Genomic DNA, 56070 nt, shown 5'->3' with positions numbered 1-56070 from the left:
GCGGCATCGCCCTCGGCGCGCACCGTCGCGATGATCTGCTCCACCCCGCGGCGCAGGCTGTCGGCGCGCGCCTGCGCCGGCCGTGCCAGCGCTGCCGTGCGTTCGGCTTCGGTAAGCGTGTTCCAGTCAATACGTTTCATGCATGGACTCTTAAGCAAGCATCTTTTCGACCGGCAGCACGAACATCTCGCGCGCGCCGGCTTTCTTGATTTCTTCCAACTGGCGCCAGCTCACTTCACCGGCGCACAGCGCCTGCAGCATCAGCTGGTCAGGCTGGCCGGCCACTGGCAACAGCGTCGGCTGCGGACCGCCGGGCAGCAGCCGGGTGACGGCATCCAGCGCGGTGCGCGAGGTTTGCAGCAGCAACAGGCGCGATTCGCGTACCTGGATCACACCGTCCAGCCGTTTGAGCAACAGGTTGATCATGTCGCCGCGCTCATCGGTGGGAAGTGCCTGCGGTCCGGCGAGCACGGCTTCGCTTTCCAGCAGTACGTCGGTTTCGCGCAGCTGATTGGCCACCAGGGTGCCGCCGCTTTGCACGAGATCGCAGATCGCATCGGCGGTGCCGAGTTTGGGCGCGATTTCCACCGAACCGGCCAGCGTCACCACCGCCGCATCCACTGACTGCGCCTTCAGCCAGTGATTGAGTAGCCCCGGGTACGAGGTGGCGATGCGCAAGCCGCCCAGATCCTGCGGCTGGCGGTAATCCATATCCTGCGGCACCGCCACCGACAGGCGGCAGCGACCGAAACCGAGCGGTCGCCATTCGGTCAAGGCGGCGACATCCTCGCTGGCGGTGCAGCGGAATTCGTCCAGCACATTACGCCCGACAATGCCCAGGTCGCACACGCCTTGCGCGATCAGGCCGGGAATGTCGTCATCGCGCACCAGCAGCAGATCCACCGGCTCGCCTTCGCCGAAGCAGAACAGTTTGTCGCGGCTCTGGCGAAACGTAAGGCCGCAACGATTGAGCAGGTCCAGCGCCGGCTCGGTCAGGCGCCCGGATTTCTGCATGGCGATACGCAAACGATCCCGCGGTTTCATGCCTTGGTCCTTTTCGCCGCAGCACGGCTGCGCGCTGCGCGAGCCGCGGCGGCCAGATAGCCGCCGTTGCCCTGATTGAGATAGCGCGCCACGCGCCCGATGGTGGTGATGCTCACCGCCGTGCGCTCGTGGATTTCGCGATACGACACGCCTTCCAGCAGATACGGCACCACCCGCCAGCGGTCGATCAGCACTTCCAGCTCCGCCGGGGTGCACAGGTCATTGAGGAAGGCATCCATCTCTTCGGTGGTTTTCAACGAGAGCAAGGCACGGCAGAGACTGGCCTTGGCGGATTCATCCGGGGTTTCCGGGTCGATCGATCGGCGCTTCACAATGTACTAATGCGTTAATACAATGGAGCGGATCATACGCGCCCATGCCCAGGCTGGCAAGCCGGCCGGCGGCGCGGCAAACGCTGTCGATGCGCAGGAAAATACGGCACACTCGGCCGCCGCCCCCAGCCCCGGATCCCATGCGCCAGCCACCCTTTGTCCGCGCCGCATCCCACCTGATGAGCCTGGCGGTGATCGCCTTTGTCGCCGTCTGCGGCGCCGCGCAGTACTGGCGCAGCGACCTGGACTGGATCGCCATTCCCCTCAGCAGCTATCTGTACGGCCCTGGCGGTGCCTATGTGCGCGCGGTGTATTACCTGATGGGCCTGGCCCTGCTCGGCTTTGCGCGGGCGAGCTACCTGGCGACGGCGCGCGCGCAGCGCACGGTGCTGGGATCGGCGCTATTTGCCGGCGCCGGCGTGATCCTGCCCGTGGTGGCGATCACCGAGCTATTCCGGGGTACGCCCTACGAAGAACAGGCGCATGTCACCCATATGCTTACCGCACCCGCCACGTTTCTGTGGCTGAGCTTCGGCATGTTGCTGCTGTCCAGCCGCTGGCGGCGCGATGCACGGATGAAAAAAGGCAGCCTGCCCGGCCTGGTGCTGGCCTGGGTGGCTACCTTTGTGCTGTGGCTGCAGGTGCTGGTGCACGGCTTGCCCAATGGCCTGATGGAGAAGCTGGCGATTGGGTTGATTCTGCTGTGGCTTGGGTGGGCCGGGCGGCGCCTGCTGGCACCGCGCACCCCGTAGGTTGGGTTAGCGCAACGTAACCCAACGCACTTTCTCGAAGCGACACATCGTAGGGTTACGCTGCGCTAACCCAACCTGCGCCGCGCCACGTACGGCTAGGCGGTAAATACCCGCTGCTGTACCAGCTCGCACACGGTACGCACCTCGCCATCCATCGCGCGGTCGCGATGCATGAAGCCGATCCGCCCGCGCAACGTCTCATACGCCTTGCGCACCGCCTCGCCCGCGTGGAAATCGCCCACTTCGGCCAGCGCCGCGGTCAGCTGCTTCACTTCTTCCACGAACTGCGCGTAATGCGCACTGCCTTCGCGCGGTGCATTGACCACCTTGGAAGCCAGCGCCTGCCAGTCGCCACGTGCCGCCAGGCGGCGCGCGGCGTTGAGCATTTCCTGGCGGTAATCCAACGCCTGCGCCGCGGTGTACAGCTCCAGCGCCAGCACGTGGCTGAGGTCTTCCACCATCTCCAGCACGTGGCGCGCTTCGTTGGCGCCCATCGACACATGGTCTTCGGCATTCGCGCTGGTCGGCACCGAATACACGCTGGCCGGATGCGCGCGCGTGGCCAGGTCGTTGACCAGTGCGGCGGCGGTGTACTGCACGATCATGAAGCCCGAATCGGTGCCGTCTTCATTGCCGGTGAGAAACGCCGGCAGGCCGTCGTTGGTGGCCGGATCGACCAGCTTGTTGAGGCGGCGCTCGGAAATCGAAGCGAGCACCGGAATCGCCGCCTTCACGTAACTCATCGCCAGCGCCAGCGGCATGCCGTGGAAGTGGCCGGCGGAAATCACCTGCTCTTCGATATGCGTCGCATCGGTGTTGTCGGGGAAGATCAGCGGATTGTCGGTGACCGCATTGAGCTCCACATCGATCACGCGACAGGCCTGCGCCCAGGCATCGCGCACTGCACCGTGCACCTGCGGCATGCAGCGCAGGCAATAGGCATCCTGCGGCTGATGCTTCTTGCCGCCCTTGAACGGCAGGAAGCGCTGATAGAACGCCTCGCGGCCGTGGCGCTGATTGGCCGGCACCCAGTCCCAGCTGATGTCGAAGCTCAGCGCCTGGTCTTCCGGCGTATCCCACGCTTCGGTGCTCCACTGCTTGAAGCGCGGCACCAGGTGATACGGAATATCCACCAGGGTGGATTTGCTCAGCAGACCGCGCACATGGCTGGCCACCTGCACCTGGCCCGGATGCGGACGCAGCGCATGCACTTCCGGTCGCAGCGCGCCGCTGCGGCCGGCGAAGGCATCCAGTGTCATCGAGGCAGCCAGATCGGCCGTGTCGAGCAGGTATTCCAGCGTATCCAGCGCCAGCACCGCGGTCGCCAGCATCTGCGCCGTACCGTTGTTCAGTGCCAGGCCTTCCTTGAACGACAGGCGGATCGGCTGCAATCCGGCGCGCTTCAGCGCTTCCGCACCCGGCAGGCGCTCGCCCTGGTAGAACGCTTCGCCGCCGCCGAGCAGCACGATCGCCAGATGCGACAGCGGAGCCAGGTCGCCGCTTGCGCCGACCGAACCTTTCTCCGGCACCACCGGAATCACATCCTGGTTGAGCAGCGCAGTCAGCGCTTCCAGCGTGGCGATGCGAATACCCGAATGCCCGCGCATCAGCGTATTGATGCGGATCACCAGCATCGCGCGCACCACTTCCGCGGCGAACGGCTTGCCAACGCACACCGCGTGAGTGGTGATCAGATTGTGCTGCAGCTCTTCCAGCAGCGTGCCTTCCGGCTTGTGCGGATTGCCGCCCGGCAATTCGTCACGCAGACGGTAAGCACCCAGCAACTTGTCGGCATTGCTGCCGAAGCCGGTGGTGACACCGTAAGTCGGTTCGCCGCAGCTGACCTTGTCCGCCAGGAAATCCGCCGCACGCTGCACGCGCTTGAGCTGTTCCGGATCAAGGCGTACGCCGTAGCCCTGGCGTGCCACGGCGACCAGTTGTTGACGGCTGAGGCTGTTGCCATCGAGGAGAATGGACTGATTCACAAAGACTCCAACGTTTTCTTAGATCGATGATGCAAAGGGCAAGCATGGATTCCCGCTTGCGCAGGAATAGCGGCGATACGGCGGGCAGCGCCTCACGGCAAACCGGTGCCTAGCCACCCACCTCCGCCTGCGCCAACTCCACCCGCAAGGTCTTGATCAACTCGCCGCGCGCCACCTCAAACTGGTCCTCGCGGCGCAAATCCTTCACCGTCACCACGCCCTTGGTGATCTCATCCTCGCCCAGCACCACCACAAAGCGGATACCGGCGCGATCGGCGTACTTGAACTGCTTGCCCAGCTTGCCGCCTTCCAGCACCACCTCGGTGGCAATGCCCGCCGCACGCAGCTCGCCTGCCAGCGCCAGATACGCCGGCAGCTGCGCCGCGTCCATCTGCGTGATCAGCACATCCACGGTGCTGCGCGCCGTGCCGATCAGGCCGGCGTCGCGCAGCTGCCAGTACAGGCGCGTAAGGCCGATCGAAATGCCCACGCCCGGCAGATGCGACTTGGTGTACTGCCCGGCCAGGTTTTCGTAGCGGCCGCCCGAGCAGATCGAGCCGATCTGCGGGTGGTCGTTCAAGGTGGTCTCATAGACCGTGCCCGTGTAGTAGTCCAGGCCGCGCGCAATGGAAAGGTTCAGCGCGTAATGCGTTTCCGGCACGCCGAAAGCGTGGATCAGGCCCAGCACTTCCTTCAGCTCGGCACGGCCCTGCTCCATCACTTCGGGGCCGGCGCCCAGCGCGTCGAGCTTGGCGTAGGCATCCTGCAGCGAGGTGGAGCGCACCTGCACGAAATCCAGCACCTTCTGCGCCGCCTCCGCGCTCATGCCGAAAGCGTCGCCGGTGAGCGTCTCGCGCACATAGTCGGCGCCGCGCTTGTCCAGCTTGTCCACTTCGCGCAGCACCAGGGTCTGCTGCTCCGGATCGGTCACACCCAGGCTCTCGAAATAGCCGCGCATCAACTTGCGGTTATTCAGCTGGATGGTGAACGCGCCGATGTTCAGTTCGCGGAACACGCTATAGATCACCGCCGGCAACTCGGCGTCGTAGCGGATCGACAGGCTGTCCTTGCCGATCACGTCGATATCGCACTGATAGAACTCGCGGAAGCGGCCGCGCTGTGCGCGCTCGCCGCGGTACACGCGCTGCATCTGGTAACGGCGGAACGGAAAGCTTAGATCGTGCTCGTGCTCGGCCACGTAGCGGGCCAGCGGCACGGTGAGGTCGAAGCGCAAGGCCAGCTCCGGCTTCTCGCCCTGCTCCAGCGCGCCGGTGGACTGCACGAAATACACCTGCCGCTCGGTCTCGCCGCCGGTCTTGGTCAGCAGCACATCCGAATACTCCATCACCGGCGTTTCCACCGGCAGGAAGCCGAAGCGCTCGTAATTGCGCCGGATCACGTCGAGCATGCGCTGGAAGGCAATCTGATCGAGCGGCAGCAGCTCGAGCACGCCGGGCATGGTGCGGGCCTGGGTAAGCGCCATGGAATCCTCTTCGTATAGTAAAAAAGCCGTGTCGCGGCAGCCGCATAGCGTAACAGATGGACCCGCCCGGCCTGCTCCGGCCCACGCCGCCGGCGGCTGCGCGCGAACGCGCGCGCACCTGTTGCCAAGGCCCTCAAGCCCCGATAAGATACGCGGCTCCCACGGGGTGTAGCTCAGCCTGGTAGAGCGCTACGTTCGGGACGTAGAAGTCGCATGTTCGAATCATGTCACCCCGACCAATGTTTGATGAAGAAGCCGGCCTAGCGCCGGCTTTTTTGCGCCCATTGGCCCGCCAGGTTTGGCTTGGCGCAACGTCATCCCACCTGGTCGTGCGCCTGCCGGAAGACTGACTGCCGCCGAACAGCGCTTCGCCTGAACCGACAAGGCGACTACAGTGCGTGCGTCGCTCTTCCCCAATGGCACAGGCAGTTCTGACCATGTCGACGCATTCCTCCCACTTGCTGCAACGTCTCGGCATCCGCCTGCCGATCATCCAGGCGCCGATGGCGGGCGTGTCTTCGCCGGCCATGGCTGCGGCGGTGAGCAACAGCGGCGGCCTCGGTTCGCTCGGTGTGGGCGCGATGCATGCTGCACAGGCGCGCGAGGCGATCCGGCAATTCCGTGCGCTCAGCGACGGGCCGCTCAATATCAATGTGTTCACGCATCGGCCGGCGCACGCGGATGCCGCCAGGGAAAGCGCGTGGCTGCAGCGCCTGGGCAGCGAATTTGCGCGCACGGGCACAGCGCCACCGCAAGCCTTGCGCGAAATCTACACGTCATTCCTGGCCGACCCGGACATGCTGGCCATGCTGCTGGAAGAAAAGCCGCGCGTGGTGAGCTTTCATTTCGGCCTGCCCGCGCCCGAACAAATCGCCGCGCTGCATCGGGCCGGCATTGTGCTGCTGGCCAGCGCCACTAATACGCAGGAAGCGCAGGCGATTGCCAAGGCTGGCATCGATGCGGTGATTGCACAGGGCTACGAAGCTGGTGGCCATCGCGGCATGTTCGATCCGGATGCGGCAGACAGCCAGCTCGGCAGCTTAGCCCTGACACGCGTGTTTGCGCAGAGCGTGCCACTGCCGGTGATTGCCGCCGGCGGCATCATGGATGGCGCGGGCATTGCAGCGGCCTTGGCGCTGGGCGCCAGCGCGGCGCAACTGGGCACCGCGTTTGTCGCCACCGATGAGTCGCTCGCCGATGCCGGCTATCGGCAAGCGCTGTTCAGCGATGCCGCGCATCACACCGTGATGACGCGCGTGATTTCCGGTCGCCCCGCGCGCAGCCTCGCCAATGCGTTTACGCACTGGGGCAGCCACGTACCCGCTGCCGACGTGCCCGATTACCCGATTGCCTACGACGCCGGCAAGGCCCTCAATGCCGCCGGCAAGGCTGCCGGACAGCCCGGCTACGGTGCGCAATGGGCCGGCCAGGGCGCACCGCTGGCGCGCAAGTTGCCGACAGCGGCGCTGATGCAGACCCTGGCCGCCGAACTGGAACAGGCACGGCGCTGAACCACCGCTACAGTTGTGCCGTTATCGCCCAGGCGCATAACCCGGGCGAAAGCGCATACACCATGCGCTACCCGGGTACGACACCGCTGTAGCACACTTGCGCAGCCAATCGCCGCGCCGGGAATGCGTCTATGGACCGCCTTGATGCCATGAAAGTGTTCGTCACCGCGCTGGACGAAGGCAGCCTCGCCGGCGCCAGCCGCAAGACCGGACGCTCGGCCGCAGCGGTCAGCCGCGCGATTGCGTTTCTGGAAGCGCACGTAGGCGTGCCGCTGCTGCATCGGACCACGCGCTCGATCAAGCTCAGCGAAGCGGGCGAACGCTACGCCATGGCCTGCCGCAAAGTGCTCGCCGATCTGGACGAAGCCGACCGCCATGCGGCCGGCGAACGCTCGGTGCCGCGCGGCACGCTGACCATCACCGCAACGGTATTTGCCGGCGTGGAGCTGCTGCGGCCGATCGTGGATGCGTTTATGCAGGAACATCCCACGGTCAATGTGCGCCTGCATCTACTGGAACGGCCGGTCAACCTGATCGACGAAGGCATGGACCTGGCCCTGCGCATTACGCACCTGGCCGATTCCACGCTGGTGGCGCAGCCCATCGGCGAAGTACGCCGGGTGGTGGTGGCGTCGCCGCGCTATCTGGCCACGCACCCGCGCATCGCCGAACCGGCCGACCTGAGCAAGCACCCGATCATCGCCATGCAGCACATGGGCCAGGAATCGTGGACGTTTCCGCCGCTGCCCGGATCCTCCGTGCCGCGCGCCGTGCCGATCACGCCGCGACTGGTGGTGAACAACGTGCGCGCAGCGATTGCCTCGGCGGTGGAAGGACACGGCGTAACGCGCCTGCTGTCCTATCACGTCGCCCCGGAAATCAAACAGGATCTGCTGCGCATCGTGCTGGCCGATGCCGAACCCACGCCGTTTCCGGTCAGCCTGCTCTCGCCGTATGGACGGCTGGCGGTGCCCAAGGTGCGCGCGTTCGTCGACTTTGCCCTGCCGCGCCTGCGCACGCGTTTTGCGAGCCTGGCCAAAGATGCGCAAACACAGCCGAAAACCGCGATTGCACCGCGGCGCGGAAGAGTGTTTGCCGAATAGCAGGGATTCGCTAATGGCGTGTGCAGGCCTAGATTGAAGGCGTCGACAAACACCTCCTTTCAATCTTCGAGAGACACCCAGCATGAACACGCAAGCACGCAAAGTCGCCATCGTCACCGGCGCATCGCAAGGCATCGGCGCCGCCCTGGTCAAGGCCTATCGCGACCGCGATTACCGCGTTATCGCCAACTCCCGTTCGATCCAGCCGTCGAGCGACCCGGATGTGATCGCCGTGGCGGGCGATATCGCCGAACGCGCCGTGGCCGAACGCATCGTCAAGGAAGCGCTGACACGCTTTGGCCGGCTCGACACGCTGGTCAACAACGCCGGCATTTTTACGGCCAAGCCGTTCACCGCCTTCACCGAAGAGGACTATGCCAAGACCCTGGCCGTGAACCTCACCGGTTTCTTCCACATCACCCAGCTCGCCGTGGCCGAGATGGAAAAGCAGCGCAGCGGTCATATCGTGTCGGTAACGACCACGCTGGCCGAGTACGCCATCGACGGCGTCCCGTCGGTGCTGGCTTCGATGACCAAGGGCGGCCTGAACGCCGCGACCAAGTCGCTGGCGATCGAATACGCCAAGCGCGGTATCCGCGTGAATGCAGTGTCGCCGGGCGTGATCAAGACGCCGATGCATCCGGCCGAAACGCATGCCGCACTGGCAGGCCTGCATCCGGTCGGTCGCATGGGTGAGATCGGCGACGTGGTCGAGGCCATTCTTTATCTCGAATCCGCCGGCTTCGTCACGGGCGAAATCCTGCACGTGGATGGCGGCCAGATCGCCGGCCATTGATGTCCAGCGCAACGCAAACGAGGTAACGCAGCCATGCCTATCGTCACCATCACCATTACCCGCGAAGGATCCGGTCCGGGCCGCAGCGCCGCCACCGCCGAGGAAAAAGCGGCCCTGATCAAGGGCGCCAGCCAGTTGCTGCTCGATGTGCTGAACAAACCGCTCGACGCCACCTTCGTGGTGATCAACGAAGTGGAGCTGGAAAATTTCGGCTGGGGCGGTTTGCCGGTACCCGAGTTCCGACGACAACAGCAGGCGAAGAAAGCTTGACACGACGACTGCGCGGCTGGCCCGCGCAGTCGTTTTTTGCGCTGACGTGAAACCGCTCAGTGCAACGGCGTCAGCACCACTCCATCCACCGTCACCGGCAACGCCGTGCCCTGCACAAAGGGCGCGTGCGGTGTCAGCTCCAGCTGCATCGCATACGGATGCGCCGCGCGGTCGCGATGGATCTGCACGGTCTGCGTCGCGGTACCGTCCAGCTGCAGCGGATAGCGCCGACCATCCACCCACAGATCCATCGATGCCGTTTGCGGCCCCGGCTTATACGTCACGGTGAGCGAATAATCCGCAGCATGTGCTGCCAGCTGCCAGCTGAGCTTGTACAACGTCGACGGCGCTTCGTAGCCTTCGCCGTTGTAGTTGAGATAGCGCTCGGCCTGCGCCGGCTGCAAATGGAAACTGCCATCGGCCGCAGCGGCCATGCTGGCCGGCCGCACCTGCAGCGCGCCCTCGAACGGCAGCACCAGCACCGGCATGAAAGTATCGGCGTTAGCGGCATCCGTGGCGGCTGCGGGCCAGCCCGGCAGCTGGTCCAGCGCAATGCTTATATCGCTGCCCTCGCGCTGCACCGCCGCCTGCGCACCGGATGCACCGAGCCGGTAGGCGCGGCCGAACGCGGTATCGCCCACGCCCGGCACGCGCAATCGATGATCGGCCGGCATCTTCGCCACAAACAGATAGAGGGCATGGGCGCCGACGGTGGCATAACCGAAATCGAGCGAAGCGAACGGTTGCTTGCGCGTACCGTAGATCGCTTCGCCATTGCGCTTGAGCCACGCGCCGATACCGCGCAGCACCTGCGCTTCGTAAGGCACCACGGCGCCATCGCCCTGCGGCCCGATATTGAGAATGTAATTACCGCCCTGACTCACCACCCGCGCCAGGCGCGTGATGTTTTCGCGGATCTTACCCTGCACATCGTTGCGTACCTGCCACGAGCGGTAGCCCCAGGTTTCCGGAAACATCGAGGCCGGCGCCTGCCAGGGCAATTCCATCGCCACATCGGGCTCGGCGTTGTCGCCCATCACCGCGAAATCGCCCTGATAGTTCCACACTCGCCCGGAAATCATCGTCTGCGGCTGCAGGTCGTGCACGGTGCGCGCAAAGTGCGCGCTCTGCGCCGGTGTGGGCTTGCCCATGTCGAACCAGATTTCCGCGATCGGACCGTAGTGGCCGAGCAGCTCCTTGAGCTGCGCCACATTGAAGGCCTCCTGGCCGGGCGTGATCGGGTTGCCGTTGCCTTCGATATAGCGGTTGCCGCCCGGGGGGTGCCAATCGATGGTGGAGTAATACACACCGAACTGCAGGCCGCCGCGCGCGCAGGCATCGGCCAGCTGCTTGACGATGTCCTGGTGGTAAGGCGTGTCGTCCACCACGTTGTAATCGGTCTGCGCAGTGTGGAACAGATTGAAGCCGTCGTGATGCTTGGCGGTAATCACGATGAACTTCATGCCCGCTGCCTTGGCCAGCGCCACGATGGCATCGGGATCGAAATGCGTGGGATCGAACTGCTTGGCCAGTGCATCGTATTGCTGTGGCGGAATCGGGCCATTGGCGCGGATCTGCTCGCTATAGCCGTTGTCCACGCGCTTGCCGTTCCACATGCCGCCGGCCACGGAATACAGGCCGAAGTGGATGAACATGCCGAACTTGCGATCCTGCCACTGCGTGATGGTGTGCGCACTGGGGCCGGGGCCGGCCGGCAGCTGGGGTTGATCGAGCGGTCGTACGGCAGCGGTGGCATCAAGCGATTGCGCGGGTGGCGAGGCAGCCCAGAGTGCCGATGCCCCACATGCAGTACTCAGCAACAGCCACCACGCGGCTCGCCTGACCGTCACGTTCTTCCCCATGCGCTGCGCTTCCTCTGTCTTGATGAATCGAATCGCCGACTCTAACGGTTGAACGTAGGGATGGGGGCAAATGGCGACATATAGAGCGCAGGCGCTTGCGCCATCATTCCGCGAAGGCAGGTTCGCCGGGGGCGCGCACGGATGTGCTCGCCCTGAGGAGTGAAGAATCCACTTGGCCCTGGCGCCCGAAATCAAAATGGATTCCCGCTTTCGCGGGAATGACGCCGGTGGAGATCCTGGCGTGTCAAAAGGTGGCGCACTGGTCGAAACCCATAACTGAAAAGGAATTAAGTCGGAGCCACATACTTCGCAATGACGAAAATTTTAGCTATGACTTGACTATTCCATAGCCAGCTGGCTATATATAACCCATAGCCACACGGTTATCGATCCCGCCATGCCTGCCACCCACGACGTGCTCTTCCGAACCCTCGCCGACCCCACGCGGCGCGCCATCTTCGAGCAGCTGTGCCGCGAAGGCGAGCAAACCGTCGGCTCACTCACCACGCGCGCCGGCATCTCGCAGCCGGCCGTGTCCAAGCACCTGGGTGTGCTGAAGGAAGCCGGGCTGGTGCGCGATCGCCGCGCCGGCCGGCAAACGCATTACGGCGCGCAGCTCGGCGCGCTCGCTCCGCTGATCGACTGGACCAGCCAGATGGCCAACTTCTGGCAGCACCGGTTCGACCGCCTCGAAGACCTGCTCAGAAGGATGGACCAATGAACAATCCCGCCGCCGAAACGCTCTCCGTCACGGTTGAACGCGACCTGCCCTTCGCCCCCGAAAAGATCTGGCGCGCGCTCACCCAGCCGCACCTGATCCAGGAGTGGCTGATGCAAAACGACTTCATGCCGGCGGTGGATCATCGCTTCAGTTTCCGCGCGGACTGGGGCTCGGTCGATGGCCAGGTGCTGGTGGTGGAACCGAACAAGACGCTTGCCTACACCTGGTCCGCCCTCGGACTGGAAAGCGTGGTCACCTGGACACTGACGCCCAGCGGCACCGGCACCCATCTGCGCATGGTGCAAGCCGGCTTCCGCCAGGATCAGCAGCAGGCCTACCATGGCGCCCAGTACGGCTGGCAGCAATTCTTCGCCAAGCTGGAACAGGTGCTGGCGCACGCCGACTGACCCTGCTGCGCTCACGCGGCCACCCGGAGACAAACCATGCATGCATCCGAACGCATCGACCAGCTGATCGCGGGCACCCCCGACTGGCGCGGCAACACATTCGCCAGCGTGCGCCAGTGCATGCTCGACGCCGATCCGCAGATGCTCGAGGAATGGAAGTGGCGCGGCAGTCCCGTGTGGTCGCGCGACGGCATCATCGCCGTCGGCAATGTGCACAAAGAGAAGGTGAAACTCACTTTCTACAACGGCGCGGTGCTGGCCGATCCGGACGGCTTGTTCAACGCCGGCCTGGACGGCGGCAAATGGCGGGCGATCGATTTTCTCGAAGGCGACAAGGTCAACAAGACCGCTTTGAAAAAGCTGATCCGTGCCGCCATCGCGTACAACCAGAGCAAGCCCAAGAAAAAAGCGCCCGCCAGTCCCCGCGCGAAAAGCCGGAGCGGGGCCGGATAAATCGGCTTACCCGATTATTTTCGGAGTTTTCTGATACTGCCCAGGCACGTCACTGCCGACACTACGCCCCACCTTCGCCGGAACGGATGTCCGTGCGAATTGCCCGGGGGTATTCCGATGCGGCAGATCACTCATTTGTTTTCCAGCCACGGCGCGACCCTGTATACGCCGCTGCTGCGCGCCCTGCACCGCCATCCACTGCATGCGTTGCTGGTAAAGCTCACCAACCCGGCAATTGCCCAGACCTTGCTGCTGGCCGGTGCCACCTTGCTGTTCGTACTGGCCTGCCTGGGCCTGATCCTGGTGAGCGCGTGGTATACGCACTGACCGCGGCGAGGCTGAACAAACTGCCGCGTCAGCCAAGCGCGTCAGAAAGATGCCGCTGCGCGCGACTTTGTGACCCTGGGAGCCTCGGGGCGGCGATCGTAAACCGACACATTCAGCGCGGCGCAAACCATGCCCAGGCAGACCAGCGCCAGCCCCGAGGGCATGCGCGCGAGCACTAGCGCCATCTTGGCCGCGCCGTACCAGGAATGCGGATTGCTCAAGGAACCCATCACATCAGGGTAGTAACTTTGGATCCAGAACATCACCGTGGGCTGGGCGGTCCAGTGGCCGTCGTGCAGCCAGCGCACGATCTGGAAGCCCAGCCAGAGCACGGCCGCCATATTCAGCGTCACGGCGATCAGCCACAGGCACAGGGCCAGGGCGCTGCGGGTTAGTTCGTCGATGCGGGCGAAGGTCATGGTGATTCCTGGACTGCGGTATTCCAGGAATACGAAGCATATTCTGTGCCTGCCTTTTCCAGGGCGCTTATGCGCCCTGCCTTTCCTCCGCGCCCCTGCGGGGAGAGGACCGAGCTGAGGGGGCACATTCGCGGCAATCGATCATCGCGGCCGCACTTCTAACCGGCATCTGGATAACAGGCACCTGCCCGCCCACTCCCTGCGCAGAGTGGGCGGAGAACCCTACGATCAATCCGCGTTGCAACGGTGAATCGCCGCTTCGCGCGCTCTTTCATACTCCGCCTGCGTCATCGCGCCGGACCCGACCGCGTTCTGCAGAGCCATCAGCTGCTTGCCGCAGGTTTCGTTGTTCTGCGCAATCGCCCGTGATCCGCCGCACGCCGAAAGTGCCATGCAAAAGGTCAGCATCGTCGTGGCGAGCAATAACCTGGTCATGTCGTGACTCCTCTGGCGAGTAAAAGAGATAACGCACGCAGCACTGCAATACGTGCATCCCGATGGTATCGACCGCTTGCGAATCGGCGCTGACTGATGAACTTCGCGCAGGCAGATTCACTTCCTGGCGACATGTTGTGTACGTGCAGAACACAGCTGCGCCGGCCGCCCTAAAGTTTGCGGCGCAACCGCCGATAAGGCTGCCAAGGGCTGGAATACGTCATGCCATGACACGGCCCGGAGCGAAGAGGCGGCATGCGACCGCCATCCAACATCGTGCTGGCGGGAGGGGCTGGCATTCATGCGACCGATCCAATCGGGCGAACTGCAAGTGGGCCAGCCACTGCCTTACGACGCTTATGACGAGCGCGGGACACTGTTGCTGCGCGCCGGCCATGTCCTCAGCAGCGAAGCATCGATAGAGCGGCTGGAACGCGTCGCCTATTTCAACGACGTCCACAACAGCGCCAAGCGCGCCGACGCGGCAGACGACGTGAACGGACGTCCGCTCGCCTTGATCCTGGCGGCACGCAGCCGCCTGCTCGCCGCACTCACCGGCGGCGGCGAAAATTTTCCTGCCGCGATCAAACGCATTGCCGAACTGCTGCAGCGCGCCTGCCAGCTCAACGCGGACGTAGCGCTGGCGGCGATCATCCTGCAGCGCGACGGGCATTACGCCACGCGGCATATGGTGAATGTGGCGATCATCTGCGAACTGGTGGGCGCGGCCATGGAGATGCCGCAAGCGGAGCGCTGCGCCACCATGGCCGCCGCCCTCACCATGAACCTGGGCATGCTCGAGCTGCAGCAGGAATTGCTGCACGTGAACGGCCCCTTGAACGAGGAGCAGCACGGGCAGGTACGCCAGCACTGCACGCACAGTTTCACCCGCCTCAGCGAATACGGCGTGACCGATACGCTGTGGCTGCAGACCGTGCAGGATCATCACGAACGCATGGATGGCAGCGGCTATCCCAGCGGCAAATGCGGCGAAACCATCGCCCTGCCCGCGCGCCTGCTGGCCGCGGCGGATGTGTATTGCGCGCGTGTCGCCGCACGCTACTACCGTCCGCCACTGCAGGCCAACGTGGCCCTGCGCTGGCTGTATTTGAACGACAGCGCCAAGCTCGACGCCCGCATCGCTACCAGCTTTATCAAGACGCTGGGCGTTTATCCGCCCGGCACCGGCGTGCGTTTGCGCAACGGCAGCATCGCGGTGGTCACGCACCGCGGCCACGGCAGCCTGACGCCGCAAGTGTCCTCGATCACCACCCATGACGGCCTGCGCGTGGCCACTCCGATCCGCCGCCGCGGCGACCTGGGCGCGCATGCGATCAGCGAAGCGGTGGACCTGGACGAACTCGAGCTCAGCGTCAGCATGGAAGCGCTGTGGGGTGCCGATGCCGTCAGCTGACCCTCAAGTCCCGCCATCGGCGGCCGATACAGCCAGGGAAAGCCGCAAACCGATCTCCGGCTTGCCATGCCGGCCCATCCATGGGGGGATCCAGCCATGACCGAATCGATCGTCGAAGAACTGATGCTGCACAACGAAACCTGCCCGCAATGCTGCGTGGGCGAACCCTGCCTGGTGGCCGAACATATTCACGACAGCTGGCCGCGACGCGTGGCGTCGGAAGCCTCCGCCAGCCTGCTGCGCATTACCACCGCGCTGGTCGACCAGAAAGCTGCCGCGGCCTAGCTGCCGCGACGTTTTTGCCGAAGCTTCGCCCGCGCCCACAAGGCGCGGGCGAACGCGGCTTATTCAGGCGAAGCCCAGCCCAGGCCGAGGCTCTTTTGCAGCGATACGAAATCCTTCAGCAGCTCCGCCCGGCCCTGCACCAGGTTCTGCTGCGCACTGAACTGGCTGCGCTGCGTATCGAGCAGATCGATCAGCGATGAAGCGCCGGCCAGGTAACGCTGCCGCATCAGATCCTGCGAACGATCGGCAGACGCCTCGATCTGGGTAAGACGCGTGACGCTCTCGCGTTGATGGCCATAGCGCGACAGCGCATTGTTGGCATCCTGCAACGCGGCCAACACGGTCTGCGTATAGCTCGCCGCGGCTTCCTCGCGACCCGCCTGGGCCTGACGGATGGCGCCGCGCGTGCGGCCGAAGTCGAGCACATCCCATTGCAGATAAGGCGCACCCAGCCAGGTCACCGCGCTCTTGCGCAACAGATGGCCGGGATTGGCAGCATTGGAGCCGATAAAGCCCAGCATCGTCACCTTCGGGAACAGATCCGCCTCGTGCTGGCCGATCTGCGCATTGCTCGCCGCCAGGCGGCGCTCCGCCGCGCGGATATCCGGGCGCTGCTTGAGCAGGCTGGCCGGATCGTCGACCGGTACGGACGCGGGCAAGCTCGGCAACGCAGCCGGCGTGGACAACTGCTGGTCCAGCGCACCCGGCGCCTGGCCGGTAAGCACCGCCAGTTGGTCCAGCGATTCAGTGATCTGCTCGTCCAGGGGAATCAGGTTGGCCTTGGTGTTTTCCACTTGCGTGGTCTGCCGTTCCACATCGGCATCAGGCACCACCCCGCGGGCGCGGCGCTGACGGATCAAGTCCAGCGTCTGCTGCTCCAGCGCTGCGGATTGATTGGCCAGCGCCAGACGCTGCTGCTGGCTGCGCAGATCGATATACGCCTGCGCCACTTCCGCGGCGAGCGATACCTGGGTGTCGGCCAGGTCGGCATCGACTGCCTCGGCCTGCGCCGACGCGGCTTCGATCGCTCGCCGGGTACCGCCGAAGATATCGATTTCCCAGGATGCATCGAAGCCGGCGGTATACAACTGCAAGGGACCGCGCCCGCTCGAGGTGCTGCCGCTCTGCTGGTTCGACTGCGTATTGCTGCCGGACGCTTGCTGCGAGGACGACTGCGACGACTGCAGGCCTGACAGATCCGGCTCGCGCATGCGCAGCGCCGCGGCATCGGCCGATACCTTGGGCGTCTCCGCCGCACGCTGTTGCTGCAGCTGCGCACGCGATTCGCGCAGACGCGCCTGCGCGGCATGGAGATCCGGATTGTTTTTCAGGGCGGCGTCGATCAGCGCGTTTAATTGCGCATCGCCAAGCGCCTCCCACCAGCGGCTGGGCGCATGGGTGGCAGTGCTCACATTGGCCGGCGCGCGCACGAAGCTGTTCGCCTGGATGGCGTCATGGGCGACGTCGGGCGCGCCATGGTAATCCGGGCCGACCGTGCAGCCCGGCAAGGCCGCCACCGCCGTCAGCGCGACGGCGCAGGCAAGGCATGAATAGCGCAAAGAAAATGAGGACATGACAAGCACTCTTAGTGGCCGCCGCTGCCGGCCGGCGCGTGGTATTGCGGCGTCTTCAGCAGCAGCGCCAGCGGGATGCAGCACAGCAGCGCGATGCCCAGCAGGTAAAACACTTCCGAAAAAGTCATCACCATCGCCTGCTGCTGGATCTGCCCGGCCAGCTGGCCCAGCGCGCGCATCTTCGAATAGGCCATGTCGCCCGTACGCGCAAACCAGCTGGCGGCATTCGCCGCGAGGCGGTCCTGGCCCAGCACCGAGTTGGCGGTGACCGATTCGCGGATGGCGGCGACATGGAAGGTATTGCGGCGGTCGATCACCGTGCCGATGATCGCCAGCCCGATCGAACCGCCCAGGTTGCGCGCCATGTTGTAGATGCCGGCCGCGTCGCCCGATTCTTCGCGCGACACCGCCGCCATCGAGGCCTGGTTCAACGGCATCATCGCCAGCATCTGGCCGGCGCCGCGCACCAGCTGCGACCAGAAGAAATCGTGGCCCACGCTTTGCGCGGTCAGATGGATATCCAGCATGCAGCTGAACACGAAACAGGCCAGCCCACTGATCACCAGAATGCGAAAATCCACCCGGCCCAGCAGGCGCGGCAGGATCGGCATCATCATGAAGGCCGGCACGCCCGACACCAGCATCACCCAGCCGGACTGCTCCGCGTTGTAGCCCGCGATCAGGCCCAGGAACTGCGGAATCAGATAGATCACGCCATACAGCGCCGCGCCGACCACCAGCACAATGAAGATCACGCTGGCGTAGCGCGGATTGCTGAGCAGACTCAGACGCATCACCGGCCGCTTGGCGGTGAACTGCGAAATGCCGATCAGTACCATGCCGATCAGCGACACGATGCTCAGCCACACGATCATGTTCGATTCGAACCAGCGCTCGCGCTGACCTTCTTCCAACACCACCGTCAGCGAGCTCAGGCCCGCCGACAGGCCGACGATGCCCAGCCAGTCCGCTTGCCGCAGCGCCTCAAGATGCAATGGCGCCGATGGCAGCCCGGCCAGCAGCAAGGTGATCAGGCCGATGCACACCGGCAGATTGATAAAGAAGCACCAGCTCCAGCTGATGTTCTCGGTCAGCCAGCCGCCCAGCACCGGGCCGAGCAAGGGACCGAGCAGCACGATCAGGCCGAACGCGGTCATGCCGATCGGCAACTGCGACAGCGGCAGGCGCGTGCGGATGATGGTCTGCGCGGTGGGAATCATCGCGCCGCCGGTGAGCCCCTGCCCGATGCGGCCGATGATCATCACCATCAGCGTGTGCGACAGCCCGCACATCATCGAGAACAGGATGAACAGCACTGCGCAGGCGAGCAGAAAATTGCGCAGGCCGAATACGCGCGTAAGCCACGCGGCCAGCGGAATGATCACGATTTCCGACATCAGGTAGCCGGTGGAAATCCAGGTGCCCTCGGTGCCGGTAGCGCCGATTTCACCCTGAATCTGCGGCAAGGCGGAGTTGGTGATCGAGATATCCAGCGTGGCCATCAGCGCGCCGAGCGAACCGGCTGCCACGGCGATCCAGTCGCCGACGCTGGCGCGCTCGGGATGGGCAGCCGGCGTGGCGGCCGTCTCAGCCATGATGGGCGTCCGCCGCGGCGTGCGAGGTGTTGTCGGCTCCGGCGCGGGTATCCACGTCCACGGTAACCGACAGACCCGGCACCAGCTGCTTGCGCGTCTGCTCGTCCGCATCGACGCGGATGCGCACCGGCACGCGCTGCACGATCTTGGTGAAGTTGCCGGTGGCGTTTTCCGGCGGCAGCAGCGCGAATTCCGAGCCGGTGCCGGGCGCGAAACTGTCCACTACGCCGTGCAGGTCCGCATCGGGCAGCGCATCCACATGCAGCGTGGCCGGCTGGCCGGCATGCATGCGCCCGATCTGCGTTTCCTTGAAATTGGCGGTGAGATACACGCTCTGCACCGGCACTACCGTCATCAGCCGCGTGCCGGGCTGCGCATACTGGCCTACGCGCACGGTGCGATCGCCGACGCGGCCATCGAGGGTGCTGCGGATCAGGGTGTCCTGCATATCCAGCTGCGATTGCTTGGCCGACGCCTGCGCCGCTTCCAGCTGCGCATGCGCCTGTGCGATCTGCGCATTGAGATCGGCTATACGGGCCTGTGCCTGGTCCAGCGCGGCCTTGTCGGCGGTCAGCGTGGCCTGCGCCTGGTCGCGGTTGCTGACCAGCACCGACAATTGATCGCCGCTTTCTGCGCCGGTCTTGGCCAGCGGCCCGTAGCGGCGCACTTCGTCTTCGGCATGGCGGGCGCTTACCTGCGCCACCTGCAGCTGCGCGCGCGCCTGCTCGATCGCCGCCTGCTGTTGCTGGATGCCGGCCTGCGCGGCCTGGATATCCGCCTTGCGCGCATCGACCGTGGCGGCCGCCTGATCCAGCGCCGCCTGATACTGGCGCCCGTCCAGGCGCACCAGCGGATCGCCGGCCTTCACCACGGCGTTGTCGCCCACGTAGACGTCGGTGACATAGCCGCTGACCTTGGGCGCCACCGTCATGCTGTCGGCCTGCAGATAGGCATCGTCGGTGCTCTGGATAAAGCGCCCGACCAGCCACCAGTAGATCAGCGCCCCCAGCCCCACCAGGCCCAGCACGATGGCTACCGGCAGCAGGAAACCCGGCACTTTGCGGCGTGCCGGCGCGGCCGAACCGTTCGCATCGCCGGATGCGTTTGCATTGGAAGCAGGCATGCCCATTGATCCCAAATTATTCCAAGTGGAAAATTTTTTCCGATTGGAATAATTTTGTCAAATGGTATCTTTGGCGGGCAGGCACGGAGACCCCCATGACTCAAACCAAGCGCCCTCGTCACTCGGCCGCCGGCGGTTACGCCCGCGGCGACGAAACGCGCCAGCGCATCATCGACGCCGCCATCCTGTTGTTCGGCGAGCGCGGCTATAAAGACGCCTCCACCCGCGACATCGCCGCGGCGGCAGGCGTCAACGCGCCGGCGCTGCAGTATTACTTCGAGAACAAGGAAGGCCTGTACAAGGCCTGCGCGGAATACATCACCGACGAGCTGCAGGCGCGCTACGCACCCTTCCTGCAGCGCGCCAAAAACGCCCTGAAAAACCATGCCGACGGCGAGACGCTGATCGAGGCCTACCTCGACATGCAGTCCACCACGCTGGACACCGTGCTGACGCCCTCGCACTTGTCCAAGGGCCGCCTGGTGGGACGCGAGCTGGCGGGCGAAGCGCCCAACTTCACCTCCGAATTGCTGCAGGAGAAGATGAAGCGCCCGATCAACAAGCTACTGCTCGAACTGCTGGCGCGCATCATGGGCACGCGCCCTACCGACACCATCACCCGCATCCGCCTGCTGACGCTGAAGGGCCTGGTGCTGGCGTTCTACTACCCGCCGGGCGCCTGCCTGGAACTGCTGGGCTGGAAGGATATCGACGCGGCCAAGAGCCGCCTGATCAAAGCCGATGTGCAGCAACAGACGCGCATTCTGCTGAGCAGCTGGCACAACGCGGCTCAGCTCGCGGCCACAGGCTAAAAAAAAGCCGCCTGGCGGCGGCTTGTGCGATAGCCGGGCACCCTCGGATGCCCGGCATGCACGGCAACGTCACCTGATTTTTTTCATCCGGCGCTCAACGCGCCTGCAGCGCGCTGGCGGTCGCCGCGTCCAGCTGGCCGGTCACCGGCAAGCCGTTCGCCTTCTGGAAGGTGCTGAGCGCACGGCTGGTGCCGGGACCCGGCAGACCATCCACCTTGCTGGTGTACAGGCCAAGATCGGTCAGCTTGCGCTGCGCATCGGACAGCGAATAGCTGCTGGCCGCGCCGGCCGCATTCGGATTGCTGGCACCGTCCACGCCGAGCTGGCCGCCCGCACCCAGGCCGCCGGCCACGCGCTGCGGCGCATATTCGCGCACCGACTTCACCATCTGGTTGAAGGAGTCGAGGAAGGCCGCGGCAATCACCTTGCCTTCGGGCGTCTGGCTATAGGCGCCGAGCGCACCGCCACCCGAACCGAACTGGCCGAGCAGGCCGCCCATGCCGAAGTCGATGTTCTTGGCGCTGCCCTGCGACGCCGCCACCTGCACGCCGGAGCGCGTATCGGTCAGCATCATGGTGGTGGAGGCTTCGCTGCTCTTCATCGAGCCGGCAATGGCGCCAATGATCGCACCGTAGCCGCCGCCCACGCCGGCCAGCGCCGCGCCGCCGCCACCGGTGTTCTGCGAGAACTGGATCGACGGCGTCATCACGTAATCGGCCGCCACCATCTGGCCACCGCCCATATTGCTGGTGCCGCGCAGCTGGCCGGATGCGGCAAGATTGCGCTCGCCCATCATCGAATTCATCGCCTGGCCGCGATCGACCACCACAAAGCAATTGCTCTGCTGCACCATCAGGCGGATCAGCGGCACGGTGGAAGGCAGGTGGTACTGGCCGGTGAGTACGGCATACCAGGGATCGCCGGTGTTTTCTTCCACCGCCATGGTGCCCAGCGGATGATCGCAATGCTCCAGCGTCTTGGCTGCGCCCGTGCTGGTAGCGCCGCCGGCGGAACCGCCGACCGGATTCTTGCCGCCGCCGACCTGCATGTCGGCGCAGCCGGTGAGCGTGAGTACCGTGCTTACGCCGAGCGCCAGCAGGCAGGACTTCAATTGATTGACTCGCATAACAACTCCATTGTTTTTTGCATAGCGGATTGAGCAGCAGCGAAATACCGTGCATGGCGCGGTTTATTTCGGGCGCACGTCTACATCCGGCCTTCCGGGAGCCAGAGCAAAGGAGAAACAGTCAACAGCTTTTATGCCGCCTCTTTTTTAAGAGGACGAGGCTGGCGTACGCGCCGTTTGATCGGGTGCAAAGCAGGCACGGCGGTGCAACGGATCCATCCCTTCCGTTACTGCATGTCTGCGCTTGGCTACCCGTGAGCGGGTAAGACGACCACCTGTCCCTGGTTGGCTTGGTTTCTGTTCCCTGAATGAATTCCCCTAAGCGCAAAGGCTACCTTAGCCATATTGGCAGTATCAAGTGACCAGGCGCGCAATCAGCAATAAAGCAATGCCTGGTGCAGCTGTATGAAACGCTCATGCCTTCTTGCACTGGGCGAATGCGCAGACGCCTGCCTATCGTTATCCATCGCCATCCACGGGACGCACGTATGTCGCTATCGAAGAAGCTGAGCATGGTGCTGCTTGCCTGCATGCCTGCCACCCTGCTTGCGCAGGGCTGCGGCAAGGCGAGCGATCCGGTGCAGGTGGTGCAGGCCCAGGTAGAGGCCTACAACGCACACGATATCGATGCGTTCGCGGCCTGCTATGCGGACGATGTAAGCATCGTCGACCTGAGCGGCAAACATCCGCCGATCCAGGGCATTGCCGCATTGAAAACCACCTACGCTTTCCTCGCCAAAGTACCCAAGGCATATCGCGTGGCGATTGTGCAGCGCTCGGTCAGCGGCCCGGTGGTGGTCGACCATGAGCGTGTACTCGGCTTGCCGGCCGGCAAGGGCCAACCGGAAGCGTTCGCGGTATACGAAGTGCGGCAAGGGAAAATCCAGCGTGTGTGGTTTCCTCCCGCGCAATGAATGCATGCCGCGTGACCATCGTTGTCATGCATAAGTGCCGCTTCGTTAAATCCGCTGCATGACCTTCAGTGCTTGATCGCCTGTCCTGCGCACGTTAGACAGGGCGGATATCGATCGACACCTTGATGGAGAACACCATGCACAAGCGGTTCGCGCCCTGCCTGCTGGCGCTGGCTACCTTAGGTATTGCTGCAAGCCTGCAGGCAGCCACCGAACCGGTGCCGCTGCGCTGGAATGCGGATCGGCTGGGCAATCATCGCTATACCGTGCAAGTGGAACAGCCCGCCGCAGCCGTCCGCGTGATCGTGCCGTGGCGGCGGCGCGATGCGCATCCCGAGCAGGTTGCGGTGATCGTGCTGGGACCGGATGGCCAGGTGGTCGACAACGTCGCGCGCGTGCACATCGATCAGGCTGCGGGCGAGTTGGTGTTCGAAGCGAAGCAGGCAGGCATCTACGCCGTTTACTACCAGCCCTATCTCAGCAGCGGCCACGCCAACTACCCCACCGTCACCTATGCACCGCCGCACGACAGCGCCGATGCCGCATGGCTGCAAGCCAGCGGCGCCGGGGATCCCGCGCGACGGGCCAAGCTGCCGCAGGCGCGCGTACTCGGCTACCAGGCGGTGGATGATTTCGATGCTTATACCGACATGGAGCGCACCGCCACGCCGCAGGAACTCGACCACGTGCTGGCCGCCCATCCCGCCGCGGCATGGCTGTTGTTTCCGGAGACGCGCGAACATCCGGTACGCATGTTCGACCGCATTCCCGAACGCTGGGCGCAACGCGGCGCAGGCGGCACACTGAGCGAACATGCGCTGCGTGGCGAATACCTCAGCTTCCAGGTCGGCGCCTGGGCGGCGCGCGCGGCCATCCGCCATGTGCAAATAAGCTTCGGCGACCTGCACGGCCCCGGCGGCAAAGTGATTGGCGCCGCGGCGCTCACCTGCTTCAACCTCGGCGGCATCGACTACGCCGGCCAACCCTTCACGACCCAGCTCGATATCGCGCAAGGCCGTGTGCAGCCACTCTGGATGGGGCTGGACATTCCTGCCGACACCACGCCAGGCGTATACCGCGGCAGCGTCACCGTTAGCGCCGACGGCATCGCTGCGCAGCAAGTACCGCTGGCGATCACCGTCGACAGCGGCGAAGCGGTGGCGCATGGCGATGACGATCCGTTCAAGCTCACCCGCCTGCGCTGGCTGAACTCCACGCTGGCGCAGAACAACGAGCTGGTAAAACCGTTCACCGCCGTAACCGTGCACGGCACCCGACTGGGCATCCTTGGACGCGATATCACACTAGCCGGCAATGGCCTGCCGGCGCAGATCGACAGCCACTTCAACGAACGCATGACCGGCTGGGCAGACACCCCGCTGCCGCTGCTGGCCGCGCCCATGCAGTTGCTGGTGCAGGATGCCAGCGGCAGTCACGCACTCGCCGCAGCTACGCCGCCGACGATCGACGTCGATGGACCGGCCAAGGTGCACTGGCGCAGCAGCGGCAGCGCCGGACCGCTGCAAGCCACCGTCGCTGCCAGCCTGGAAGCCGACGGCACGCTCAGCTATGCCATTGCCCTGACCGCCAGCCAGCCGGTGTCGCTCAGCGATATCCGGCTGGAAATTCCGCTGCATAACGAAGCGGCGCCATACGAACTTGGCCTCGGCCGCACCGGCGAGCGTGCGCCGGCGGATTTCAGCTGGCGCTGGAATGTGCAGAACAACCAGGACGGCGCCTGGATCGGTGCCGTCAACGGCGGCCTGGAATTCCATCTGCGCGACGAACACTATCGCCGGCCGCTGAATACCAACTTCTATCACGACCAGCCGCTGCGCATGCCCAGCTCGTGGGACAACGGCGGCAACGGTGGCGTGCAATTGCAGCGCGAGGGTGCGCGCTATCTGGTGAAGGCATTCAGCGGTCCACGCCATATGGATGCAGGACAGACGCTGCATTACGACCTCGTGATGCGCGTCACCCCGTTCAAGACCATTCACCCGGCCGAACATTTCGCCGAGCGCTACTACCACGCCTACGCCGACCTGGACATGATCAAGGCACAAGGCGCCAACGTGGTGAACATCCATCACGCCACACCGATCAATCCGTGGATCAACTACCCGTTCCTGCAGGCAGACCGGATGCGCGCCTATGTGGGCGCTGCGCATCAGCGCGGCATGGCGGTGAAGATCTACGACACCATCCGCGAACTGTCCGACCGCGCACCAGAATTGCCGATGCTGGAAAGCCTGGGCCAGGAAATCATCAGCCCCGGCAAGGGTGGTGGCTTTTCCTGGCTGCAGGAACATCTGGACGGCAACTACATCGCCGCCTGGCACGTGCCCGAAAACCGCGATGCGGCGGTGATCGACGCCGGTCAAAGCCGCTGGCACAACTACTACATCGAAGGACTGGACTGGCTGGCGCGCAACATCGGCATCGACGGCCTGTACTTGGACGACGTCGCCTACGACCGCATCACCATGCAGCGCGTGCGCAAAGTACTGCAGGCGCACCGCCCACATCCGCTGATCGACCTGCATTCGGCCAACCAGTACAACCCGCGCGACGGCTACATCAACAGCGCCCTGCTCTATATGGAGCTGTTTCCCTATATCGACCGCCTGTGGTTCGGCGAAGAATTCGATTACCAGCACACCTCGCCCGCCTACTGGCTCACCGAACTCTCCGGCATTCCCTACGGCCTGATGGGCGAAATGCTGCAGGACGGCGGCAACCCCTGGCGCGGCATGCTGTTCGGCATGACCAATCGGCTGCCCTGGACCGGCGGCGATCCGCGCGAACTGTGGAAGCTATGGGACAGCTTCGGCATCGAGCAGGCCGACATGATCGGCTGGTGGGTGCATGACACGCCGGTGAAAACCGATCGCGACGACGTGCTCGCCACCAGCTACGTGCGCCATGGCAAAACCATGATCGCCCTCGCCTCCTGGGCGCCGGCAACGGTCCGCGTCAAGCTGCAGATCGACTGGCGCGCGCTGGGCATCGCGCCGCGCACGGCCACACTGGTGGCGCCGGCGGTAGCGGGATTCCAGCCCGCCGCGCAATTCAAGCCGGACGACGCCATCGCCGTGGAACCGGGCAAGGGCTGGCTGCTGATCCTGCAATGACGCCTGCGCGGCGAAGTTCGAAACGCACTTCACCGCACTTCGTCAAGACACGACAGCGCAACCAAGCCCCTCTAGAATCGCCGGCTCCCCATCACCGCGCCAGGCCAGGAGCCATCATGCAGCGTCATCACGAAATCGAATTCGCGCAATTCATGGAAGCCATTTTTCTCAATGGCGCGGCCAGCATGCGCTGGGATCGCGTCTGCATGTGGTTCAACGCCGAGCAGGTCGGCGATACCGAATGGAAGCAGATCCACGCCAAGTGGCTGGAAGTGTGCAAGGCCAACGGCTATGTGGACGATGTGGCGCCGATCTTCTGCTACACCAATCCGAGCGCGCTGGTGATCGTGCGCGAAGGCTTTGGCGATGAAGATGTGATCGAGATCACCGCCGAAGGCGCCGAGGAAATCGACGAGGCGGAGTAATCGCCTGCCTTGCGCCAGAGCGCCGCACCGCGGCGCTCTGGCGCATCAACCGCCCAGCTCCAGCGCCATGAACTTCGTGCCGGGCAGCGGGTTGTACACATACGGCGCGATCGGCACGAAGCCGAGCGACGCATACAAGGCTTGCGCCGAGGCCATCGTCGCCAGCGTATCCAGGCAAATTCGCGCATAGCCGGCCGTGCGCGCTTCTTCGCACAAGCGCAGCACCAGCCGCCGGCCCAACGCTTCGCCACGTGCCTGCGGCCGCACGTACAGCCGCTTCATTTCGCAGGTACCGTCATCGATCCGGCGCAAGGCGATGCAGCCCACCGGCAACTCGCCGTGCCAGGCCAGCAGCAGGCAGCCAGCGGGCGCTGCGTATTTGCCCGGCAAGCCACCCAGTTCGTCGTCGAAGCGCTGGAACGACAGGTCTACGCCCAGGCCTGCCGCATATTCCTGAAACAGCACGCGCACTATTGCTGCGTCCCGCGGAAACACCGCGTGGCGGATCTCTGCCGTCGCCATAAGCTTGCTTTCGCCAAGTGGGGACAGCCTTTCTAGCATGGGGAACAGGTGTGGCTCGCGTCCCGGAAGCCACTCCAATTCATCAGTTTAACTTGCAAGTTAAACTTTCAATCTATAGGATGCGCCCATGCCTCGCCCAGCCCAGCCCCATGCCGCCCTCGAAAGCGCGGTCAGCGATCTCACCGTGGCGGTGGGCCAATTGCTGCGCCGCCTGCGCTCGCAAACCGATCCCAGCGATCTCAATCTTTCCCAGCACGCGGTGCTGTCGCGGCTGGACCAGCAAGGCGCGATGACCACCGCCGAGCTGGCGCGTGCCGAGTCGATGAAGCCGCAGTCGATGGGCGCGATTCTGGCCAGCCTGGAACAGGAGGGCATGGTCGCGCGCCAGCCGCATCCCACCGACGGCCGGCAGATTCTGTTTGCGCTTACCGCCGGCGGCACTGAAGTGCGCCGTCAGCGCGGACTGGCCAAGCGCGCCTGGCTGCTCGCCGCCATGGGCACGCTCGAACCGGAAGAACTGCAGACGGTGATCGCCGCCATTCCGCTGATCAAACGCCTGGGCGAGTCATGACTGCGCCCGCGTCGTTCCATCAACGCCTGCCAGGCTGAAACGCTTCGGCGCTGACGTCCACAACCGCAAGAGGAATCTCCAATGGTGAACTGGCTGCACGAGCTTGCTTATTTCTTCGGCGGGGTCTTTTTCGCCAATGCCCTGCCGCATTTCATCAGCGGCACCATGGGCAAGCCATTCCAGTCGCCGTTTGCGCATCCGCGCGGCGAAGGCCTTTCTTCGTCCACGGTGAACGCGCTGTGGGGCTTCGCCAACTTTGTCGCCGCGTATCTGCTGTTGGTGCAGGTCGGCGAGTTCGATCTGCATCGCGCCGCACCGATGATCGCCTTCGGCCTTGGCGCGCTGTTACTCGCCATGATGATGGCCAGGCATTTCGGCCGCTTCAACGGCGGCAACCTGCCGAGCTGATCATGTCGCCCAACAGCAGCACGCACGACCAGCTCGATCCGTCGATCTGGAAAATCACCGCCGTCGCCATTCTCGGTTCGTTTCTCGCCCAGCTCGACGCCACCGTCGCCAACGTTTCGCTGTCCAGCCTCGCTACGGAATTGCATACCGGCTTGTCGACCATCCAATGGGTCACCAGCGGCTATCTGCTGGCCTTGACGCTGGCGCTGCCGCTGAGCGGCTGGCTGGTGGATCGCATCGGCACCAAGGCGGTGTATCTGTGGTGCATCGCGGCGTTCACGCTCTCCTCGGCCTTGTGCGGACTGGCGTGGTCGGCGCATTCGCTGATCGCGTTTCGCGTCATCCAGGGCATCAGCGGCGGCTTGCTGGCGCCGATGGCCCAGATGATGATGGCGCGCGCCGCCGGCCGGCATATGGCGCGCGTGGTGGGTTATGCCGCGGTGCCGGTGCTGCTGGCGCCGATCCTCGGCCCGGTCGTGGCGGGCATGATTCTGCAGCACGCCTCATGGCGCTGGCTGTTTCTGATCAACCTGCCTTTTGGCGTGCTGGCGATCGTGCTGGCAAGCCTGTTTCTGGCCAGCGACCGCGACGATATCCGCCCGCGCCAACTGGATTGGCTGGGCTTGCTGCTGCTCTCGCCCGCGCTGGCGATCTTCCTGTTCGGCTCCGATCACCTCGGCCAGGCCAGCGGCCCCTTGGCCATGCTCGCGGCGGCAGTACTGCTGGGTTTGTTCTTCTGGAATGCCAGGCGCAAAGGCGATCACGCGCTGATCGACTTGCGCCTGTTCAAGGGCAAGGTGTTTTCGGCCGCGGCAGTTACCCAGTTCCTCTCCAACGGCGCGCTGTTTGCCGGACAGATGCTGATTCCCATCTATTTGATCCGCGCCTGCGGCCGTTCGCCCGGCGAAATGGGCTGGCTGCTGGCGCCGCTGGGGCTGGGCATGCTGTGCACCTATCCCTTGATGGGTGCACTCACACAGCGCCTGGGCATCCGCAAGGTATCTGCCGGCGGCGCCTTGCTCGCGCTCGCCGGTACCCTGCCCCTGCTTTATCTGGCCGATCACCAGCTGCAGCTCGCTGCCTTGGCCATCGCGCTGTTTGTGCGCGGCGTGGGGCAAAGCGCGGTGGGCATTCCTTCGATGTCGGCGGCGTACGCATCGGTCCAGCGCAGCGAACTGCCGATGGCCACCACCTCGCTCAATATCGTGCAGCGGCTGGGCGGCCCTACTTTCACCACGCTCTGCGCCACGTTCCTGGGCTGGCAGCTGGCGGCCTCGTCGGTGCACACCGGCGTACTGACGGCGTATGCGTGGGCGTTCGTATTCCTGTGCGTATTGCACGCCGCTACCGCCATTGCGGCGCTACGCCTGCCGCGCAGCATGGACGATGTATTGCGCCAGCGTCCGGCGGAAGTAACCGCAGCGTAAAACAGCTGCACATCGATCCCTGATACGCTAGAGCGGCATTTTTTTGCAGGCGCCGCGTGTATGCCGTACGAGCAACCGATCGTGCAATCGGCCGTGGTCATCGCCATGCATCTGGTGGATATCGCCGATGCCATCGATCTGGCCAATGTCGAAGCGCTGTGGGCGCAACAAAGCCGCCCCGCCAGCGTCCGCAGCAAACTCAGCAGTACGCCGCCCAAGGCGGTCACCTTCGGCGTACCGCCGGTGCTGTTGCGGCTGGACGAACTGGAGCTGTCGCTGCTCGGACAGCATTTTCGCGCCTATGTGACAGTGCGGCTGTACGACTTCGGCGCTGCCGCGTTTTCCGTGCACGTGCCCGTCACCATGTGCAACTGGACCGCGTTCTCGCAATTGGCGAATGCGGTGGATGCGCTGCTCGGTCCGGCGGCCGACAGCCCCGTGTGGAGCCAGCTGCTGGAGCAGGTGCGCACGGTGCTGATGGCCGCCCTGACCCGCCCCAGCCCCGCCTCGCTGCATGAAGATTATCTGCTGGCGATCGTGCACGCCTTCGACACCCCGATCCCGGTCAGCAGCATGCACGAACGGATCGACCTGGTGCCGCTGCTTTCCGGCGAACTGCGCCCGCTGTCGGAACCGGCGCGCAGAGACCTGCTGCAGCAACGCTTCTCCTACTACGTCGACGACCTGGTGGTGATTACCTGGGACCGCGCCTTTATCTACGAGCCGCGCGGCGATTCCGATGTGGTGGACATTCTGGAAGTGGCCAACGCGCAGCTGCTGGAAATGCGCTACTACGACGAGCTGCTCGACGCCGAACTGCCGCAGATGTACGACCTGGTGGAAGCCGCCCACCACGCCGGCAATCCGCTTGCCGCGCGCCACTTCGCCGACCTGGCGCGCCGGCTGTATACGCTGGTGGCGGAAGTCACCGAAATCACCGAGAAAGTGGATAACGCCCTGCAGGTAACTGAAGACGTCTACCTCGCCCGCGTGTACGCCTCGGCCCTGGATCTCTACCGTGTGCGCCACGTAAGCGGCGCGGTGGATCGCAAGCTGGCGATTGTGCGCGATACGTATGCGGCGCTTTACGAAGAAGCGTCGGGCAAGCGGGCGGAGTTGCTGGAGCTGGCGATTATCGTGCTGATCGTGGTGGAGATTGTGATCGCGGTGCTGCGGCGGTAGCGCGACGGCACGTTCTCACCACCCCATTCCACCATGATGACGTAACGGCTGGCTCACGCTGGGCGAAAGACCAAGGCGACCAGGGAAACCCATGACCAACCTCAATTTCAACTGCGTGCAATGCGGCAAGTGCTGCCACGACCTCAAGCTCCCGCTGACGCACGCCGAAGCGATCGCCTGGCTGCGACGCGGCGGCACGGTGGAAGTGCTGTGCGAGGCCATACCCTGGGTGACCGAGCCCGATGCTGCGGATGCACAGGCCACGCACAAGCGCCAGCGCTCGTTCCCCACGCAGAGCGGCAATCTGTCCATTCGCGTCATCGTGGTGCTGGCAGCCGGTTTTGCCGGCCCCTGCCCGTATCTGACGGAGGAACGGCGATGCGGCATTTATGTGGATCGCCCCCACGTATGCCGAATCTATCCGGCCGAGGTAAATCCTTTTATCGCGCTGGCGCCCACCAGCAAAAAATGCCCGCCCGAAGCCTGGGAATCATCCATGCCGTTCATGCGCGACAACAAGATCGTGGATGCTCAGATACAGCTGCATACCACGCTGCTGCGGCATGAAGATCAGCTCGACGTGCCGCTCAAGGCACGCGCCTGCCAATTGCTTGGCATTCAATCGGCCAGCATTGCCAACGAGGGATTCATGCTGCACCGGCCTTCCAACGCCACGCTGCTGGCGGCCCTGGAAGCAAGCTTGATCGACAGTGACGCGCCAGGCAGCGACTGGGAGCTGGCGACCAATCAATCCGCCACCTTGTCGGTGCTGCATCAAGTCGGCGCCCGGCCGGTCTATATCGCAAGCAATGCAGAAGGCGCCTCGCAATACCTGGGCTTTCGTCCGGATAGTCCACCCGATGCGGCCATTGCCTGAGCCGCCGGCAAATAACCGGAAAAGTCGAAGCTTTGTGAAGAGGCGATCGGTCGCGCAATAAAAGAACATCGTGATGGCGACGTATATTGGAAAAATACGCGCCAATCCAAATCAGCGCAAAAAATCGCGAAAATCAGATAGGCATAAAACGGTGAAATAAAATTAATTATTTTATTTTGCGATGAGTGCGCCTTTTATTTTTTCATGTGCTAGCTTCGCCGAGCCGATGGGGGAATAGTTTTTCTCCCTGCAACCTTGCGGCATGCGTAGCCGGAGGGAAATCGGCATACATGGACATCTGTTTAAAAGGAGATAAGCATGAAGTCGATTGTTCTGAAGCTAGCCGTCGCTGCAGGCATTTTCTGCGTAGCCCAGTCCGCTTTCGCCCTGCGTCCCTACGCGGCGGCAGTATGGTATTTCGACAGCACCGGGGTCTTGATCGGCGCCACGATAGTGGACTGTCAAAATATCGGATGGCACGAAGGCGCGCAGAAATTCTCGTATTACATCTACGCCTATTCGGGCTGCATCTCGCCGTATAAATCGACCCTTTATCCAGGGACCGGGGTTGCCAATTACGTTCTCCCGGGTGGCGAAACCATCCAGCAAGGCTGCACTACACCGTCCGTGCAATGCCTTGGCGGCACCATCCAGCCTTCGCCGGAGAACTCCCCGCCACTGACCTGGTCCAGTGGCTGGGTCGATCCCACCATCTCGTTCTGATCGCCTTTTTAAAGTGGGCCGGGGTAATTCAGCGCCCCGGCCCGCACCGGCGTGCGCCAGCCTGGTCGGCGTGGCTATTTGGCAAGTGCGACAAAACAAGTGGCGCATCCTTGCGCCAGCCAACCCAGGGGAAGTTGGCGGTCCATTCGGTATGGCAGATGCTGCCCGCGCTTCATGATTCGGTGATTTGAATCGAAGGCGCGCCGCCACGGGGGGTGCGGCAGCTACTGCCGTAAGTGAAGTTATTGAACCAGCCCCTGCCACGTCGTTCATCGATTGCGCGGCGTGGCCTACCCACGCCAGTAACAACGTGGCGCCGAAAACAATCCCTACCTCCGGTCGCGCGGCGGCATGCATTCCTGCGTAGCGCTGCGTGAAAGCGACTTCACATTCCTTTCAAGCACCGCGCTTCGGGCACAAAAAAGCAGGGCCATGCCCTGCTCCTGCCGGATGCCATCGATGGATTCCCCGCGGCCATGCCAGCGGGGAAAGACCTGATCAGCCGCTGCTTTTTCCGCGCTCCAGCAGCCGCTGCCGCACCCGTTCCAACCCGTTGTCGACCGCATTCCACACGCGCTCTTCCCCCATCACCGTGCAGAACAGCTCATTGATCCCGCCCGGCGTGGTGTGCTCGCGCGCCAAGGTCTTGAAATCAGGCTCTTGCCCATGCAGCGTGGATGCCGCCTCGGCAAACATCGCCGCCACATACGACTACGCCGCCCCTGGTGCAATCCCCTGCGCGGCCAGCCACGTGCTGATCCGATCCAGATAAAGAAAATGCGCCGCCATCGTGGCCGTGGCCGCCGAAAAAAGATCGAATGCGGTTTCGTTATCGACTTCGATCACATGGCCGAGGCGCTCAAACAGATCGCGTGCATGCGCATTGGCCGGATACAACGGCGTAATGCCACGCCCTGCCGCCACCGACGGCAACGGAATGGCGCGCGCAATCTGCTGTATCGGCGTAGCCAGTTCACGCAACCTGGCCAGCGGAATGCCGGCCATCACACTGACCAGGCTTTGCTGCTCCCGAAATCGCAGTGCCGACATCACCTGCTGCGCATCGGCCGGCCGTACGCACAGCAGCAGCACATCCGCCTGCTCAACCACCGCCTGATTGCTTGCGGCCACGCGTACATTCGCATAGGCGCCGGCCAGCCTCGCTGCCACCGCGGCATTGCGCGGCGACAGCACGATCGACGGCGGCTCTGCCGTTTCGCTCAAGCCGGAAACAATGGCGGCGGCGATCGCGCCCACTCCGATCAGACCAAGCATGGCTCTGCTATCCCGACACGTAACAAAGCGCTAGTTAAATCGATCCGCCGCGTGCTGTCACCTTCCCGGCGCATGCGCGTGCACCGCCTGGGCGATGGCTTTCAGCGCACCCTCGGTGCCGTCGCAGGCGTCATTGGCCAGCAGCACCACGCCCTCATGCTGGCCGGGATAAAGCACGACCTGGCTGGACATGCCATAGCTGCCGCCGCCATGCCAGATCATCGGCTGGCCCTGGTCGCGGCCAAGATTCCAGGCCATGGCCTCGCCATCACTCGCATCGCCCTGCAGAACCTGATGCGTCAGGCGCACCACCGGATCGCGCTCATCCAGTTGCCATTGGACGTATTTCGCCATGTCCTGCGCGGAGCCATACAAGCCCCACGCCGGACCTGCATTCTGCTGGTGATAGGGCGCAGGGCGATCGTAACGATCGTAAGCGTTCACCAGGCGCGAGCGCGCACTGGCATCGAGCGTCAGTGCGGTGGATGTCATACCCAGCGGCCGCGTAATGGTCTGGCTCAGCAGCCGGTCGAACGACTGGCCATCGACCTTCTCCAGCCCCAGCCCGATAACCAGAAAACCGGCGTTGGAATAGGCCTCGGTCTGGCCGGGAGCACTGCGCGGCCGGGTATCGTGCAAGGCCGCCAGCAGCTGTTCGCGGCCGAAGCCTTGATTGAGCGCGATCATGCGCGCATTGAAATCGGGCGACTTCTTGTCCGCAAAAAGGGCATCCGTATCGGGAATGTCGCGCGGCATGCCGGCATGGTGGGTCAGCAGCGTGCGCAAGGTAATCGGCTGGCCGTTCCAGGCGAGATTGCGGTAATCGCCTGGCAAAGATTGGCGAAAATCGCCATCCAGATGCATGCGTCCATCCAGCACTGCCCGCGCCGCGAGGGCTGCGGTAAAGGTCTTGGTGACGGAAGCAAGCTCGTAAATGCTTTGCGGATCGGGCAGCTCGGCCTTGCTGCGCGAAGTGCTGCCGTAGTCGTAGAAATGGGTTTGTCCGTGGTCGACCACCGCAATCGACACACCGACATGGCAGCGATTACGAAAGAACTCGCCGGCGGCCTGGTCGACTGCGATATCCAATGCCGAATGCCGCGGATTGTCGCTTGGTGTGGCAGTAGTTCCGGCGTAGGCCGTCACAGCGGTGGTTGAGCATAGCGTCAGTACGCAACCCAACCACCGCATGTTCCGCACCATCTGCCGGGACATAAGTTGTTCCTTCCAAGCGTGGCTGCCGGTAAGGCAGCGTATGCAACAAGTAACGGTCCAGGCGGTGGCTTAGGCCAGCATTGCGGCCAGGGTCGATGCACAGATCAGTACACAGGCGGCGAACAGGCTGTTGAGCATCAGGGTTTCGAATTTCATGGCGGCTCTCCGTTGGGTTGATGAGTGAGGCTTTCGAGAGAGGTATTGCAAACCTGATGCCAACCGCGCGGATAGCTCGAAAACCGCATGGCAGCGCCATTTTCGAGCCATGGCGAAATACCGCCCTGTTGTCCGCGGACAGCTGTCCGCTGCGTCCGGACAGTATCCGGACAAAAAACACGCGCTCAACGACGCCATGGCGCCTGCGGGCCTGTGGCGGGCGGGTGATTTATGCAACCATCCGCGGCTTCAAGGAGAACCCGCATGCGCCTGATCACGCTCCCAGCTGTGTTGCTCGCGTTTGGCCTGGCCGCTTCGCATGCATCCGCGCAAACCGCGCCGACGTTCCGGTTCACCGAGCAAGCTGGCCCTTATGCAGTGGGTCTCAGGCAGGTCGAGCAATACGACCGCGCCCGCATCTTTCGCAATCTCACCGACGATCTCAGCAAGCCGCAGCACGGCGAGCGTGCCCGTCCGCTGCAAACCTTGATCTGGTATCCGGCGCAAAAAGGCGACGGCAAGCCGATGACCGTGCGCGACTACATCGAGCTGACGGCAACCGAGACCAGTTTCGGCACACCGGGGCACCACCACGCGCACTATGACCATCGACTTGGCCGGGGCGAATACGCAGGCCGGCGATATCTCCTATCTGATCGGCTACGCGCAAAGCCTGCCGGATACGGATATGTCAAAAATCGCCGTGGCCGGCTATAGCTGGGGCGGCCTCGCCGCCCTGTTCGCTGCCGCACGCGATAATCGGATCGACGCGCTGGTATCGCTCGACGGCAGCCTGCGTTACTTCCCTGCCCTGGTAAAACAATCGGGCGATGTGCAGCCGGAACATATGGCGCTGCCCTTGCTGGCGTTTACCCAGGGAGAAATCAGCCTGGAAGACGAGCAGCGCTATTTCAAGGACGCCAGCCAGGGCCCGGATGTGCTCAATGCATGGACGCATGGCGATCTGATAACCGTGCATATGCTGGGACTGGCCCATGTGGAATTCAGCTCGACCAATCAACGCAACGAATCCATGTGGAAACTGGTAAGCCTGAAAAACGACTACCAGCGCGAAGACGGCATCACCGGCTACGCCTTGATGGCGCGCTACACCCTGCAATTCCTCGATGCCTACCTCAAGCACGATGCCAGTGCCCTGGCCTATCTGCAGCAGACACCGGCCCAGCACGGCATACCCGCCCACACTATTACCGTGAATTTTCGCCCCGCCGAGGGTGCGCCGGCATCGATCGATACCTACCGCGACGCCCTCGGCCGCCAGGGCTTTGCGCATGCGGTGGAGGTCTATGCGTCGATGCAGAAAGAAAACCCGGATTTCAAGCTGGACGAAACCGCCATCGACGATTGGGCACAGCGGCTGATCGCCGAAGACCACGTGCCCGAAGCCGTTGCCCTGTTAAAGCTCAACGTGCACAACCATCCCGATTCGGATAGCGCTTATCGCAGCCTGGGCGAAGCTTACGCACGGCAAGGCAATCAGTCCCTGGCACGCGCCAGCTATCAGCACGCACTGGAAAAGAACCCGCACGACAGCGATGCCATCCAGGATCTGAAGGAGCTGCAAAGCCAAAGCTCTGCGAAAAAATAGTCCGCGGCGTAAGGCGACAGGTACGCAAGCCGCCCGGCGAAAACGCCACCGAGCGGCCTGATTTGCAACAGCACGGCAAACTATCGCGCCGCGTGCACCCTCATATCACAGACCCGTATTGATGGCGTTCGCGTAAGCGGCGGTCAACGAGGTGGTAGTACCGCCGCTGGTATAGGTCTTGCCGGCGACATCGTCATAAAGCCACAGGAACGCGCCGGTAATACCGCATTGCTGCTGCCAGCCGGCGACCGTGGATTGCGCCCCGCTGACTGACACGCCACCGCCGACACTGCTGTCGGCGACACCGGGATAAACCGGAACCCCGCCGAAATCCCAGCCCGAACACGGGCTGTTGCCGGCACCGCCGGAATAAGCCTGCAGATGCACGCCATCCACCGTACCCGGCAATGCACTGTTGATACTGGCCACCAGCGAAGTCCAGTAGCTGGCATTGGTATACGCATCCGGCATCACGTGATAGCCGAGATTGCCGAGCATCACGGCAAACTTCTCCGTGGACGACGCGTCGTAGCCGTTTTCATCGTCCAGGTCGATCGCATCGATGGAGGGGATGGCCTGCTTCAAGGCCTGGAAATCCTTGTACAGGATGCTGTCCGTGCCAGTGCCGCCACCGGCACCCGTGCTGTTGACCAGCGCCTCGATATCCTCGAAATCGCCGTAATTGGACGAGCCGATACTGAAGGTAATGCGCTTCACCCCGGCATTTTTCAGCGCCGCCAGATTGGAAGCGAAGTTCGGATAGGTCTGGTTGCCCACATAGGCCCCGTTGGTCACCAGCGGAAACTCGCCGTTGAAGTTCAGATCGCCAGACGCACTTACTTCGACGCTCCACACAATCACTTCGGTAAACCCGGAACTGCTCAACTCGGCGATATTGTTGTTGAGGTTCTTGTAAATGGGGCCGCCGCCGAAAATGCCGGTATAACCGGTCGACTGGGCAAAGGCGGCCGATGTGCCCAGGCCTAAAAACGAAACGAGCAATGCTGCGGCCAGGCGGGAACGGTTCCGGTTGCAGTGACGCGAAGTTACTTGGTCCATAAGTCTTACTCCGGTGAATGCTGAGTCGTAGATGCCAACGACGATGCCCAGAGCGTTCCGAATTGAAGACACAAAGGCCCGTGGCACGGCTCCCCTCGCCTGCCAGATGCACTTCCATCGATGTAGTGGGATCGCCGTACCGGTTGCTGATCAGATCGACAAAAAAATCACATACACGCGAATTTCACGGGATTAGATCGATCTAAGCGCAACTGACAGGGACAGTATTGCAACGCGTTCTATTGCGCACGCTGCGACGCAAAATGCGCAGCATCAAATCTCATACGGGATCTCTTTTTAGACGTCTAAACAAACCGTCTGGATCACAAAAATCATGAAGCCATCCATGCCACCGCCTCGATCTCGAGCATAGAATCCGACCGGAACAACCCTGCAACCTGCACCAGCGTGCTCGCCGGAGGCGTTTTGATATCGGCAAGATGCCGGTCGCGTGCTTCGCGGAATGCCGGCAAATACGCCATATCCGTGATGAATACCGAGATTTTTATAATGTCCTTGAACGACCCGCCGCGGGATTCCATCGCCAGGCGCAGATTGCGAAACACCTGGTCGGCCTGCAGCGCAAAATTACCGGGCCCGACCAAGACACCGGCCGCGTCCAATGCCACCTGGCCGGCGATAAACACCATCTTTCCTCCGCTCACTTCAACCAGCTGGGTGTAGCCGGGTGGCGAAACGAGCGTATCGGGGTTGCTGAATACAGGTGCGGACATGATGCTTGCTCCGTGTAAGGTCCAGGCATCTTGCAGCGCCGATCGCAACCGAACAATGCACGCAGCATTGAACAGGCCGTGCAAAATAAAGAACGCAGCAGCTAGCCGTACATACGGATCACCGCTGCAAACCCCATGCTTCGTAACAAGCCCGTACCGCACGCCGCGAAGGCAGATAGACCTTTGCCAGGCTGACTTGACGATAGATCTCCCGGTAGCGCCTGCGATTGAGCGGCGTGGTCACGCTTATGTAGTGCAGCATGCTCCATTTGACGCGCTCGCCCGCGCCTTCCAATGCACCGACCCGGCCGCTCTCCAGCAGCGTGCGTCGCAAATAGCGGAACAAGCTGGTGGCGGTGGAAACATCCAGCAGAATCACCCCCGTTGCACGCTGCAGGCGCTGCGGCATGCACGAAGAATAATTGCCGTCGATCACCCAGCGCTCGGCGCCAATGGCCTCGTCATGCAGCGCCAGAAATTCCGGCGCCGGGCGCGGCAGCCAATCCGAGTTCGGCAGATGGTGCAGTTGATCGAGGTGAACCACCGGTGCACCGAGTTTTCGCCCCAGCGCCGCCGCCAGCGTCGACTTGCCGCTATTGGAGGGGCCCAGGATGCACACGCGTTCACCAAGCTCAGACAACTGCATACCCCCCCCCGCTCATTGAAGCCCCCGCAATGTAGCCGATCTTGCGCAGCGCATTGTGGCCGCAAGCAGACAAGCACCTGATCCGCGGGCGGGAATACGCTATTCTCGCCAGGCACGCATTCGTGCCCGCCCAACCAGCCCGCAAGCATGCGTTGAATCCGAGCGGCTCCTCGATACCGCCCGGGCCGTGGTTGACCCTCAGCGGGGATCCCAATGACCAGCATCGCGCACGGCATCACGCGCATTTATGAGAAGTGGAAGCGCGACACGCTCAGCCAGAGCGACTTCCACCCCAGCGTCAGCATCCTCAAACTTTCGTTGATGGCCGTGTTTATCGGGATCGCAGCCGCCCTGGTGGCGTTTGCGCTCTATCGCATGATCGGCCTGGTGACCAACCTCGCCTTTCTGCAGCGGTTGTCGTTCGATTTCGTGTCGCCGTCGAGCGGCCATTCGAAATGGGCCATCGTACTGGCGCCGATCGTGGGCGGCCTGATCATCGGCTTGATGGCGCGCTTCGGCTCCGACCGCATTCGCGGCCACGGCATCCCCGAAGCACTGGAAGCGATCCTCTTTCGCAAAAGCAAGATGATGCTGAAAGTGGCGATCCTGAAACCGCTGTCGGCGGCCGTGGCGATTGGCACCGGCGGCCCGTTCGGCGCCGAAGGGCCCATCATCATGACCGGCGGCGCCGTCGGCTCGCTGTTCGGCCAGATGTTCTACCTCACTTCGATCGAGCGGCGCACCCTGCTGGTGGCCGGCGCCTCCGCCGGCATGGCCGCCACCTTCAGCACCCCGATCGCCGCCACCTTGCTGGCCGTGGAACTGCTGCTGTTCGAATGGCGCCCGCGCAGCATCATTCCAGTCGCCATCGCCTGCTTCGTGGCCGATGCGCTGCGCCCCTTCCTGCTTGGCAACGGTCCGCTGTTTCCCATCCCCGTGGAATTCCATCTGCAACTGGTGGATCTGTGCATGGCCGTAGTCTGCGGCTTTCTCGCCGGCCTGCTCGCCACCGTGCTCACCGCCGCCATCTACCGGGTGGAAGACGGCTTCAACAAATTGCCCATCCACTGGATGTGGTGGCCCGCACTCGGCGCCATCGCCGTCAGCATCGGCGGCCTGCTCGAACCGCAGGCGCTGGGCGTGGGCTACGACATGATCGACCAGCTGCTGACCGGCAAACTGGTCGGCGGCGCCATCCTGGCCTTCATGCTCGCCAAATCGCTGATGTGGGTGATCTACCTGGGCTCCGGCACCTCCGGCGGCGTACTCGCACCACTGCTCGCATTGGGCGCCGGGCTAGGCGGCCTGGAATCGATGGTATTTCCCGGCAATGAGCCACTGCTATGGCCGTTGCTCAGCATGGGTGCGATGCTGGCTGGCGTGATGCGCCTGCCCTTCACCTCGATCCTGTTTGCACTGGAACTCACCCGCAATGCCAGCGCACTCCCCGCCCTGCTGGTCGCCTGCACCACCGCCTACGGCGTCAGCGTCTTCCTGATGAAACGCTCCATCCTCACGGAAAAAGTCGCCCGCCGCGGCTTCGACATCTTCCGCGAATACACCGTGGACAGGCTTGAACATATGGCGGTGAAGGATGTGATGAGCACCGAGATCATGAGCATTCCGGGCGATATCAGCGTGCGTGAAGCCACGCAGAGATATTTCGGCACTGACCAGAAATATCGCGCCTATCCGGTGGTGGATGGCGAGGGGCGGCTGCTCAATGTGATCAACCGCGATGAACTGGCGCGCCTATGGCAGGCCGATCCGGAAGGTGGTGCGCGGCTGGTCGATGCGCTGGAGAAAGATCCGGTGGTGTCCTTTCCCGATGAGAGCTGCAAGAGCGTGGCGATTCGTGCTGCCGTGGAGAAGCTGGATCGTATTCCGGTGGTGAATGCGGATACGCAGCTGTTGCTTGGCATGGTTACACGGTACGACTTGCTGAAGCCGTATACGCATCATCATGAGGAAGAGCGGATACGGGAGCGGTTCTTTGGGCATGGGAAGTAATGGCTGAATAGGAGATCTTGGCGAATTCAAAAATACTGCGCCACGATGCTCCCCCTTCTGCTTGGGTACCTTGGCAAAACCGACGCGCCACCCAATTAATCAAGACGGTTCAAAGTCCCTCACCGTCATCCCAGCGAAAGCTGGGATGACGGGAAAAAGCTTAGAAAGCCTCTTATTGCAGTCCTATTCTTAGCAGGAAAGAAAAGCATTCCTTCCGCAATTCAAATCAGACGCCAAGACAACCGACAACCATCAACGAAGACGGGTTTGAATCCGCCAAGGTTGCGGAAGCTACATTTCCGGTCAAATCCACAAAGCCGATGGAAGTATTAGCGCCATTGTAAGTGCGAATTCCGCACTGCTGGCCTCCGCCAAATACCGTATTACCTATGGATCCACCGGATACAATCATCCGCCCTCCTTCATGATGAATGCCGCACTGTTCGCCTGCCAAATTTGACCTTCCATTGTCGAACGCAGAGCATCCCGTAACATTGGCTGTCACCGCCTGACTGTAGATGCCATTCTGAGAATGACCACCGCAATAGCAGGACGTGATATCAACACTCTGATTATTGGAACTGACAAAAATTCCACAACCACCGTTTGATGCCGGATCCGACTGAGCAGGCCCGGTTTTGCCCGTCCCAGCCAATTCGGTAAAAGTATTCCGCACACTGTGGGCACCACCATAAGTATCGAGAAATACTTCGTTATTCGCGTCTTGTCCAAAGAAACAATCGCTGATACGCACGCCTTGAATAGGCGAAGTAGCGAGTCCAAGCGCGACAAACCCACATCCAGAGTTAGCAAAAGTAAGGCACCTGGAAAAGGCGCCGACAGACATGCTGGAAGAGCCCGATGACGACGTCAAGAAATAGCCAGCCTGACCATTTTCCTGAGCAAGGCAGTCCTCGTAATACCATTGTGAACCAGGATTTGCAGGCGAATTTGTCTGATAAAATCCATAACCAAAGTTGGATTGCGAAATACACCCTTTTACAAAAGACAAATCAGTGGCTGCCAGTGAAAAGCCAAAAGAATTATTCTGTGAAATGATATTTTCAATTCTCGACTGCGAAACGGTTCCAGTACAACTTATCCCATGGCCGCCATTCGTCGGTGTTCCACTATGCATGACAGTCATGTCTCTAATGAGAAAAGAGATGGAGCCACCAGCAACAGAAACCACAGGACTGGAAGCGGCACTACATGCAAGCACCGTGGCCGCCTGCGCAGCCCCGACAAGTGACTTATAGTTGCCGGAGATAAGGACAGACCCACTAATTACATAAGTCCCCGGCGCCAAATCAACACGAACATCTGATGCCTGACTCGCCAATGCCGCATTGATGGCCGCAGTGCTGTCGGTCGAACCGTTAGCACTTGCGCCAAACCATTCAGCCTTCACGACCGATGGATTACAGTTCCGATACCAGCTTCGTCCTGAGGCGTCGTTGATGATCGTTCCTCCATTGGCCGATGCCGAAACACCTGTGGCAAAGATGCCTCCACCACCATCCGTTTCCGATACATAGCCCATTACAATGCACTGGCTCTGTGTCAATGTCGCAGACGTCGCAGCCTGGAGATCCGCGATCGTAGTGATCACTGCGATGTCATCCGTGCTGGAGATAGTCTGTGCCTTGGCCTCAGTAGCCAATGCCATGGCTGCGATGACGGACGCCCCCTGTATAAAACTACGCCTTTCCATACCTTTCCCCTGAATTAGATAAATATCACCCAAGATAACTTGGCGATCCTGCCCACAAGCAGGATCACCATTAGAGCAAAGTCGGCCAAGATATTGCTTACTGCGTTGCTAGCCACTGGTACCGCATATATATCGCCAGCGATCATGCTCAAGGGCATAATCGACTCCTGCACCGGAGACGAACCGGAGCAAGAAACCTGACAAAATGGCGACCAAAGGAACGAACATCACGCGATCCAGTGCAGCACTGGCCGTCGTCATGGCCATTCCAACCTGTGCCGCGTGCGATGCGGCAGCGAAGCACCACTATCAATGCCCATCATCCTTGGCTGACCGCGGAAGCCAGCACGCATTGGTACACGCGGATGTCTTTGATGGGCCGCCGGAAGACAAAGCCTTTCTCCGAGCATGGGGCGACCTGAAAGGTGGCGATATCTACTTGGTATGCAGCTACGCCGAAACCGATAAAGTCGTCAGCATCCACGCGATCGGAGTAAATACCTGCGGCGACTCAAGCAAGCCAAGTACGGCTTATTGCGACTAGAACAGCCACCGCCATTCAAGACTGCCGCAGAGCAAAGCCCACCGATCAGCTTAACTACCCTCCCCGCTCTTCACCAGTCGCTTTTTTACCATCGTGAGCAACCCGATGGTCTTCAATATCGCCGACATGCTCCAGCGTCCAGCTGGCCAATTGCAGCAACGGCTCAGACAGCGAGCGACCTAACGGCGTCAACGCATACTCGACCTGCGGCGGCACGGTGGGATAGACGGTGCGCGTCAGCATGCCATCCCGCTCTAGCGCCTTCAGCGTGCGCGTGAGCATCTGCTGGGAAATACCGCCGATCAGGCGCTTCAGCTCGTTAAAGCGCCGCGGCTTCTCGGTGAGCATCAGGATCGACAGGATCGTCCATTTGTCGCCAAGCCGGCCGAAGATCTCGATAACCCGCTGGCAGCCGGGATGAATGCCCGGTTGTGGCGGCGCGTCGGTCACAACCATGTGACTAGGTACCGAAAATAGGCGTTCTTGTGACATGTGCGGCCTACCAACACTATCTGGTCAGCGAAACATACCACCCCTCAGGAGTTTGTCATGGCTGATCAGAAAACCGTTGCCCTCTTCGGTGCCGGCACCGGACTCGGTGCGTCCCTGGCCCATCGATTCGGGCGCGAAGGCTATCGGGTCGCACTGGTTGCGCGACGGGCCGAGGCATTGCAGGAACGTGTCGCCGAATTGGCAAAGGCCGGCATCGAGGCCGCCGCCTTTCCGGCCGACCTGGCCGACACGAGCAAGATCCCCGCGCTTGTAAAGTCCATCGAAAACCAGTTCGGCGACATCGATATAGCTGTTTACGCACCGGTACCTGCAGACGTCCATTTCGTGCCGGCGGTGTCGCTCAATGCAGCCGAACTGCAATCGATGGCGAACGTCTTCACCTTTTCGCCCATCGAGATGTCGCATGCCGTGCTGCCCGGCATGCTGGCCCGCGGCAACGGTGCCGTGGTTATCGTGGGTGGGCTTACCGCTGTGGTACCGATGGCCGGACTGAGCGGCGTAGGCCCGCTGATGGCCGCCGCACGCAATTATGTCTACACGCTCAATGCGGAAGTGACGCCAAAGGGAGTCTATGCCGGCACGGTGAATATCGGCGCTGCCATCGATCGCTCAGCAGGCCTGCGCGCGATGACGGCCAACGGTACAAAGCTGGATCCGAGTTTTCCCGTTATCGATCCCGACGACATTGCCCAGGAAATCTGGTCGTTGGTGACACAGCGTGACCGGATCGAATGCATTCTGCCGGCACAGCCATCGGCCTGATGAGGCATTCCGCTTTTTAAATTACTGAAGCGGTTGTTCGGTGTAAAAGCGGCGATATACGCGGCCATCATTCCGGCGAAGGTCGGAATGACGGCTTGGTGGTATGCGCATTGCTAAATGAAAGAGGGTGTGCACCCCCGCAACACCATCAATTCCTCCACTCATTGGTAAACGCATAACGCGTAGGCTGCAGCGACATGTACTGCACCACCCGCGGCCTCTGCGCACGGTTTGGACTGCTGCCATGCGGCAACAGGTGATTCCAGATGATCATGTCGCCGCGCTTGGCGGCAATCGGCGTCATCGTCAACGTACGTCCCGCATACTCCTGCACGCTCTGGCCGACGGGAACGCTTTGCAGCCATTCCTTCAGCGTGCGATGAAAACCCGGCACACAGCTGAAAGCACCCTGGTCCTCCGCCACATCGGCCAGATAGAGGATGCCCTGCAATTCCAAGCAATGCGGCTCGGCGAGGGTGGCGTCCCAGTGCAGATGCGGCCCGGGAAACATCCAGTTTTGGCGTTCCGGCGGATTCAAGCCGACCTGGTCGACAGTGACCCAAAGATCTTCCCTTCCCCACAGTTGGGCGTGGGCCTTATGGATACGTGCCGAGCGACGATTGGCGACCAGTGCCGGATGCCGCAGCAGCGGCACCCAGATGGAATGGCCCAGTGATTCGCGATACCAGGATTCCGGGTCGTCGCGGTTCATCCCCAAAAAATCGTAGACGGCCAACTCGGTGCTTTCCGCCGCTTCCGGACTGATCGCGTTGCGCAGAATCACGTAGCCATGTTCGTCCCAGTGTGCAAGGTCGTCCGCGCTCAGGCCTTCGACGTGGTCGAGATTGCCGACTTCCGCACCCACGGCCTCGCCTGCCAGTGCACGCCGCAAGCGATCCAGCGAAGCGTCGGTCAGCTCGCCGCCATTGCACTCCCGCACCCAGGCTTCGAATTGTGCATAACTTGGCTGCTTTTGGTGCAAATAGCGCAGGGTTTCCAGCACGTTGAGGCGCAGGCCGGCCAGCAAGGTCTTCACGACATCCTGCGGTAGCGGCGCAGCGGATCCTGGCTGGCGCTGGCAAGTCCAGTAGGTGTGCAATTCCTGGATACCGAGACTGGTCGGCGTCTCGGTCATTGTGCTCTTCGCTGCTTCAAGCATTTTCCCAGCCCCCTGGGCGTCTTGGCGACGCTGCATGGAATCATGAGGGGTTTCGTGGCGATGGGAAAGTGTTCTGTACCTGCGGGCTCCCCACGTCTTTGCTTGGGCACTTTCGCAAAAACCAGCGCGCGGCCCCAGTTAATCAAGACCCTTCAAAAACCCTCACCGTCATCCCAGCGAAAGCTGGGATCCAGCGTCTTTCCGCGCCGAAGGCACTGGATCCCAGCTTTCGCTGGGATGACGAGCAAAAGAGTATGCCCCCATTCTCTATTTGCGAGTTGCCATCAACGCATATGGAGTCGCCAAGTTTTAGTCGCCTCGGCGCAATCTCCGATTGACCAGCACCTTTCAACGTACCTCACCGTCATCCCAGCGAAAGCTGGGATCCAGCGTCTTTCCGCACCGAAGGCACTGGATCCCAGCCTTCGCTGGGATGACGAGCAAAAGAGCGTGGTCGCCCTTCTCTATCTGCGAGCTGCCATCAACGCATGTGGAGCCGCCAAGTTTTAGTCGCCTCGGCGCAATCTCGATTGACCAGCACCTTTCAACGTACCTCACCGTCATCCCAGCGAAGGCTGGGATCCAGCGTCTTTTCGCACCGAAGGCACTGGATCCCAGCCTTCGCTGGGATGACGAGCAAAAGAGCGTGCCCGCCCTTCTCTATTTGCGAGCTGCCATCCACGCACATGGGGTCGCCAAGTTTTAGTCGCGCCAGCGCAATCTCCCATTGACCAGCACCTTTCAACGTACCTCACCGTCATCCCAGCGAAGGCTGGGATCCAGCGTCTTTCCGCACCGAAGGCACGGGATCCCAGCTTCCGCTGGGATGACGAGCAAAAAGCGCGGCGCCTCCCTATCAATTGCAACCTGCCCCGACACAAACTAGACCACCAAGTTTCAGGTCGCATAAGCTTCGAACCCATCGACAGCACTGCCAATTCCGGGGGGATTTATGCCGCATCGTCGAAAGATCGCACTTGCCACCTTGCTCCTCACGCTCTGCGCGGGAACCTCGCAGGCTGCGCCACCCGCCACCCCGCTTACCCTGCAAAGCGTGGTGCTGACACTCCCCGCCGAAACCGGAAAACCACCCCTCACCTTTACCCTCGGCGACCTTATGCGGATCTACAAGGTGCCGGGCGTCAGCATCGCCTACGTCGAGAACAATCAACTCGCCTGGGCAAAGGGCTACGGCATTACCGCCCCAGGCTCGACCGCCCCGGTCACCACCGGCACGCTTTTCCAGGCCGCATCGATCAGCAAGCCAGTGACCGCCGCTGGCGGCCTATGGCTGGTGGAGCACGGCAAACTCAACCTCGATAGCGACGTCAATCAAACGCTGAAGAGCTGGAAGGTGCCGGAAAACACCTATACCGCCAAAGCCAAGGTCACGTTGCGGGGCCTGATGAGCCACAACGCCGGATTGAACGTGCACGGATTCGCCGGCTACGCCCAGGGCACGCCGATTCCGACTACCGAGCAAACCCTCGACGGCGTGGCACCGGCCAACAATCCGCCGATCCGCGTCACCACCGTTCCCGGCACCGAATGCATCTACTCCGGCGGCGGCGTCACCATCGAGGGCCTGCTGATCAAGGAGGCTTCCGGCCAGCGCTTCGAGGATTTCATGCGCGAGCACGTGCTGCTGCCGGCCGGCATGACCAGCAGCAGCTTTGACCAAAACTTGCCGCCCGCGCTGGCGGCAAGGGCCGCCTCCGGCACCCATGCCGACGGCACCATGGTGCCTGGCAAATGGCATATCTACCCCGAGCTGGCACCCGACGGCCTATGGACCACGCCCAGCGACCTCGCCCGCTTCGGCATCGAGATTGCCAAATCACGCGAAGGGCAAGCGAACCACATTCTTTCAACCGCCATGACGCGGGAAATGCTGAAGCCGCAATGCCACGACACACCTGGCGATGCGGGCGGCGTGGGCCTTGGCTTTGGCGTGGGTTATCACGGTTATCCGGGGCAGTTCCGGCATAACGGCGCCAACGATGGCTTTGAGTCCTATCTGTTTATGGACGCCGATCGTGGCTGGGGTGTTGCGCTGATGGGGAATTCCGATGCTTTCCAATCGATCTATCCCTACGTAGCCGAAACTCTTGCGCAAGCCCATGGCTGGCCCTATCCCAGCAAGGGGATGCCCTTGAGCGACAAGCTGACTTTGATCGGGGCGAAATTCGGTGTGCAGGCTGCGCTGGCGAGCTACGAGCAGGCGCGGAAATCCGGAGTGGAAGAAGCCAACAGCTCCGTGCCGCTTAATGCCCTGGGTTATCAGCTATTGGGCGACGGGAAGACTGACGATGCCATCCGGGTTCTTCAGCGCAACACAGTGCTGTTTGCCAAGGATGGGAATACGTATGACAGTCTCGGAGAAGCCTATGCCAAGGCAGGTAAGAAAGACCTTGCTATTCGGAACTACCAGAAGTCGCTTGAGCTTGATCCCAAGAATGACAATGCGCGGGTGCAGTTGAAAAAGCTTGGGAACTAGCTTTGCGACGGCAGGCATAAGGATAAGAGCCGCATTTAAAGAGCAGCCAACAGCCAAAAGCTCGCCATGTTGGCGCCTCAATCCTCTCTGACACACCAGTCTCGACTAAGGATCTTCGCATGTGTTACTCGGCTCAGATTTACGCCGACTTCCGCAAGTACGAACATCTTGGCGGCACGCCAGAACTACGCGAATTCGCCCTATTTTTTGAGGAGCGCAAGAAAAAAGGAGACTGGATGAAGCGCGTGCCCAAGCCAATGCGTGACGCGTTCAATAGCCCAAGCAATGAGAGCGAGCGTGAGATAAATGACATTGCTCAAACAGCATACAAAGATGCCGTATTAGAACTTGAGGCTGAAATTACAGCACTTTCTGAGCACCTGATGAAAGCCATGGCAGCCCAGACATCGATCAACCCTAGCAACATGACACACGTCGGCCTGCTCTCTGCAAACAGCAAGATAAGCAAGGCACGAGCGAAACTAGCTGCACTTGGCGACAAGGCCGACGCCGACGGACTCGCCCGCATATGGTTTAATTCTTTCTGTCCGCTTCTGATCCGCAGCCCAGGAACAGGGCAACGATCTATCGTACCTATGCGTTACCAATGCCGCCTTCCTGGCTGGACGACCAAGGACGAATGGTTCAACCTGAAAACCAAAATCGCGCGCCGCGAAGAACTTTTTACAGAATGGCGCCAACTATTCGGGCACAACCACGGCGTCATTGTCGCTCGGCGCTTTGATGAAAGCGTACCGCTTCATCGCATGGAGCAACGCGAACAAGATCCAGATGAAAGTGAGAGTAACGTAGTTATTAAATTCGAGCCGGATCCAGAGCAGGATTTGCTGCTTGCATGCCTGTGGAATTACACCGAGGCATCCGAAAATGCGGCCGGCTTCTATTCGTTTGCCATCATTAAAAGCGAGCCGCCGCCTGAGGTTTCGGCAGCGGGCAGTGACCAATGCGTGATCGCCATTAAACCGGAGAACTTAGAGGCTTGGCTCAATCCCCACGCACATACGTTGAACGACATGATTGCAATCCTTGATCATCCCGTCGAAGTGCACTTTAAGCATGAAGTCTTGTGATGACGGCTGATCTGCGTTAACCATCCATCCGCGCTCCTATTGAAGCATTCGCATTTTGATCTTGCTGCCAAGTGCCTTGATCAAGTAACGCATATCGCCGCAGCAAGCTGGCGGCCTCAATAAAACGGCGTTCCATCCCTGATTGCCCCAATCCAAAACCTCGGCAGCCCCAGGCGGCCACCGGGATCAGCTAGGGCCATCCCTAGCTTGGGTTTTCCCTAGCTAGGGACAATCCCGATGTCAGCACCTCGACACACATGCTGGAATGCCCCCTAGATCGCACCGGGAGCCACGCCAGCCGGTTGATCCATCTCCATCAGCCGCCCCTCCCCGAGGTGACCATGAGCACCGTCTCCGCCGTCAGACTCGCTGCTTCGCCCGCCAACAGCAACGATGCATCCAGTTCCTACACCGTGCAGCACGGCGACACGCTCGCCGGCATCGCAGCACACTTCGGCGTGTCGCTGGCCGCGCTGGAAGCGGCCAATCCCTCGATCAACAATCCAAATCTGATCTACCCCGGCGACCAGCTGACCATTCCCGGCGATCACACCGGCAACGCTTCCGCCAGTGGCAGTCAATCGGTGAGCGGCGGCAAAGGCGCGGCCGCCTCCAGCTACTCGATCAGCGAAAACGGCGTGAAGATGATTGAGGGCTTCGAGGGTGGTCCGTATCTCAACGCCTATCCCGATCCCGCCACTGGCGGCGCGCCGTGGACGATCGGTTATGGCCATACTGGCGGGGTGACGCCGGGCGAGCACATCACCCAGGCGCAAGCCGAACAGTTTCTTAAAAGCGATCTGCAAAGCGCCGAAAACGCCGTGCGCAACAGCATCCATGTGCCGATCACACAAAACCAGTTCGATGCCTGCGTCAGTCTGGCCTTCAATATCGGCGGCAGCGGCTTTGCATCGTCGGATGTGGCATCGCGCCTGAATGCGGGCAACTACGCCGGCGCGCAGCAAGCATTCGGCGAATACAACCACGCCAACGGCATGGTGCTGCCGGGCCTGACCCGGCGCCGCGCCGCCGAAGCAGCCTTGTTCGGCAGCAGTGCACCCAGTGGCAGCAGCAGTACATCTGCGCCCGGTAAATCGAACCCCGGCTCGTCGTCGTCGCCGAGCACGGGCAGCAGCGAGAACAATTACACCGTGCGATCGGGCGATACGCTGAGCAGCATTGCCGCCAGTCATGGCATCTCGCTCTCAACGCTGGAAGCGGCCAACGAGCAGATCGCCAATTTCAACACCATCTTCCCGGGTGAAGCGATCCATCTGCCGGGCAGCCAGGGCGCTACGTCCAGCAGCAGCAACTACAGCGTGCGCGCCGGCGATACCCTCACCGGCATCGCCGCCAGCCATGGCGTTTCGCTGGCGGCACTGGAAGCGGCCAATCCGCAAATTGCCAACCCCAACGTCATCAGCGTTGGCGAGACCATCCATATACCGAGCGGCTCCACCAGCAGCCAGCCCACTGCGCCAAAACCGGCCAGCAGCAATTACGTAGTGCGCGCGGGCGACACCATGTCCGGCATCGCCAGCAGCCACGGTGTTTCGCTCTCGGCGCTGGAAGCCGCCAATTCACAAATCACCAATCCCAACCTGATCCATATCGGCGAAACGGTGCATATACCGGGCGGCGGTGCCGTAACTTCGCCGTCCGCGCCCGGTACGGTCAAAGGCAGCAACGCGGCGGCGATGGCGCAAAAATACCTGGGCCGCTACGAGACCGATCTCGAAGCGCACGGCATCACCCAGGCCGGCGTGGATCCCAGCGAATCCTGCGCCAACTTCGTATCGTCGATGCTGCAGCAGGCCGGCCAGATCAACTGGCACAGCATCAACGTCGGCGACTTGACCAGCCGACTGCAGCAACAGGGCTGGCACAAAGTCAGCCTGGCCAGCGCCAAGCCTGGCGACGTGTGGATCTGCCACGACATCAACGGCGAAGACCACACCGAGATTGTGGCCAGCAACACCAACGGGCACGTCACCCTGATCGGCTCCAACAACACCCCCGATCCAAATAACCAGCAGATCAACTACGACAACTACTCGGCGAGCATCGACGGCTCTTACATCCTGGCGCCGCCCTGATCCGACAGCAGACGCCAAAGCCGGGCGCATACGCTGAAGCCCGCGCGGGCCTGACGAAGCATTCGAGCTACGGATAGGGCCGCCCGGGCACCGAAGCGGTCAGTTACCACTGCCTTCGTCAAACAGGCTCGACGGCGCACCGTAGCGATGGCTCCAATCCGTCCACGGCACATCGGTCGCCCCAATGGCCTCCGCCTGCACGCTCCACTGCCCCTGCTTACGTTGCAACAGCGCATCGTAGTTGGCGGATTTCTGACCATGCCGGGAAGCATCTTCATAACGCGTGCCGGCATAACTTATCGGCTGGCCATTAGGCCCCTGCATCCTTGCATGCAGAAACGCCCAGTCACCCAGCACGCGCAACCGTTGCACCTCGAAGTGCACCGGCTTACCCAACTGGGTCTGCGCACTGTTGCCGGCCACCTCCAGCACGCCAAGGCGCTCGGATGACGCCACCGCAGACGCTGGCGGTGCGGTCTGTGCGCAGACTTCACCTGTCACGGCGGGTACCAGCAAGATGGCAAGCAGGATAGGACGCATGGCAAGAACACTCCTGGGGCGATAACGACCGATGCCTCGGCAGGCGGGCCACATTACAGTGGCCGACCGCATAACCGCGTGTACGCGCCATCGGGATGTCGGGGGGGCCAGGGTGTTGGATCAAGCTTGCGATACCAAGCCCAACCAACAACACGATGGCCAACATGCGGCCCGCGCTCAGATTGATTTTTTTCCGTGCTTATCCAAGATCGGCTCCGACTCAGCGACGCTTTTCTTATCGAAACCGCACGTAAAGAGGCGGTTTGGAGAGTTGTTCGGTATCAGACTTCGGCATGACATCGCTTTGCGCCATCTCGCTGCGCTTGATTGAAACGGCGAGCGCCCATGATGCCAACAGGGCGACGGGTAACCCAAGCATCCACGGGAGTCGTTCTGAAAGCCCGTAAAGAAACATTCCGGAGGCAGGGCCTATCGAATCTTTCAGGTCGTTCGCCGTGGAAATGGCGGCCAGGTACGAAGCGCGCGCGGAGGGAGGCGCCAAGGCATTGACCGTTGCCGGCACCAGCGGACCCCATAGCGCTTGCGCGAAGGCAAGTAGCGTCAGGCTGGCGCCAAGCGTGAGTGCGCCGGGCTCGATCAATAGCAGCCCGAAGCTACCCGCCAGCAGCGCACCCGCCCCTAGGATCAAAGGAAATGCGGGAACGTTGCCACTCCACTTCGTAATAGGCCATTGCACAAGCGTGCCGACGGCTGCGGCATAGGTAAACAGTAGCCCGATCTGGGATGTTGAAAGAGCATGGGCACCGTGCGCGTAGACGGGTATCACCACTTCCGTCCACCCTCCAACGATTTCGATGATGGTGAACCACAAAAGAAGCGCCGCCATTCGTCGGTCGCGAAAGGCCGGCAGGAGTGTGGCCAAGCCTTCCTCCTCTTCTTCTGCCGGCACGCTGCCATCTCGCTGATCGTTCTTCAACCAGGTTTCCGGAAGTACAGCCACAACAAGCATCCCGGCACAGAGCAGCGATAATCCACACCCGGCGAACACCGCGCTCAACGATATGAGCGCCAGCACTGCCCCCAATGCAGGCCCAACAATGTGCCCAAGGTTGGAGGCGATGCGGGCGGCTGCATAACGCATGCGCAACCGCTCGGCAGGCACCACATCGGCAATAACGGTGGCGATGGTTGGATGCAGCGCACATTCGAAAACCCCAATGCCGACCAGGCATAGCCCAATAGCTATCACCTGATGCATATGCGCAAGCAGCAGAAAACCGCAGCCAACACCCAGGCTTGAACAGAGCAAGACAGGACGTCGCCCTACGCGATCCGCGATACCGCCAAGCAAAGGTGTGGCAAGTAGTTCGCCGCCGGCATAGCACGCCAACAACAGGCCAATGAACCGTATAGGTATGTGTGCCTCTTGCTGAGCCCACAATGCAAAAAAAGGCATCATGGCGCCATCTGCAAGGCCGGCCATGAAATAGAGACACATCGCCACGATATCGGGCGCGGCGCGGTACTTGGGAGAAAGAAATGGTCTTGCGAGGAAGGTTAGCGTTTTCATGTCGTCAACTCGGGCGCATGAACGCGAGCAACTGTCTCACGTTCTAATTGCGCGTTGGTTGACGTAAACGCTTACGGCAGCTTGACCCCGCTGCGGGGCGGACCATAACACCCTCAGTGTGGCCAATTCAAGCATGGCTGAGGGACGTTTTCTTTGTGCCGACACATACCCAGATTGCGGGGCAGTTGTGGACTGACCGTTTGGAGCTGACGAAAAGGAGCCGGGGTAGTTAGCCCACTTTAACCATCACCGGCCCTATTACCCCTGCCCTATTACCGTGAAGCGTCGCGCACAAATCAAGGCATGATGACTTCATCGAGTGACGCGAAGGCTTCATCGATGAAATGCGTGAGAGGCTGGACCTCATCCGCCAGGCGCCAGTTATCTTTAGCGAACCGAAGCGTGCTCATGGCGATCATGGCAGAAAGCCGTAAAACAGGACGCTTTGCGGGATCAGGCCAAAGCTCATACATGGCTTCCGCTAGCACTTGCTCCAATTGGACATGTAGCGCTTCCTTACGTAACCGCAGCGTTTCGATCGACCGCAAAATGCGGTCCGCCATGACCGATTCCTTCGTTTCGTACATAGAGGCGAGCGAAAGAAAGGTCTCCCGCGCCGCACTGAGTGGGGACTGCTTGGGCGACTGCTTCAGAAAGGTTGGGCGTAAAAGGCGCGGGATATTGCCGCTCTCATGTGCAAGCAGAACATCTTCTTTCGATTTCAAATAATAGAAGAACGTGCGGCGCGATATGCCCGATGCTTCCGCGATGGCGTCGAGCGTAGTGGCCTCATAGCCATTTTCCATAAAGAGCCGAAGGCCCGTTTGGGCGATTTGATCGAGTGTCACTTGACGCTTGCGTTCGCGCAGATCGCTCTTGGGTTTCTTAGTAGTGCTCATTCTTCACAGCCGCTTCGAGGCATAGCTTTCCAAAGTAGGTGGCAGCAGTGCTCGACTGAATGCCGACATCAAGAGCTTGGGGTACCGGTACATGCCCACTCTCACTTTTGGATTATGCCTGCCAAGTAAACGGAACAGCCCTGGGTAGATCACCAGTCCCAGGCGGGAGCTCTGGAGCGCGTTGATTGTGCCTGGCGGTGAACACTGAGTTTCACAGCCGATTGTTGACTTAATTACACTCAGTGCGATATTTTGCACTAAGTGTAATTCAACAGAGAGGCAATAACCATGGCGACTTCAAAGGTTTGGCTCATCACGGGTACGTCGAGCGGCTTCGGTCGCGTGTGGACTGAGGCCGCACTACAGCGCGGCGACAAAGTGGTGGCGACGGCGCGAAATGTTGGCGACTTGGAAGCATTAGTCGCGGCTCACGGCGATGCCATCTTGGCGCTGCCGCTAGACGTTACGGATCGCGATGCGGTGTTCGACGCCGTGCAGCGGGCGCATCAACACTTTGGGCGTCTCGATGTCATCGTAAGTAATGCGGGCTACGGCTACATGGGTGCGCTTGAGGAGCTTGAACCCGAACAAGCCAAAGCAAGCTTTGAAACCAACGTATTCGGAACGCTTTGGGTTATTCAGGCCGCACTACCGATTTTGCGTGCGCAGAAGAGCGGCCACATCCTGACGCTGTCCAGCATCGGCGGGGTGATCGCCTTTCCGACGGGTGGAACCTATACCGCGACAAAGTTCGCCGTTGAAGCCATGTCCGAAGCGCTATCAGCCGAAGTGGCTTCGTTTGGCATCAAAGTCACCATCATCGAACCGGGTCACTTCACCACGGGGTTTCGGGCGGCTGTCCAAATGCCACCAACGCTTGAAGCTTACGACTCGATTCGCCAAGCAATTCGCGCGTCGTTCAAACCGGAAGACTTTGGCGATCCGGCCGCAACGTCGGCGGCAATTTTCAAGGTCGTCAACACCGAAAAACCACCGCTTCGTCTGGTGCTTGGCGCGACGACGATCGCCAAGTTCATGGCCGTCTACCAAGCACGGATGAACACCTGGAATGAATGGGCACCGGTATCTATCGACGCTCAGGGCACCCAGCACGCGTAAATTCGCGACACACGCAGCGTTATTCAAAAGCGCACACGTTGTTTCTCCGAAACCCTATCCATCGGATCTTGCCTATGAACGCTCTACGCAATGCCATATGTGCAGCAGTGCTGATAAGCCTTGCACCACTGAGCCCTGCATCGGCTGCAGACACTTACGTATTGGACCGGGCCCATACCCAGGTCATTTTTACAATCAACCACCTCGGCTTCTCGACCATCACCGGATCGGTTCGCGACCTCAAAGGTACGCTGCTTCTTGATACAACGAAACCGGAAAGCAGCGAAGTCACGGTAACGATGGGTGCCGACAGTATCGATACGGGCTTTGCAGCGCGCGACAAAGATTTGCAAAATCAGATGTTCTTTAACGTAGCTAAGTTTCCGACTATGACGTTCAAGAGCACGCACGTCACGATGACCAGCTCAAAGACCGCCGACATTCAGGGCGAACTGACGTTACTCGGCGTAACTAAGCCACTGACCCTGAAAACCACGTTCAATCGCATGGCGGAAGACACGATTGGAACGAAAGTTTACAAGGCAGGCTTCACAGCCACCACGACCCTTAAGCGCTCGGACTTTGGCATGAAAGCTTACGTTCCCTACGTGGGAGATGATGTTCACGTGACGATCAATTTTGAAGGTATCAAACAGTAGGTGGATGATTAGCACCTACGCATCAGCGTTCGATCGTAGTATTTCAGCGTAAACGATTTAGGCTAATCAACCCATGAAATTATTACTGCTCTGAGTGGCCTGCACTAACTGGTCCAGATGTAGGGTTAGTTTAAGCAGCGAGCTTCAGATGTACATCCTGGATGGCTGGCAGGACAGCTTCAGGAGCCGGTGGCCGATAATTCAACGCGCTATGCGGCCGAACCGTGTTG

Annotated in this window: 56 protein-coding genes, 1 tRNA gene and 1 pseudogene (1 of these 58 only partly in view); 32 read left to right on the top strand and 26 right to left on the bottom strand. The window is 61.8% G+C overall.

Annotated elements, in window-relative coordinates; translation table 11 throughout:
• The 3 genes in view from hisD to IGX34_RS11150 are tightly spaced (at most 10 nt apart) and all read right to left on the bottom strand, a layout consistent with a single transcriptional unit that may run on beyond the window.
• Window positions 1-140 carry the start of a histidinol dehydrogenase gene (gene hisD, locus IGX34_RS11160; protein ID WP_192555811.1) on the bottom strand. It extends 1168 nt beyond the left edge of the window, so only the first 140 of its 1308 coding nucleotides appear in the window; it begins with the start codon at window positions 138-140; the stop codon falls past the left edge of the window.
• A gap of 10 nt (window positions 141-150) precedes the next feature.
• Window positions 151-1044, bottom strand: coding sequence for an ATP phosphoribosyltransferase (gene hisG, locus IGX34_RS11155; RefSeq protein WP_192555810.1), 894 nt, complete (start codon window positions 1042-1044; stop codon window positions 151-153).
• Window positions 1041-1376, bottom strand: coding sequence for a YerC/YecD family TrpR-related protein (locus IGX34_RS11150; RefSeq protein ID WP_192555809.1), 336 nt, complete (start codon window positions 1374-1376; stop codon window positions 1041-1043). The genes hisG and IGX34_RS11150 overlap by 4 nt, the downstream gene beginning before the upstream one ends.
• A gap of 140 nt (window positions 1377-1516) precedes the next feature.
• Between IGX34_RS11150 and IGX34_RS11145 the strand changes: the two genes are divergently transcribed.
• Window positions 1517-2128, top strand: coding sequence for a DUF998 domain-containing protein (locus tag IGX34_RS11145; RefSeq protein WP_192555808.1), 612 nt, complete (start codon window positions 1517-1519; stop codon window positions 2126-2128).
• Between the two features lie 95 nt (window positions 2129-2223).
• On the opposite strand, the gene IGX34_RS11140 is transcribed toward IGX34_RS11145, so the two are convergent.
• Entirely contained in the window at window positions 2224-4113 is a 1890-nt protein-coding gene (locus IGX34_RS11140; RefSeq protein ID WP_192555807.1) for an aromatic amino acid lyase, read from the bottom strand.
• Between the two features lie 109 nt (window positions 4114-4222).
• Window positions 4223-5596 (bottom strand): histidine--tRNA ligase, encoded by a 1374-nt coding sequence (hisS, locus tag IGX34_RS11135; protein ID WP_192555806.1) that lies wholly within the window; start codon window positions 5594-5596, stop codon window positions 4223-4225.
• 162 nt (window positions 5597-5758) lie between these two features.
• Between hisS and IGX34_RS11130 the strand changes: the two genes are divergently transcribed.
• The 5 genes from IGX34_RS11130 (at window position 5759) to IGX34_RS11110 (ending at window position 9276) form a co-directional block, all read left to right on the top strand.
• Window positions 5759-5835: transfer RNA gene (locus IGX34_RS11130), tRNA-Pro, on the top strand.
• Between the two features lie 198 nt (window positions 5836-6033).
• A complete protein-coding gene (locus IGX34_RS11125; RefSeq protein WP_192555805.1) occupies window positions 6034-7107 on the top strand; it encodes an NAD(P)H-dependent flavin oxidoreductase in 1074 nt (357 codons plus the stop codon).
• Between the two features lie 131 nt (window positions 7108-7238).
• A complete protein-coding gene (locus IGX34_RS11120; protein WP_192555804.1) occupies window positions 7239-8210 on the top strand; it encodes a LysR family transcriptional regulator in 972 nt (323 codons plus the stop codon).
• A gap of 82 nt (window positions 8211-8292) precedes the next feature.
• Entirely contained in the window at window positions 8293-9006 is a 714-nt protein-coding gene (locus tag IGX34_RS11115) for an SDR family NAD(P)-dependent oxidoreductase (RefSeq protein ID WP_192555803.1), read from the top strand.
• Between the two features lie 33 nt (window positions 9007-9039).
• A complete protein-coding gene (locus IGX34_RS11110; protein ID WP_192555802.1) occupies window positions 9040-9276 on the top strand; it encodes a tautomerase family protein in 237 nt (78 codons plus the stop codon).
• Between the two features lie 56 nt (window positions 9277-9332).
• Here the strand turns inward: IGX34_RS11110 and IGX34_RS11105 are convergent, their stop codons facing one another.
• Window positions 9333-11138, bottom strand: a complete 1806-nt coding sequence (locus IGX34_RS11105; protein WP_192555801.1) for an alpha-L-fucosidase — start codon at window positions 11136-11138, stop codon at window positions 9333-9335.
• Between the two features lie 397 nt (window positions 11139-11535).
• Here IGX34_RS11105 and IGX34_RS11100 point away from each other — a divergent pair, with 397 nt between their 5' ends.
• The 4 genes from IGX34_RS11100 (at window position 11536) to IGX34_RS11085 (ending at window position 13046) form a co-directional block, all read left to right on the top strand.
• Window positions 11536-11859 carry an ArsR/SmtB family transcription factor gene (locus IGX34_RS11100; RefSeq protein WP_192555800.1) on the top strand — a complete coding sequence of 108 codons (324 nt, stop codon included), beginning with the start codon at window positions 11536-11538 and terminating at the stop codon, window positions 11857-11859.
• The gene (locus tag IGX34_RS11095; RefSeq protein ID WP_192555799.1) at window positions 11856-12266 is read left to right on the top strand and encodes an SRPBCC family protein; all 411 of its coding nucleotides are present in this window, start codon (window positions 11856-11858) and stop codon (window positions 12264-12266) included. Before IGX34_RS11100 ends, IGX34_RS11095 begins: the two co-directional genes overlap by 4 nt.
• A 36-nt stretch (window positions 12267-12302) precedes the next feature.
• On the top strand, window positions 12303-12719 hold the full coding sequence (locus IGX34_RS11090) for a DUF1801 domain-containing protein (protein WP_192555798.1): 417 nt from the start codon (window positions 12303-12305) through the stop codon (window positions 12717-12719).
• A gap of 117 nt (window positions 12720-12836) precedes the next feature.
• A complete protein-coding gene (locus IGX34_RS11085; protein ID WP_192555797.1) occupies window positions 12837-13046 on the top strand; it encodes a hypothetical protein in 210 nt (69 codons plus the stop codon).
• Window positions 13047-13087: 41 nt separating this feature from the next.
• Here IGX34_RS11085 and IGX34_RS11080 read toward each other — a convergent pair whose 3' ends face one another.
• Window positions 13088-13465: a hypothetical protein gene (locus tag IGX34_RS11080; protein ID WP_192555796.1), complete on the bottom strand. Its 378-nt coding sequence runs from the start codon at window positions 13463-13465 to the stop codon at window positions 13088-13090.
• Window positions 13466-13693: 228 nt separating this feature from the next.
• Complete coding sequence (locus tag IGX34_RS11075) at window positions 13694-13900, bottom strand: hypothetical protein (RefSeq protein ID WP_192555795.1); 207 nt, start codon at window positions 13898-13900, stop codon at window positions 13694-13696.
• A 301-nt stretch (window positions 13901-14201) separates the two neighbouring features.
• Here IGX34_RS11075 and IGX34_RS11070 point away from each other — a divergent pair, with 301 nt between their 5' ends.
• Together IGX34_RS11070 and IGX34_RS11065 are read left to right on the top strand one after the other, a co-directional pair.
• Window positions 14202-15314 (top strand): HD-GYP domain-containing protein, encoded by a 1113-nt coding sequence (locus tag IGX34_RS11070; protein ID WP_192555794.1) that lies wholly within the window; start codon window positions 14202-14204, stop codon window positions 15312-15314.
• Window positions 15315-15410: 96 nt separating this feature from the next.
• A complete protein-coding gene (locus tag IGX34_RS11065; protein WP_192555793.1) occupies window positions 15411-15599 on the top strand; it encodes a hypothetical protein in 189 nt (62 codons plus the stop codon).
• 59 nt (window positions 15600-15658) lie between these two features.
• Here IGX34_RS11065 and IGX34_RS11060 read toward each other — a convergent pair whose 3' ends face one another.
• Genes IGX34_RS11060 through IGX34_RS11050 form a run of 3 tightly spaced genes read right to left on the bottom strand, consistent with a single transcriptional unit; the run spans window position 15659 to window position 19891 of the window.
• Window positions 15659-17173, bottom strand: coding sequence for an efflux transporter outer membrane subunit (locus tag IGX34_RS11060; RefSeq protein WP_192555792.1), 1515 nt, complete (start codon window positions 17171-17173; stop codon window positions 15659-15661).
• Window positions 17174-17184: 11 nt separating this feature from the next.
• Window positions 17185-18768: an MDR family MFS transporter gene (locus tag IGX34_RS11055; RefSeq protein ID WP_192555791.1), complete on the bottom strand. Its 1584-nt coding sequence runs from the start codon at window positions 18766-18768 to the stop codon at window positions 17185-17187.
• Complete coding sequence (locus IGX34_RS11050) at window positions 18761-19891, bottom strand: HlyD family secretion protein (RefSeq protein ID WP_192555790.1); 1131 nt, start codon at window positions 19889-19891, stop codon at window positions 18761-18763. Before IGX34_RS11050 ends, IGX34_RS11055 begins: the two co-directional genes overlap by 8 nt.
• A gap of 95 nt (window positions 19892-19986) precedes the next feature.
• Between IGX34_RS11050 and IGX34_RS11045 the strand changes: the two genes are divergently transcribed.
• The gene (locus tag IGX34_RS11045; protein WP_192555789.1) at window positions 19987-20703 is read left to right on the top strand and encodes a CerR family C-terminal domain-containing protein; all 717 of its coding nucleotides are present in this window, start codon (window positions 19987-19989) and stop codon (window positions 20701-20703) included.
• A 94-nt stretch (window positions 20704-20797) separates the two neighbouring features.
• Here IGX34_RS11045 and IGX34_RS11040 read toward each other — a convergent pair whose 3' ends face one another.
• Window positions 20798-21829: a peptidoglycan-binding protein gene (locus IGX34_RS11040; protein WP_192555788.1), complete on the bottom strand. Its 1032-nt coding sequence runs from the start codon at window positions 21827-21829 to the stop codon at window positions 20798-20800.
• 488 nt (window positions 21830-22317) lie between these two features.
• Here IGX34_RS11040 and IGX34_RS11035 point away from each other — a divergent pair, with 488 nt between their 5' ends.
• The 3 genes from IGX34_RS11035 (at window position 22318) to IGX34_RS11025 (ending at window position 26302) form a co-directional block, all read left to right on the top strand.
• Complete coding sequence (locus IGX34_RS11035) at window positions 22318-22743, top strand: nuclear transport factor 2 family protein (protein ID WP_192555787.1); 426 nt, start codon at window positions 22318-22320, stop codon at window positions 22741-22743.
• A 137-nt stretch (window positions 22744-22880) separates the two neighbouring features.
• Window positions 22881-25877, top strand: coding sequence for a glycoside hydrolase domain-containing protein (locus tag IGX34_RS11030; RefSeq protein WP_192555786.1), 2997 nt, complete (start codon window positions 22881-22883; stop codon window positions 25875-25877).
• Between the two features lie 116 nt (window positions 25878-25993).
• The gene (locus IGX34_RS11025) at window positions 25994-26302 is read left to right on the top strand and encodes a hypothetical protein (protein WP_192555785.1); all 309 of its coding nucleotides are present in this window, start codon (window positions 25994-25996) and stop codon (window positions 26300-26302) included.
• Window positions 26303-26347: 45 nt separating this feature from the next.
• Here the strand turns inward: IGX34_RS11025 and IGX34_RS11020 are convergent, their stop codons facing one another.
• On the bottom strand, window positions 26348-26773 hold the full coding sequence (locus IGX34_RS11020; protein ID WP_338015456.1) for a GNAT family N-acetyltransferase: 426 nt from the start codon (window positions 26771-26773) through the stop codon (window positions 26348-26350).
• A gap of 178 nt (window positions 26774-26951) precedes the next feature.
• Here IGX34_RS11020 and IGX34_RS11015 point away from each other — a divergent pair, with 178 nt between their 5' ends.
• The 6 genes from IGX34_RS11015 to IGX34_RS10990 all read left to right on the top strand — a co-directional run bounded on the left by IGX34_RS11015 (window position 26952) and on the right by IGX34_RS10990 (window position 32012).
• Window positions 26952-27395: a MarR family winged helix-turn-helix transcriptional regulator gene (locus IGX34_RS11015; protein ID WP_192555783.1), complete on the top strand. Its 444-nt coding sequence runs from the start codon at window positions 26952-26954 to the stop codon at window positions 27393-27395.
• Between the two features lie 81 nt (window positions 27396-27476).
• Window positions 27477-27803 carry a hypothetical protein gene (locus IGX34_RS11010; protein ID WP_225737397.1) on the top strand — a complete coding sequence of 109 codons (327 nt, stop codon included), beginning with the start codon at window positions 27477-27479 and terminating at the stop codon, window positions 27801-27803.
• Window positions 27804-27805: 2 nt separating this feature from the next.
• The gene (locus IGX34_RS11005; protein WP_192555782.1) at window positions 27806-29230 is read left to right on the top strand and encodes a DHA2 family efflux MFS transporter permease subunit; all 1425 of its coding nucleotides are present in this window, start codon (window positions 27806-27808) and stop codon (window positions 29228-29230) included.
• 60 nt (window positions 29231-29290) lie between these two features.
• Entirely contained in the window at window positions 29291-30412 is a 1122-nt protein-coding gene (locus IGX34_RS11000) for a hypothetical protein (RefSeq protein WP_192555781.1), read from the top strand.
• A gap of 91 nt (window positions 30413-30503) precedes the next feature.
• Complete coding sequence (locus IGX34_RS10995) at window positions 30504-31289, top strand: YkgJ family cysteine cluster protein (protein WP_192555780.1); 786 nt, start codon at window positions 30504-30506, stop codon at window positions 31287-31289.
• A gap of 318 nt (window positions 31290-31607) precedes the next feature.
• A complete protein-coding gene (locus tag IGX34_RS10990) occupies window positions 31608-32012 on the top strand; it encodes a hypothetical protein (protein WP_192555779.1) in 405 nt (134 codons plus the stop codon).
• Window positions 32013-32510: 498 nt separating this feature from the next.
• Here IGX34_RS10990 and IGX34_RS10985 read toward each other — a convergent pair whose 3' ends face one another.
• The 4 genes from IGX34_RS10985 to IGX34_RS10970 all read right to left on the bottom strand — a co-directional run bounded on the left by IGX34_RS10985 (window position 32511) and on the right by IGX34_RS10970 (window position 34769).
• Entirely contained in the window at window positions 32511-32717 is a 207-nt protein-coding gene (locus IGX34_RS10985; protein ID WP_192555778.1) for a hypothetical protein, read from the bottom strand.
• 6 nt (window positions 32718-32723) lie between these two features.
• Window positions 32724-33287 (bottom strand): NAD(P)-binding domain-containing protein, encoded by a 564-nt coding sequence (locus IGX34_RS10980; RefSeq protein ID WP_192555777.1) that lies wholly within the window; start codon window positions 33285-33287, stop codon window positions 32724-32726.
• Between the two features lie 57 nt (window positions 33288-33344).
• Entirely contained in the window at window positions 33345-34376 is a 1032-nt protein-coding gene (locus tag IGX34_RS10975; RefSeq protein WP_192555776.1) for a serine hydrolase domain-containing protein, read from the bottom strand.
• Between the two features lie 195 nt (window positions 34377-34571).
• Window positions 34572-34769: a hypothetical protein gene (locus IGX34_RS10970; RefSeq protein ID WP_192555775.1), complete on the bottom strand. Its 198-nt coding sequence runs from the start codon at window positions 34767-34769 to the stop codon at window positions 34572-34574.
• Between the two features lie 153 nt (window positions 34770-34922).
• Between IGX34_RS10970 and IGX34_RS10965 the strand changes: the two genes are divergently transcribed.
• Both IGX34_RS10965 and IGX34_RS10960 read left to right on the top strand, forming a co-directional pair.
• Window positions 34923-35375: a hypothetical protein gene (locus IGX34_RS10965; RefSeq protein ID WP_192555774.1), complete on the top strand. Its 453-nt coding sequence runs from the start codon at window positions 34923-34925 to the stop codon at window positions 35373-35375.
• Complete coding sequence (locus tag IGX34_RS10960) at window positions 35260-36267, top strand: dienelactone hydrolase family protein (RefSeq protein ID WP_192555773.1); 1008 nt, start codon at window positions 35260-35262, stop codon at window positions 36265-36267. Before IGX34_RS10965 ends, IGX34_RS10960 begins: the two co-directional genes overlap by 116 nt.
• 105 nt (window positions 36268-36372) lie before the next feature.
• Here the strand turns inward: IGX34_RS10960 and IGX34_RS10955 are convergent, their stop codons facing one another.
• From IGX34_RS10955 to IGX34_RS10945, 3 genes are all read right to left on the bottom strand, one after another.
• Entirely contained in the window at window positions 36373-37326 is a 954-nt protein-coding gene (locus tag IGX34_RS10955; protein ID WP_192555772.1) for a hypothetical protein, read from the bottom strand.
• A gap of 332 nt (window positions 37327-37658) precedes the next feature.
• Window positions 37659-38060 carry a RidA family protein gene (locus tag IGX34_RS10950; RefSeq protein WP_192555771.1) on the bottom strand — a complete coding sequence of 134 codons (402 nt, stop codon included), beginning with the start codon at window positions 38058-38060 and terminating at the stop codon, window positions 37659-37661.
• Window positions 38061-38178: 118 nt separating this feature from the next.
• On the bottom strand, window positions 38179-38706 hold the full coding sequence (locus IGX34_RS10945) for a P-loop NTPase family protein (protein ID WP_192555770.1): 528 nt from the start codon (window positions 38704-38706) through the stop codon (window positions 38179-38181).
• A gap of 213 nt (window positions 38707-38919) precedes the next feature.
• Between IGX34_RS10945 and IGX34_RS10940 the strand changes: the two genes are divergently transcribed.
• Entirely contained in the window at window positions 38920-40716 is a 1797-nt protein-coding gene (locus IGX34_RS10940; protein WP_192555769.1) for a chloride channel protein, read from the top strand.
• Between the two features lie 748 nt (window positions 40717-41464).
• Here IGX34_RS10940 and IGX34_RS22490 read toward each other — a convergent pair.
• A pseudogene (locus tag IGX34_RS22490) lies at window positions 41465-42259 on the bottom strand (glycosyl hydrolase family 28-related protein); the annotation flags it as partial.
• A gap of 376 nt (window positions 42260-42635) precedes the next feature.
• Between IGX34_RS22490 and IGX34_RS10930 the strand changes: the two are divergent.
• On the top strand, window positions 42636-42974 hold the full coding sequence (locus tag IGX34_RS10930; protein WP_192555767.1) for an STY0301 family protein: 339 nt from the start codon (window positions 42636-42638) through the stop codon (window positions 42972-42974).
• Between the two features lie 54 nt (window positions 42975-43028).
• Here IGX34_RS10930 and IGX34_RS10925 read toward each other — a convergent pair whose 3' ends face one another.
• Entirely contained in the window at window positions 43029-43430 is a 402-nt protein-coding gene (locus tag IGX34_RS10925) for a winged helix-turn-helix transcriptional regulator (protein WP_192555766.1), read from the bottom strand.
• Between the two features lie 93 nt (window positions 43431-43523).
• Between IGX34_RS10925 and IGX34_RS10920 the strand changes: the two genes are divergently transcribed.
• Entirely contained in the window at window positions 43524-44249 is a 726-nt protein-coding gene (locus tag IGX34_RS10920) for an SDR family NAD(P)-dependent oxidoreductase (protein ID WP_192555765.1), read from the top strand.
• A 148-nt stretch (window positions 44250-44397) separates the two neighbouring features.
• Here IGX34_RS10920 and IGX34_RS10915 read toward each other — a convergent pair whose 3' ends face one another.
• A complete protein-coding gene (locus IGX34_RS10915) occupies window positions 44398-45384 on the bottom strand; it encodes a phytanoyl-CoA dioxygenase family protein (RefSeq protein ID WP_192555764.1) in 987 nt (328 codons plus the stop codon).
• A 976-nt stretch (window positions 45385-46360) separates the two neighbouring features.
• Between IGX34_RS10915 and IGX34_RS10910 the strand changes: the two genes are divergently transcribed.
• The 3 genes from IGX34_RS10910 to IGX34_RS10900 all read left to right on the top strand — a co-directional run bounded on the left by IGX34_RS10910 (window position 46361) and on the right by IGX34_RS10900 (window position 51092).
• The gene (locus IGX34_RS10910; RefSeq protein WP_192555763.1) at window positions 46361-47905 is read left to right on the top strand and encodes a serine hydrolase; all 1545 of its coding nucleotides are present in this window, start codon (window positions 46361-46363) and stop codon (window positions 47903-47905) included.
• 119 nt (window positions 47906-48024) lie between these two features.
• Window positions 48025-48996 carry an SOS response-associated peptidase family protein gene (locus tag IGX34_RS10905; protein ID WP_192555762.1) on the top strand — a complete coding sequence of 324 codons (972 nt, stop codon included), beginning with the start codon at window positions 48025-48027 and terminating at the stop codon, window positions 48994-48996.
• Window positions 48997-49337: 341 nt separating this feature from the next.
• Complete coding sequence (locus IGX34_RS10900) at window positions 49338-51092, top strand: LysM peptidoglycan-binding domain-containing protein (protein WP_192555761.1); 1755 nt, start codon at window positions 49338-49340, stop codon at window positions 51090-51092.
• Between the two features lie 99 nt (window positions 51093-51191).
• Here the strand turns inward: IGX34_RS10900 and IGX34_RS10895 are convergent, their stop codons facing one another.
• The 3 genes from IGX34_RS10895 to IGX34_RS10885 all read right to left on the bottom strand — a co-directional run bounded on the left by IGX34_RS10895 (window position 51192) and on the right by IGX34_RS10885 (window position 54062).
• Window positions 51192-51632 carry a hypothetical protein gene (locus IGX34_RS10895; protein ID WP_192555760.1) on the bottom strand — a complete coding sequence of 147 codons (441 nt, stop codon included), beginning with the start codon at window positions 51630-51632 and terminating at the stop codon, window positions 51192-51194.
• 235 nt (window positions 51633-51867) lie between these two features.
• Window positions 51868-53163, bottom strand: coding sequence for an MFS transporter (locus IGX34_RS10890; protein ID WP_192555759.1), 1296 nt, complete (start codon window positions 53161-53163; stop codon window positions 51868-51870).
• Between the two features lie 296 nt (window positions 53164-53459).
• The gene (locus tag IGX34_RS10885) at window positions 53460-54062 is read right to left on the bottom strand and encodes a TetR/AcrR family transcriptional regulator (RefSeq protein ID WP_192555758.1); all 603 of its coding nucleotides are present in this window, start codon (window positions 54060-54062) and stop codon (window positions 53460-53462) included.
• Window positions 54063-54350: 288 nt separating this feature from the next.
• Between IGX34_RS10885 and IGX34_RS10880 the strand changes: the two genes are divergently transcribed.
• Entirely contained in the window at window positions 54351-55181 is an 831-nt protein-coding gene (locus tag IGX34_RS10880) for an SDR family NAD(P)-dependent oxidoreductase (RefSeq protein WP_192555757.1), read from the top strand.
• Between the two features lie 74 nt (window positions 55182-55255).
• Window positions 55256-55840, top strand: a complete 585-nt coding sequence (locus IGX34_RS10875; RefSeq protein ID WP_192555756.1) for a YceI family protein — start codon at window positions 55256-55258, stop codon at window positions 55838-55840.
• Window positions 55841-56070: the final 230 nt, after the last annotated feature.

Origin of the sequence: Dyella acidiphila (assembly GCF_014863405.1) — a bacterium.
GTDB lineage: Bacteria > Pseudomonadota > Gammaproteobacteria > Xanthomonadales > Rhodanobacteraceae > Dyella_B > Dyella_B acidiphila.
The sequence above is the reverse complement of the archived record's forward strand: the minus strand, read 5'-3'. Positions and strand labels throughout refer to the sequence as shown.

Coding starts and splice junctions, on each gene's coding strand:
- hisG (WP_192555810.1), bottom strand. CDS start 1,044: ATGAAACCGCGGGATCGTTTGCGTATCGCCATGCAGAAATCCGGGCGC.
- IGX34_RS11145 (WP_192555808.1), top strand. CDS start 1,517: ATGCGCCAGCCACCCTTTGTCCGCGCCGCATCCCACCTGATGAGCCTG.
- hisS (WP_192555806.1), bottom strand. CDS start 5,596: ATGGCGCTTACCCAGGCCCGCACCATGCCCGGCGTGCTCGAGCTGCTG.
- IGX34_RS11125 (WP_192555805.1), top strand. CDS start 6,034: ATGTCGACGCATTCCTCCCACTTGCTGCAACGTCTCGGCATCCGCCTG.
- IGX34_RS11120 (WP_192555804.1), top strand. CDS start 7,239: ATGGACCGCCTTGATGCCATGAAAGTGTTCGTCACCGCGCTGGACGAA.
- IGX34_RS11115 (WP_192555803.1), top strand. CDS start 8,293: ATGAACACGCAAGCACGCAAAGTCGCCATCGTCACCGGCGCATCGCAA.
- IGX34_RS11110 (WP_192555802.1), top strand. CDS start 9,040: ATGCCTATCGTCACCATCACCATTACCCGCGAAGGATCCGGTCCGGGC.
- IGX34_RS11105 (WP_192555801.1), bottom strand. CDS start 11,138: ATGGGGAAGAACGTGACGGTCAGGCGAGCCGCGTGGTGGCTGTTGCTG.
- IGX34_RS11100 (WP_192555800.1), top strand. CDS start 11,536: ATGCCTGCCACCCACGACGTGCTCTTCCGAACCCTCGCCGACCCCACG.
- IGX34_RS11095 (WP_192555799.1), top strand. CDS start 11,856: ATGAACAATCCCGCCGCCGAAACGCTCTCCGTCACGGTTGAACGCGAC.
- IGX34_RS11090 (WP_192555798.1), top strand. CDS start 12,303: ATGCATGCATCCGAACGCATCGACCAGCTGATCGCGGGCACCCCCGAC.
- IGX34_RS11085 (WP_192555797.1), top strand. CDS start 12,837: ATGCGGCAGATCACTCATTTGTTTTCCAGCCACGGCGCGACCCTGTAT.
- IGX34_RS11080 (WP_192555796.1), bottom strand. CDS start 13,465: ATGACCTTCGCCCGCATCGACGAACTAACCCGCAGCGCCCTGGCCCTG.
- IGX34_RS11075 (WP_192555795.1), bottom strand. CDS start 13,900: ATGACCAGGTTATTGCTCGCCACGACGATGCTGACCTTTTGCATGGCA.
- IGX34_RS11070 (WP_192555794.1), top strand. CDS start 14,202: ATGCGACCGATCCAATCGGGCGAACTGCAAGTGGGCCAGCCACTGCCT.
- IGX34_RS11065 (WP_192555793.1), top strand. CDS start 15,411: ATGACCGAATCGATCGTCGAAGAACTGATGCTGCACAACGAAACCTGC.
- IGX34_RS11060 (WP_192555792.1), bottom strand. CDS start 17,173: ATGTCCTCATTTTCTTTGCGCTATTCATGCCTTGCCTGCGCCGTCGCG.
- IGX34_RS11055 (WP_192555791.1), bottom strand. CDS start 18,768: ATGGCTGAGACGGCCGCCACGCCGGCTGCCCATCCCGAGCGCGCCAGC.
- IGX34_RS11050 (WP_192555790.1), bottom strand. CDS start 19,891: ATGCCTGCTTCCAATGCAAACGCATCCGGCGATGCGAACGGTTCGGCC.
- IGX34_RS11045 (WP_192555789.1), top strand. CDS start 19,987: ATGACTCAAACCAAGCGCCCTCGTCACTCGGCCGCCGGCGGTTACGCC.
- IGX34_RS11040 (WP_192555788.1), bottom strand. CDS start 21,829: ATGCGAGTCAATCAATTGAAGTCCTGCCTGCTGGCGCTCGGCGTAAGC.
- IGX34_RS11035 (WP_192555787.1), top strand. CDS start 22,318: ATGTCGCTATCGAAGAAGCTGAGCATGGTGCTGCTTGCCTGCATGCCT.
- IGX34_RS11030 (WP_192555786.1), top strand. CDS start 22,881: ATGCACAAGCGGTTCGCGCCCTGCCTGCTGGCGCTGGCTACCTTAGGT.
- IGX34_RS11025 (WP_192555785.1), top strand. CDS start 25,994: ATGCAGCGTCATCACGAAATCGAATTCGCGCAATTCATGGAAGCCATT.
- IGX34_RS11015 (WP_192555783.1), top strand. CDS start 26,952: ATGCCTCGCCCAGCCCAGCCCCATGCCGCCCTCGAAAGCGCGGTCAGC.
- IGX34_RS11010 (WP_225737397.1), top strand. CDS start 27,477: ATGGTGAACTGGCTGCACGAGCTTGCTTATTTCTTCGGCGGGGTCTTT.
- IGX34_RS11005 (WP_192555782.1), top strand. CDS start 27,806: ATGTCGCCCAACAGCAGCACGCACGACCAGCTCGATCCGTCGATCTGG.
- IGX34_RS11000 (WP_192555781.1), top strand. CDS start 29,291: ATGCCGTACGAGCAACCGATCGTGCAATCGGCCGTGGTCATCGCCATG.
- IGX34_RS10995 (WP_192555780.1), top strand. CDS start 30,504: ATGACCAACCTCAATTTCAACTGCGTGCAATGCGGCAAGTGCTGCCAC.
- IGX34_RS10990 (WP_192555779.1), top strand. CDS start 31,608: ATGAAGTCGATTGTTCTGAAGCTAGCCGTCGCTGCAGGCATTTTCTGC.
- IGX34_RS10980 (WP_192555777.1), bottom strand. CDS start 33,287: ATGCTTGGTCTGATCGGAGTGGGCGCGATCGCCGCCGCCATTGTTTCC.
- IGX34_RS10970 (WP_192555775.1), bottom strand. CDS start 34,769: ATGGCTCGAAAATGGCGCTGCCATGCGGTTTTCGAGCTATCCGCGCGG.
- IGX34_RS10965 (WP_192555774.1), top strand. CDS start 34,923: ATGCGCCTGATCACGCTCCCAGCTGTGTTGCTCGCGTTTGGCCTGGCC.
- IGX34_RS10960 (WP_192555773.1), top strand. CDS start 35,260: ATGACCATCGACTTGGCCGGGGCGAATACGCAGGCCGGCGATATCTCC.
- IGX34_RS10955 (WP_192555772.1), bottom strand. CDS start 37,326: ATGGACCAAGTAACTTCGCGTCACTGCAACCGGAACCGTTCCCGCCTG.
- IGX34_RS10950 (WP_192555771.1), bottom strand. CDS start 38,060: ATGTCCGCACCTGTATTCAGCAACCCCGATACGCTCGTTTCGCCACCC.
- IGX34_RS10945 (WP_192555770.1), bottom strand. CDS start 38,706: ATGCAGTTGTCTGAGCTTGGTGAACGCGTGTGCATCCTGGGCCCCTCC.
- IGX34_RS10940 (WP_192555769.1), top strand. CDS start 38,920: ATGACCAGCATCGCGCACGGCATCACGCGCATTTATGAGAAGTGGAAG.
- IGX34_RS10930 (WP_192555767.1), top strand. CDS start 42,636: ATGGCGACCAAAGGAACGAACATCACGCGATCCAGTGCAGCACTGGCC.
- IGX34_RS10925 (WP_192555766.1), bottom strand. CDS start 43,430: ATGGTTGTGACCGACGCGCCGCCACAACCGGGCATTCATCCCGGCTGC.
- IGX34_RS10920 (WP_192555765.1), top strand. CDS start 43,524: ATGGCTGATCAGAAAACCGTTGCCCTCTTCGGTGCCGGCACCGGACTC.
- IGX34_RS10915 (WP_192555764.1), bottom strand. CDS start 45,384: ATGACCGAGACGCCGACCAGTCTCGGTATCCAGGAATTGCACACCTAC.
- IGX34_RS10910 (WP_192555763.1), top strand. CDS start 46,361: ATGCCGCATCGTCGAAAGATCGCACTTGCCACCTTGCTCCTCACGCTC.
- IGX34_RS10905 (WP_192555762.1), top strand. CDS start 48,025: ATGTGTTACTCGGCTCAGATTTACGCCGACTTCCGCAAGTACGAACAT.
- IGX34_RS10900 (WP_192555761.1), top strand. CDS start 49,338: ATGAGCACCGTCTCCGCCGTCAGACTCGCTGCTTCGCCCGCCAACAGC.
- IGX34_RS10895 (WP_192555760.1), bottom strand. CDS start 51,632: ATGCGTCCTATCCTGCTTGCCATCTTGCTGGTACCCGCCGTGACAGGT.
- IGX34_RS10890 (WP_192555759.1), bottom strand. CDS start 53,163: ATGAAAACGCTAACCTTCCTCGCAAGACCATTTCTTTCTCCCAAGTAC.
- IGX34_RS10885 (WP_192555758.1), bottom strand. CDS start 54,062: ATGAGCACTACTAAGAAACCCAAGAGCGATCTGCGCGAACGCAAGCGT.
- IGX34_RS10880 (WP_192555757.1), top strand. CDS start 54,351: ATGGCGACTTCAAAGGTTTGGCTCATCACGGGTACGTCGAGCGGCTTC.
- IGX34_RS10875 (WP_192555756.1), top strand. CDS start 55,256: ATGAACGCTCTACGCAATGCCATATGTGCAGCAGTGCTGATAAGCCTT.